62 protein-coding genes (1 of these 62 cut by a window edge) are annotated in these 51,698 nt (G+C 67.8%); 8 read left to right on the plus strand and 54 right to left on the minus strand.

Annotated features, from left to right (window positions below; all coding sequences use genetic code 11):
• The 5 genes in view from RKE50_RS18250 to RKE50_RS18270 are tightly spaced (at most 58 nt apart) and all read right to left on the minus strand, a layout consistent with a single transcriptional unit that may run on beyond the window.
• Positions 1 to 1,108: the 5' portion of an ABC1 kinase family protein gene (locus RKE50_RS18250; RefSeq protein ID WP_350038954.1), read on the minus strand. Its footprint begins 293 nt before the window's first position; 1,108 of the gene's 1,401 nt are visible here — the first part of the coding sequence; its start codon is at positions 1,106 to 1,108; its stop codon lies beyond the left edge, outside the window.
• Positions 1,109 to 1,166: 58 nt separating this feature from the next.
• A complete protein-coding gene (locus RKE50_RS18255; RefSeq protein WP_350038956.1) occupies positions 1,167 to 2,288 on the minus strand; it encodes an acyl-CoA dehydrogenase family protein in 1,122 nt (373 codons plus the stop codon).
• A gap of 10 nt (positions 2,289 to 2,298) precedes the next feature.
• Positions 2,299 to 3,501, minus strand: a complete 1,203-nt coding sequence (locus tag RKE50_RS18260; protein ID WP_350038958.1) for an acyl-CoA dehydrogenase family protein — start codon at positions 3,499 to 3,501, stop codon at positions 2,299 to 2,301.
• A 41-nt stretch (positions 3,502 to 3,542) separates the two neighbouring features.
• Entirely contained in the window at positions 3,543 to 4,196 is a 654-nt protein-coding gene (locus RKE50_RS18265) for a glutathione S-transferase family protein (RefSeq protein WP_350038960.1), read from the minus strand.
• Positions 4,197 to 4,207: 11 nt separating this feature from the next.
• Positions 4,208 to 5,380, minus strand: a complete 1,173-nt coding sequence (locus tag RKE50_RS18270; protein ID WP_350038962.1) for an acyl-CoA dehydrogenase family protein — start codon at positions 5,378 to 5,380, stop codon at positions 4,208 to 4,210.
• A gap of 223 nt (positions 5,381 to 5,603) precedes the next feature.
• Between RKE50_RS18270 and RKE50_RS18275 the strand changes: the two genes are divergently transcribed.
• Both RKE50_RS18275 and RKE50_RS18280 read left to right on the plus strand, forming a co-directional pair.
• Positions 5,604 to 5,975 carry a YegP family protein gene (locus RKE50_RS18275; RefSeq protein ID WP_350038964.1) on the plus strand — a complete coding sequence of 124 codons (372 nt, stop codon included), beginning with the start codon at positions 5,604 to 5,606 and terminating at the stop codon, positions 5,973 to 5,975.
• 159 nt (positions 5,976 to 6,134) lie between these two features.
• Positions 6,135 to 8,495: a TonB-dependent receptor gene (locus tag RKE50_RS18280; RefSeq protein WP_350038966.1), complete on the plus strand. Its 2,361-nt coding sequence runs from the start codon at positions 6,135 to 6,137 to the stop codon at positions 8,493 to 8,495.
• A 490-nt stretch (positions 8,496 to 8,985) separates the two neighbouring features.
• Here the strand turns inward: RKE50_RS18280 and RKE50_RS18285 are convergent, their stop codons facing one another.
• From RKE50_RS18285 to RKE50_RS18295, 3 genes are all read right to left on the minus strand, one after another.
• Entirely contained in the window at positions 8,986 to 10,677 is a 1,692-nt protein-coding gene (locus RKE50_RS18285; RefSeq protein ID WP_350038968.1) for an alkaline phosphatase D family protein, read from the minus strand.
• A 62-nt stretch (positions 10,678 to 10,739) separates the two neighbouring features.
• Entirely contained in the window at positions 10,740 to 12,164 is a 1,425-nt protein-coding gene (locus tag RKE50_RS18290) for an amidohydrolase (protein ID WP_350038969.1), read from the minus strand.
• 183 nt (positions 12,165 to 12,347) lie between these two features.
• Positions 12,348 to 12,698, minus strand: coding sequence for a UrcA family protein (locus tag RKE50_RS18295; RefSeq protein WP_350038971.1), 351 nt, complete (start codon positions 12,696 to 12,698; stop codon positions 12,348 to 12,350).
• A gap of 251 nt (positions 12,699 to 12,949) precedes the next feature.
• On the opposite strand from RKE50_RS18295, the gene hemH reads away from it, so the two are divergent.
• Complete coding sequence (gene hemH, locus RKE50_RS18300; protein WP_350038974.1) at positions 12,950 to 14,038, plus strand: ferrochelatase; 1,089 nt, start codon at positions 12,950 to 12,952, stop codon at positions 14,036 to 14,038.
• 7 nt (positions 14,039 to 14,045) lie between these two features.
• Here the strand turns inward: hemH and RKE50_RS18305 are convergent, their stop codons facing one another.
• The 6 genes from RKE50_RS18305 to rplU form a co-directional block, all read right to left on the minus strand.
• Entirely contained in the window at positions 14,046 to 14,498 is a 453-nt protein-coding gene (locus RKE50_RS18305; RefSeq protein ID WP_350038976.1) for a methyltransferase family protein, read from the minus strand.
• On the minus strand, positions 14,495 to 15,397 hold the full coding sequence (locus RKE50_RS18310) for a ZIP family metal transporter (RefSeq protein WP_350038978.1): 903 nt from the start codon (positions 15,395 to 15,397) through the stop codon (positions 14,495 to 14,497). Before RKE50_RS18310 ends, RKE50_RS18305 begins: the two co-directional genes overlap by 4 nt.
• The gene (gene proB / locus RKE50_RS18315) at positions 15,390 to 16,526 is read right to left on the minus strand and encodes a glutamate 5-kinase (protein WP_350038980.1); all 1,137 of its coding nucleotides are present in this window, start codon (positions 16,524 to 16,526) and stop codon (positions 15,390 to 15,392) included. Before proB ends, RKE50_RS18310 begins: the two co-directional genes overlap by 8 nt.
• Positions 16,523 to 17,713: an Obg family GTPase CgtA gene (gene cgtA, locus RKE50_RS18320; RefSeq protein ID WP_350038981.1), complete on the minus strand. Its 1,191-nt coding sequence runs from the start codon at positions 17,711 to 17,713 to the stop codon at positions 16,523 to 16,525. Before cgtA ends, proB begins: the two co-directional genes overlap by 4 nt.
• 127 nt (positions 17,714 to 17,840) lie before the next feature.
• Positions 17,841 to 18,098 carry a 50S ribosomal protein L27 gene (gene rpmA / locus RKE50_RS18325; protein ID WP_350038983.1) on the minus strand — a complete coding sequence of 86 codons (258 nt, stop codon included), beginning with the start codon at positions 18,096 to 18,098 and terminating at the stop codon, positions 17,841 to 17,843.
• Between the two features lie 18 nt (positions 18,099 to 18,116).
• Entirely contained in the window at positions 18,117 to 18,428 is a 312-nt protein-coding gene (gene rplU, locus RKE50_RS18330) for a 50S ribosomal protein L21 (RefSeq protein ID WP_350038985.1), read from the minus strand.
• Between the two features lie 222 nt (positions 18,429 to 18,650).
• Between rplU and RKE50_RS18335 the strand changes: the two genes are divergently transcribed.
• Positions 18,651 to 19,613, plus strand: a complete 963-nt coding sequence (locus RKE50_RS18335; RefSeq protein WP_350038986.1) for a polyprenyl synthetase family protein — start codon at positions 18,651 to 18,653, stop codon at positions 19,611 to 19,613.
• A 139-nt stretch (positions 19,614 to 19,752) separates the two neighbouring features.
• Complete coding sequence (pgi, locus tag RKE50_RS18340) at positions 19,753 to 21,384, plus strand: glucose-6-phosphate isomerase (RefSeq protein ID WP_350038988.1); 1,632 nt, start codon at positions 19,753 to 19,755, stop codon at positions 21,382 to 21,384.
• 507 nt (positions 21,385 to 21,891) lie between these two features.
• On the opposite strand, the gene RKE50_RS18345 is transcribed toward pgi, so the two are convergent.
• The 3 genes from RKE50_RS18345 to RKE50_RS18355 all read right to left on the minus strand — a co-directional run bounded on the left by RKE50_RS18345 (position 21,892) and on the right by RKE50_RS18355 (position 25,618).
• A complete protein-coding gene (locus tag RKE50_RS18345) occupies positions 21,892 to 23,262 on the minus strand; it encodes a phosphohexomutase domain-containing protein (protein WP_350038990.1) in 1,371 nt (456 codons plus the stop codon).
• A gap of 5 nt (positions 23,263 to 23,267) precedes the next feature.
• Positions 23,268 to 24,095 carry a UTP--glucose-1-phosphate uridylyltransferase GalU gene (galU, locus tag RKE50_RS18350; RefSeq protein WP_350038992.1) on the minus strand — a complete coding sequence of 276 codons (828 nt, stop codon included), beginning with the start codon at positions 24,093 to 24,095 and terminating at the stop codon, positions 23,268 to 23,270.
• A 104-nt stretch (positions 24,096 to 24,199) separates the two neighbouring features.
• Positions 24,200 to 25,618 carry a mannose-1-phosphate guanylyltransferase/mannose-6-phosphate isomerase gene (locus RKE50_RS18355; RefSeq protein ID WP_350038994.1) on the minus strand — a complete coding sequence of 473 codons (1,419 nt, stop codon included), beginning with the start codon at positions 25,616 to 25,618 and terminating at the stop codon, positions 24,200 to 24,202.
• Between the two features lie 316 nt (positions 25,619 to 25,934).
• On the opposite strand from RKE50_RS18355, the gene fabA reads away from it, so the two are divergent.
• Together fabA and fabB are read left to right on the plus strand one after the other, a co-directional pair.
• The gene (fabA, locus tag RKE50_RS18360) at positions 25,935 to 26,450 is read left to right on the plus strand and encodes a 3-hydroxyacyl-[acyl-carrier-protein] dehydratase FabA (RefSeq protein WP_350038996.1); all 516 of its coding nucleotides are present in this window, start codon (positions 25,935 to 25,937) and stop codon (positions 26,448 to 26,450) included.
• A gap of 3 nt (positions 26,451 to 26,453) precedes the next feature.
• A complete protein-coding gene (gene fabB / locus RKE50_RS18365; protein WP_350038998.1) occupies positions 26,454 to 27,680 on the plus strand; it encodes a beta-ketoacyl-ACP synthase I in 1,227 nt (408 codons plus the stop codon).
• Positions 27,681 to 27,711: 31 nt separating this feature from the next.
• On the opposite strand, the gene RKE50_RS18370 is transcribed toward fabB, so the two are convergent.
• The 5 genes from RKE50_RS18370 to RKE50_RS18390 form a co-directional block, all read right to left on the minus strand.
• Complete coding sequence (locus tag RKE50_RS18370) at positions 27,712 to 28,917, minus strand: molybdopterin molybdotransferase MoeA (RefSeq protein WP_350039000.1); 1,206 nt, start codon at positions 28,915 to 28,917, stop codon at positions 27,712 to 27,714.
• Positions 28,914 to 29,444, minus strand: a complete 531-nt coding sequence (moaB, locus tag RKE50_RS18375) for a molybdenum cofactor biosynthesis protein B (protein ID WP_350039002.1) — start codon at positions 29,442 to 29,444, stop codon at positions 28,914 to 28,916. The genes RKE50_RS18370 and moaB overlap by 4 nt, the downstream gene beginning before the upstream one ends.
• Positions 29,445 to 29,448: 4 nt before the next feature.
• Positions 29,449 to 30,318 (minus strand): sugar nucleotide-binding protein, encoded by an 870-nt coding sequence (locus tag RKE50_RS18380; RefSeq protein ID WP_350039004.1) that lies wholly within the window; start codon positions 30,316 to 30,318, stop codon positions 29,449 to 29,451.
• A gap of 121 nt (positions 30,319 to 30,439) precedes the next feature.
• The gene (gene ssb, locus RKE50_RS18385; protein ID WP_350039006.1) at positions 30,440 to 30,934 is read right to left on the minus strand and encodes a single-stranded DNA-binding protein; all 495 of its coding nucleotides are present in this window, start codon (positions 30,932 to 30,934) and stop codon (positions 30,440 to 30,442) included.
• 76 nt (positions 30,935 to 31,010) lie between these two features.
• Positions 31,011 to 32,216, minus strand: coding sequence for an MFS transporter (locus RKE50_RS18390; protein ID WP_350039008.1), 1,206 nt, complete (start codon positions 32,214 to 32,216; stop codon positions 31,011 to 31,013).
• A 581-nt stretch (positions 32,217 to 32,797) separates the two neighbouring features.
• On the opposite strand from RKE50_RS18390, the gene uvrA reads away from it, so the two are divergent.
• Positions 32,798 to 35,701, plus strand: coding sequence for an excinuclease ABC subunit UvrA (uvrA, locus tag RKE50_RS18395; RefSeq protein ID WP_350039010.1), 2,904 nt, complete (start codon positions 32,798 to 32,800; stop codon positions 35,699 to 35,701).
• Between the two features lie 26 nt (positions 35,702 to 35,727).
• On the opposite strand, the gene RKE50_RS18400 is transcribed toward uvrA, so the two are convergent.
• The 32 genes from RKE50_RS18400 to RKE50_RS18555 form a co-directional block, all read right to left on the minus strand.
• Complete coding sequence (locus RKE50_RS18400) at positions 35,728 to 36,600, minus strand: SMP-30/gluconolactonase/LRE family protein (protein ID WP_350039012.1); 873 nt, start codon at positions 36,598 to 36,600, stop codon at positions 35,728 to 35,730.
• 133 nt (positions 36,601 to 36,733) lie between these two features.
• Complete coding sequence (gene rplQ, locus RKE50_RS18405; RefSeq protein ID WP_350039014.1) at positions 36,734 to 37,123, minus strand: 50S ribosomal protein L17; 390 nt, start codon at positions 37,121 to 37,123, stop codon at positions 36,734 to 36,736.
• A gap of 54 nt (positions 37,124 to 37,177) precedes the next feature.
• A complete protein-coding gene (locus tag RKE50_RS18410; RefSeq protein ID WP_350039016.1) occupies positions 37,178 to 38,182 on the minus strand; it encodes a DNA-directed RNA polymerase subunit alpha in 1,005 nt (334 codons plus the stop codon).
• A 55-nt stretch (positions 38,183 to 38,237) separates the two neighbouring features.
• On the minus strand, positions 38,238 to 38,858 hold the full coding sequence (gene rpsD, locus RKE50_RS18415) for a 30S ribosomal protein S4 (protein WP_350039018.1): 621 nt from the start codon (positions 38,856 to 38,858) through the stop codon (positions 38,238 to 38,240).
• 23 nt (positions 38,859 to 38,881) lie between these two features.
• Positions 38,882 to 39,274, minus strand: coding sequence for a 30S ribosomal protein S11 (gene rpsK / locus RKE50_RS18420; protein ID WP_350039020.1), 393 nt, complete (start codon positions 39,272 to 39,274; stop codon positions 38,882 to 38,884).
• Between the two features lie 97 nt (positions 39,275 to 39,371).
• Positions 39,372 to 39,728, minus strand: a complete 357-nt coding sequence (gene rpsM, locus RKE50_RS18425; protein ID WP_350039022.1) for a 30S ribosomal protein S13 — start codon at positions 39,726 to 39,728, stop codon at positions 39,372 to 39,374.
• Between the two features lie 159 nt (positions 39,729 to 39,887).
• Positions 39,888 to 40,004, minus strand: coding sequence for a 50S ribosomal protein L36 (rpmJ, locus tag RKE50_RS18430; protein WP_084592596.1), 117 nt, complete (start codon positions 40,002 to 40,004; stop codon positions 39,888 to 39,890).
• 27 nt (positions 40,005 to 40,031) lie between these two features.
• Positions 40,032 to 41,354, minus strand: a complete 1,323-nt coding sequence (secY, locus tag RKE50_RS18435; protein ID WP_350039024.1) for a preprotein translocase subunit SecY — start codon at positions 41,352 to 41,354, stop codon at positions 40,032 to 40,034.
• Positions 41,355 to 41,789 (minus strand): 50S ribosomal protein L15, encoded by a 435-nt coding sequence (gene rplO / locus RKE50_RS18440; protein WP_350039080.1) that lies wholly within the window; start codon positions 41,787 to 41,789, stop codon positions 41,355 to 41,357.
• Positions 41,790 to 41,804: 15 nt separating this feature from the next.
• The gene (gene rpmD, locus RKE50_RS18445; protein WP_350039026.1) at positions 41,805 to 41,987 is read right to left on the minus strand and encodes a 50S ribosomal protein L30; all 183 of its coding nucleotides are present in this window, start codon (positions 41,985 to 41,987) and stop codon (positions 41,805 to 41,807) included.
• A gap of 18 nt (positions 41,988 to 42,005) precedes the next feature.
• Positions 42,006 to 42,515: a 30S ribosomal protein S5 gene (gene rpsE, locus RKE50_RS18450; RefSeq protein ID WP_350039028.1), complete on the minus strand. Its 510-nt coding sequence runs from the start codon at positions 42,513 to 42,515 to the stop codon at positions 42,006 to 42,008.
• 9 nt (positions 42,516 to 42,524) lie between these two features.
• Complete coding sequence (gene rplR / locus RKE50_RS18455; protein ID WP_350039030.1) at positions 42,525 to 42,875, minus strand: 50S ribosomal protein L18; 351 nt, start codon at positions 42,873 to 42,875, stop codon at positions 42,525 to 42,527.
• 8 nt (positions 42,876 to 42,883) lie between these two features.
• Positions 42,884 to 43,411 (minus strand): 50S ribosomal protein L6, encoded by a 528-nt coding sequence (gene rplF, locus RKE50_RS18460; protein ID WP_350039032.1) that lies wholly within the window; start codon positions 43,409 to 43,411, stop codon positions 42,884 to 42,886.
• An 85-nt stretch (positions 43,412 to 43,496) separates the two neighbouring features.
• Positions 43,497 to 43,892 (minus strand): 30S ribosomal protein S8, encoded by a 396-nt coding sequence (gene rpsH / locus RKE50_RS18465; protein WP_350039034.1) that lies wholly within the window; start codon positions 43,890 to 43,892, stop codon positions 43,497 to 43,499.
• 26 nt (positions 43,893 to 43,918) lie between these two features.
• Positions 43,919 to 44,224 (minus strand): 30S ribosomal protein S14, encoded by a 306-nt coding sequence (gene rpsN, locus RKE50_RS18470; RefSeq protein ID WP_350039037.1) that lies wholly within the window; start codon positions 44,222 to 44,224, stop codon positions 43,919 to 43,921.
• A gap of 12 nt (positions 44,225 to 44,236) precedes the next feature.
• Positions 44,237 to 44,776 carry a 50S ribosomal protein L5 gene (gene rplE / locus RKE50_RS18475; RefSeq protein WP_350039039.1) on the minus strand — a complete coding sequence of 180 codons (540 nt, stop codon included), beginning with the start codon at positions 44,774 to 44,776 and terminating at the stop codon, positions 44,237 to 44,239.
• A gap of 24 nt (positions 44,777 to 44,800) precedes the next feature.
• Positions 44,801 to 45,115 (minus strand): 50S ribosomal protein L24, encoded by a 315-nt coding sequence (rplX, locus tag RKE50_RS18480; RefSeq protein WP_350039041.1) that lies wholly within the window; start codon positions 45,113 to 45,115, stop codon positions 44,801 to 44,803.
• Positions 45,116 to 45,144: 29 nt separating this feature from the next.
• Positions 45,145 to 45,513: a 50S ribosomal protein L14 gene (rplN, locus tag RKE50_RS18485; RefSeq protein ID WP_350039043.1), complete on the minus strand. Its 369-nt coding sequence runs from the start codon at positions 45,511 to 45,513 to the stop codon at positions 45,145 to 45,147.
• 46 nt (positions 45,514 to 45,559) lie between these two features.
• Positions 45,560 to 45,826, minus strand: coding sequence for a 30S ribosomal protein S17 (gene rpsQ, locus RKE50_RS18490; RefSeq protein WP_350039046.1), 267 nt, complete (start codon positions 45,824 to 45,826; stop codon positions 45,560 to 45,562).
• Positions 45,827 to 45,828: 2 nt separating this feature from the next.
• Positions 45,829 to 46,020 carry a 50S ribosomal protein L29 gene (gene rpmC, locus RKE50_RS18495; RefSeq protein WP_350039048.1) on the minus strand — a complete coding sequence of 64 codons (192 nt, stop codon included), beginning with the start codon at positions 46,018 to 46,020 and terminating at the stop codon, positions 45,829 to 45,831.
• Positions 46,020 to 46,433: a 50S ribosomal protein L16 gene (gene rplP / locus RKE50_RS18500; protein WP_350039050.1), complete on the minus strand. Its 414-nt coding sequence runs from the start codon at positions 46,431 to 46,433 to the stop codon at positions 46,020 to 46,022. Before rplP ends, rpmC begins: the two co-directional genes overlap by 1 nt.
• 12 nt (positions 46,434 to 46,445) lie before the next feature.
• Positions 46,446 to 47,117, minus strand: a complete 672-nt coding sequence (gene rpsC, locus RKE50_RS18505) for a 30S ribosomal protein S3 (protein WP_350039052.1) — start codon at positions 47,115 to 47,117, stop codon at positions 46,446 to 46,448.
• A gap of 11 nt (positions 47,118 to 47,128) precedes the next feature.
• Complete coding sequence (gene rplV / locus RKE50_RS18510) at positions 47,129 to 47,473, minus strand: 50S ribosomal protein L22 (protein WP_350039054.1); 345 nt, start codon at positions 47,471 to 47,473, stop codon at positions 47,129 to 47,131.
• A gap of 28 nt (positions 47,474 to 47,501) precedes the next feature.
• Positions 47,502 to 47,777 (minus strand): 30S ribosomal protein S19, encoded by a 276-nt coding sequence (gene rpsS, locus RKE50_RS18515; RefSeq protein ID WP_350039056.1) that lies wholly within the window; start codon positions 47,775 to 47,777, stop codon positions 47,502 to 47,504.
• A gap of 35 nt (positions 47,778 to 47,812) precedes the next feature.
• The gene (rplB, locus tag RKE50_RS18520; RefSeq protein ID WP_350039058.1) at positions 47,813 to 48,640 is read right to left on the minus strand and encodes a 50S ribosomal protein L2; all 828 of its coding nucleotides are present in this window, start codon (positions 48,638 to 48,640) and stop codon (positions 47,813 to 47,815) included.
• Positions 48,641 to 48,654: 14 nt separating this feature from the next.
• Positions 48,655 to 48,951: a 50S ribosomal protein L23 gene (gene rplW / locus RKE50_RS18525; protein ID WP_350039060.1), complete on the minus strand. Its 297-nt coding sequence runs from the start codon at positions 48,949 to 48,951 to the stop codon at positions 48,655 to 48,657.
• Entirely contained in the window at positions 48,948 to 49,565 is a 618-nt protein-coding gene (gene rplD, locus RKE50_RS18530; RefSeq protein ID WP_350039062.1) for a 50S ribosomal protein L4, read from the minus strand. Before rplD ends, rplW begins: the two co-directional genes overlap by 4 nt.
• 12 nt (positions 49,566 to 49,577) lie before the next feature.
• Positions 49,578 to 50,219: a 50S ribosomal protein L3 gene (gene rplC, locus RKE50_RS18535; RefSeq protein WP_350039064.1), complete on the minus strand. Its 642-nt coding sequence runs from the start codon at positions 50,217 to 50,219 to the stop codon at positions 49,578 to 49,580.
• Between the two features lie 130 nt (positions 50,220 to 50,349).
• Positions 50,350 to 50,661, minus strand: a complete 312-nt coding sequence (gene rpsJ, locus RKE50_RS18540; protein WP_350039066.1) for a 30S ribosomal protein S10 — start codon at positions 50,659 to 50,661, stop codon at positions 50,350 to 50,352.
• A 128-nt stretch (positions 50,662 to 50,789) separates the two neighbouring features.
• Positions 50,790 to 51,104: a TraR/DksA family transcriptional regulator gene (locus RKE50_RS18545; RefSeq protein ID WP_350039068.1), complete on the minus strand. Its 315-nt coding sequence runs from the start codon at positions 51,102 to 51,104 to the stop codon at positions 50,790 to 50,792.
• Positions 51,105 to 51,113: 9 nt separating this feature from the next.
• Positions 51,114 to 51,356, minus strand: coding sequence for an HP1242/YdcH family protein (locus RKE50_RS18550; protein ID WP_350039070.1), 243 nt, complete (start codon positions 51,354 to 51,356; stop codon positions 51,114 to 51,116).
• Between the two features lie 192 nt (positions 51,357 to 51,548).
• The coding region (locus tag RKE50_RS18555; protein WP_502937903.1) for an EF-Tu C-terminal domain-related protein at positions 51,549 to 51,698 on the minus strand (150 nt) is incomplete at its 5' end.

Here is a 51,698-nt window from a genome sequence, read left to right on the forward strand (position 1 = left end):
GCAGGCAGAAGTCGCTGAAGGTCTGCCGGGCAAAATCGCTCGAGTCCTCGCGCAGGCAGCCGAGGCCGACCAGCGCATCGGCCAGGGTCTCCCGGTCCTGGCGCTGGCCGGCGGCGATGGCGCTGCCCAGGTTGGCGAGGAAGTCTTCGTCACAGTAGAGCGTCGAGCCGAAGTCCAGCAGCACCAGCTCGTCGCCCCCGGCGCTGCGGCGGATGAGGAAATTGCCGAAGTTCGGGTCCGTCTGCAACAGACCCCAGTCGTAGAGCTCGAGGAAGAACAGCTCTAGCATGGCCCGACCCAGGGCATTGCGGCGCCCCAGCGGGAGCTTTGCCACCGCCGGCGACCCCACGGGATCACCGTCGATGTACTCCAGCGCCAGCACCGTGTCGCCGCAGTAGCGCGCGTGGCGCAGCGGCACGTGGTAGCGGATCCCCCGTTCGGCGAAGGCCTCGCGGCGTTCCGCGACGAGCGCTGCCACCCGGTCGCCGATCGCGGCCTCGCGCTCGTAGTCGATCTCGTTGTGCAGCTGCTGGCGCAGGCTGCCCAGCCAGTCGTCAAGCTCGCGGCCGGCCCTGATCCAGCGCGCGAGCAGGAGCATGCGCACCACGGCGTCGAAATCGCTGTCGATGACATCCGCGAGCCCCGGGTACTGCACCTTGAGAACGATGGTCTCGCCGCTGTCGCGGATGGTGGCCCGGTGCACCTGGGCGAGGGAGGCGGCAGCGATGGCCTCGGGCTCCACGTCGAGTTCGTCGAGGCGTTCACCCAGTGCCTCGCGCAGCGCCGGCTCGATCTCCGGCCAGGGCAGCGGCTCCGTGGCCGACTCCAGCTCGTGCAGCGCCTCGGTCAGGGCGGGCGGCAGGAAATGTTCGCCGAGCAGGGCGAACATCTGGCCGATCTTCACGTAGGTGCCCTTGAGGCGCCCGAGCTCGGCGACGAAACGGCGCGCCTCCCGGCGCAGCAGCTCCGAGTCCTGGCCGTCGCCCCCGCGCAGGCGGCTCAGGGCACTGTCCAGGGCGAAGGCGCCGCCCGCGCGCAGGCCGGCCACGGACACGGCGAGGCCGCGGCCGAAGGCGCCGCGGCGCGTCAGGGAGGGTCGTTTACTCATGGGCATCGCTGGGCATTCGCGCGGCCTGTGCTGCCGCGGGGGCCCAACGGTAGCGCTTTCAGGCGGCGTCCAGCAACAACCCGGCCAGTCGCTTGCGGTGGTGCTGGGCGTCACCGTACTGCTGCTGCACCCACTGCGCGTGGCGGATGTAGAGCTGCGCATCGCACTCGTAGGTAAAGCCCATACCGCCGTGGAACTGTACCGCCCGGTCGCCGGCGTGACACAGCGTCTCTGTGGCCTGCGCCTTGGCCATGCGGCAGGCGATCTCCGCGTCCCGACCCAACACTTCGTCACTGACCAGGGTCGCCCCGTGATAGACGAAGGAGCGGGTGCTGTCCACGGCACAGAGGATGTCCACGGCCGGGTGCTTGAGCGCCTGGTAGGAGCCGATGAGCCGGCCGAACTGCTTGCGGGTTTTCAGGTAGTCCACGGTGGTGTCGAGGCAGGCCGCCGCGCTGCCCGCGGCCTCGGCCGCGACATACAGGGCGCCGAGGAGCTCCGCGTCGCGCAGCGCCGGCGCCACCGAGGGGCCGACGATGAGCGCCGCCGGCTCCACACCGGTGAAGTCCACCGTCGCCGCGCGCCGGGTCTGGTCGATCAGCTCACTGTCGCGTACCCGCGTGCGATCGAAATGGTCGCGGTGGACCAGCGCCAGGGCGGGCGCGCCGCCCACCGTGAGCACGACGAGGTAATGCCGGGCGACGTGGGCATCGCCCACCAGCCGCTTCGTACCGACAAGCAGACCGTCGTCGTCGAGGTGGCAGGCGGGCGCGGCGTCCCAGTCGCCGCCCTCCAGCTGCGCGATGGTGGCCACCGCGCCGGCGGCGATATCGGCGAGCACCTCGTCGTGCATGCCGGGAGCGGCGCGGCAGAGGAGCTGGCCGGCCAGGGTCGTGCTGAGGAACGGCGTGCCGAGCATGGCCCGGCCCATGGCCTCGAGCACGGGCACCACGCTGCCCGGGCCGAGAGCCGAGCCGCCCGCGCTCTCCGGAAGGGCGATACCGGTCCAGCCGAGTTCCACGAGGGCCTGCCAGGTATCCGGGTCGTAGCCCCGGTGGGTCTCCAGCTGCGCCCGTACCACCTCGCGCGGCGCCTTGTCGCGGCAGAACTCGCGGGCGACGTCGAGGAGCATGGCCTGTTCCTCGGAGAGTGCGATCTTCGTATTGCCGACCAGGGACATGGGCAAGCTCCTATTTCGGCAGGCCGAGCACATGCTCGGCGATGATGTTGGCCTGCACCTGGCTGGTGCCGCCGCCGATGGTCGCGGAGAAGCTGTTCAGGTAGGCGCGCTGCCAGAAGCCGCCCGCCAGCGCTTCCTCATCGCCGACGTAGCGGGCGCCATCGGCGCCCTGGGCGTTGATGGCGAACTGGCGCATGCGCCGCGTGTACTCCGTCCAGCGCAGCTTGTGCGACAGGGGCAGGGAAAACGGGTAGTCGGTGGTGAGCGGCGCGATCGCGGCCCGCTTTTCGCCGAGGGCGATGGCCTTTTCCTCCATCGCCAGGCGCACGAGCTGGTCGCGCACCAGCGGGTCCTCGAGGACCGGGGCGCCGTCGCGGCGCACGTGCGCGAGCCCGTCGACGAGATCGTCGAGCACGATGCGCACGAAGGCGAGGCCCCCGGCGGCGCCGGCCTCGGCGCCGCGCTCGTACTGCAGCGTCTTCATGGCGATCTTCCAGCCGTCGCCCTCCTCGCCCATGCGGCAGTCGGCGGGGATGCGCGCATCGGTAAAAAAGGTCTCGGTGAAGCCGTACTCGCCGGTGAGCTTGCGGATGGGCCGCGCCTCCACGCCGGGGACGGTCATGGGCGCAAGGAAAAAGGACAGGCCGTCGTACTTGCGCTCCGCTTCAGGGTTGGTACGCGCGAGCAGGATCATGTACTTCGCGTAGTTGCCCATGGTGGTCCAGATCTTCGTGCCGTTGACCACGTAGCTGTCGCCGTCGCGCACGGCGCGGGTCTGCGCGTTGCCGAGGTCCGAGCCGTGGTCCGGCTCCGAGAAGCCCTGGCACCAGATGTCCTCGCCGGTGAGGATGCCCTTCAGGTACCTGGCCTTTTCCGCCTCCGTGCCGATCTCGTTGATCAGCGGTCCGGCCCAGCCGAGGCCGATGACGTTGAAGCAGATCGGCACCCCGGCCCGGCGCATTTCCTGGTCGGCGACGGACTGAAAAGCCGGCTCCATGCCTCCGCCGCCGTATTCCTTCGGCCAGGCGAGGCCGAGATAGCCGGCGGACCATACCTTGAACTGCCACTCGCGGAGAAAATCGAGCTGCTCGTCGCTGCCCACTTCCATGAAAGACTGGGGCAGGAGGAAGCCGGGATCGGCGGGCCGGTTGTCCTTCAGCCAGGCCGAGACCTCGGCGCGGAAGGCATCCAGTTCGTTCTGCGGGGCGGTCATGGGAGAACCTCCTGGTTTCCGGTCAAGGGCGACGGGCGGGCTCAGCGTCCGTCCGGAAAAGGGTTGAAACCCGGGGCGCGCGCATCCGCGCGCTGGAAGGCCGGACGCGCGAGGAGCCGGTCGAGGTAGGCGGCGGTCTGCGGCTTGTAGCGGTCGTCGAGGCGCAGAACGCGGCCGAGGTACAGCGCGTAGCCGACGGCGATATCCGCGATGGTGAAACGGCCGGCGACCAGGTACTCGCGCTCCTCGAGGAAAGCGTCGAGGCGGCGCAGGCGGGCCAGGAACCACTTCGCGTAGTCCTCGGCCACGGCGAGCTTTTCCGGCGCGGGCTCGAAGGCCGTGTAGCGCAGGTAGATGGTCTGCGGGAAGGTCAGCGTGGCGTCCGCCTGGTGCAGCCAGTTGAGGTAATCGCCGTACACCGGGTGCCCGGGCTCGAGGCCGAGACCGTCGTTCGGGTAGCGGTCGACGAGGTACTGGCAGATGGCCACGGACTCGGTCATGGAAGTGTCGCCATCGGTGAAATAGGGCACGGTGCCCAGGGCGTTCAGCTTGAGGAAGTCCTTCTCGAGCAGCCGCGGCGGAAACTTGAGCACCTCGAGTTCGTAGGGCAGGCCCAGTTCCTCGAGCGCCCAGAGCGGGCGCAGGGAGCGGGCACCGCCGCAGTGCCAGAGCTTCATGGTCACCTTCTCAGTCACAGCGTTCTCCGTCACAGCGCATACTGGCGCGCGGCCAGGTCGCGCATGATCTCTTCCGAGCCGCCGCCGATGGCGTTGACCCGCACTTCCCGGTAGATGCGCTCCACCCGGTTGCCGCGCAGGTAACCGATACCGCCGAGCACCTGCATCGCCTCCCGGGCACAGAACTCGAGGGTCTCGCTGGCCTGTACCTTGAGCAGGGCGATATCGCCGGGGTTGGCGCTGCCCGCCTCGATCGCCTCGTAGCAGGCGCGCAGGTAGGCCTGGGTCGCGTTCAGCCTCTGCTTCATCTGGGCGATCTTGTGGCGGATTACCTGGTGATCGGCGAGACGCTTGCCGAAGGTGCGCCGTTCCTGCGCCCACTGCACGGCCTCCTCGAGGCAGACACGACCGAGGGCCTCCATGGCCGCGGCCATGCCCATGCGCTCGCCGTTGAAGTTGGTCATGATCACGCGGAAGCCCTGGTTCTCCCCGCCGATGAGGTTGTCGACGGGGACGCGAACGTTGTCGAAGTAGAGCGTGGCCGTATCCGAGGCCCACCAGCCCATCTTGCGGTCCAGCGGCGTGCGCGAAAAGCCCTCCGCGTCGGTGGGAATGAGCAGCATGGACACGCCGCCGTGGCCCTCACCGCCGGTGCGCACGGCGGTGGATATCCAGTCTGCGCGCAGCCCGCCGGTGATGTAGGTCTTGGAGCCGTTGACCACGTAGTGGTCGCCGTCCCGTACCGCCGTCGTCGTCAGCGCGGCGACATCAGAGCCGCCGCCGGGTTCCGTGATGCCCAGGGCAATATGTTTTTCACCGGCAAGCACCGGAGGCGCCACCGCCTGCTTCATCGTCTCGCTGCCCCAGTTGAGCACCGGCGGCAGCCCGATGCCGTGGACCATGAGGCTCGCGTTCACCCCGCCCACGGCGAAGCGCGCCAGCTCCTCGGCGACAATCCAGTGGTACCAGCTGTCGATGCCTTCGCTGGTGCCGCCGAATTCCTCCGGGTAACCGAGACCGAGCAGCCCCACCGCGGCGGCCTTTGGCCAGAGCCCGGCGGGGATGCTGCCAGCCTCGTCCCAGGCGTCGGCGAAGGGCGCGATTTCCGTATCGACGAAACGCCGCAGCTGCGTCCGCCAGGCCTCGTGGGCTTCCGTGAGGTGGGGATTGGGCAAGCGGGCACTGTCGAAGTCCAGGGCCATGGGCACGCCTCCGCGCGTGATCAAGTCGATATTGAGTGTTGCTTGAGATAATTGAGTATAGCTTTAGGCTCTCGCCAGCGAAAGATGGGCCAAAGCCCGCCCCTTGCCAGCAAGTGAGCGTACGCTATTCTCTAACCTGTCGGACTTCGGATGCGTGCTGCGGTATCACTGCGCTCTGGCGATCGGCATCAACCTCTTCGGAAGAGCCAACAAGGAACGCAGCATGGCGGGCAAGTTTGAACTCAAGAAAGGCCGTACCGGCAAATTCAGCTTCAACCTCAAGGCGGGCAACGGCCAGGTGATCTTCACCAGCCAGAGCTATGCGGACAAACGCGCGGCCAACGCCGGCATCAAGTCCGTGAAGACCAACGCGAGCAAGGCGGAGCGCTTCGAGCGCAAGAGCTCCACCAAGGGCCAGGCGTACTTCACCATGACGGCCACCAACGGCCAGGTGATCGGCAAGAGCCAGATGTACACGAGCGCCCCGGGTATGGAAAAGGGCATCCAGTCGGTGATGAAGAACGCCCCGGGCGCGGAGACCGTCGACCTCACCGCGGCCGACGCCGGCAAGCAGAAAAGCAAGAAGGGCAAGTAGGCCCGAAAAGCAGGGCTCGTAACCGGGCCCTGCGAGGCCGCCAGGCCGGGGCGCAACGCGCCCCGGCTGTCACAGAAGCTTCACCGGAGCGTCATCAGCACGCCCCAATCACACCGTAAGCTCCCGTCGATTTCTCCATCCATCGATGCGGAGCACACGATGAAACAGCGCACCCCCCTCTACGTCGCCCTGGCCACCCTCACGGCGGGCTCGACGGGCGCCTTCGCCCAGGACGACCGCCTCCCCGCGGCGGGCCAGATCGAAGAGGTGACCGTCTACGCCCAGCGCCGGGAGCAGACCGTCGCCGACGTGCCCATCAGCATCACCGCGTACAGCGGCGATCTCCTCGAGCGCGCAAACATCGTCGAACTCGACGCCGTGTCGGACATCACGCCGGGCCTGGTCATCCAGGAGCAGAGCCCGAACAACCCGGGCTTCGTGATCCGCGGCATCACCTCGGACAGCGGTTCCTCCCAGGCCGCGCCGCGCGTCTCCGTCTATTACAACGGCGTCGACGTCTCGCGCTCCCGCGGCTCTTACTTCGAGCTCTTCGACATAGAGCGCATCGAGGTGGTTAAGGGCCCGCAGGCAACACTCTTCGGCACCGCCGCTTCCGTGGGCGCCGTGAGCGTCTACACGGCGCGCCCCCAAGAGGAACTGGCCGGCTCCCTGACCCTGAACGCCGGCAACTACAACGCGCGCCTCGCCCGCGGCTACGTCACCGGCGGCAGCGACCTGCTGCAGGCACGCCTCGCCTTCCAGTACCGGGAGCGCGACGGCTTCATCGACAACATCGCCGGCAGCCCCGCCTCGCAGAATCCCGACGGCTTCCGCCAGAACGATATGCAGGGTATCGAGCGCACGGCGCTGCGCCCCTCCCTGCGCTTCACCCCCACGGACGATCTCAGCATCGACTTCGTCTACACCTGGGAAGAGAACGACGACACCGGCACGTCCTTCAAGAACGGCCTCTACGCGCCCACCGGCGGCGACACCAGCCCGTTCTCTTTCGTCGAGCTGTCGGGCAGCCCGTTTTCCGAGGCGGCCCTGGGCAAGGCGGACCTGGGCATCGAGCGCGAGGTGGAGGACTACAACCTGCGCATCGAGTGGCAGCCCACGGAGCGGCTGACGCTCACCTCGATCTCCGCCTGGCGCGAGTTCGAGTCGCTCGAGGTCTTCGATGCCGACGGCACCCAGGCCTGGTTCCTCGAGTTCGGCGAGGACGCCGAGGGCGAGCAGTTCAACCAGGAACTCCGCGCCGTCTATACCGGCGACCGCTTCACCACGATCCTGGGCGCGAACTACTTCGACGAGGAGGGCAGCCAGCGCGTACCTTTCAGCTCCGAAGAATCCATCTTCCTCAACTGCCTCGGGGTGCTGCCGGTCGATTTCGCCTGCGTCGAGCCCGACGGCCGCGTAAACCTGCTCACGCCCCTGCTCTCCGGCGGGCTCGTAGAGGTGCTGCCCTACGAGTCCGAGTTCGCTAACTACGGCGAGAACGAGATTCTCTCGGCCTTCGCCGACGTCACCTGGGCCGTGAACGACGACCTCGAGCTCACCGCCGGCCTGCGCTACATCGACGAAACCCGGGAGAGCGGCTTCAGCGCGATCGCGCCGAACTCGACGATCCTGGGTTTCCTCGGCCTCAACCAGCCGCTCCTGCCCGTGGTCAACACGGACGGCGTCATCGTCAGCGCCGACGGCAGCTTCGACGACTGGCTGCCGCGCTTCAACGCCCTCTGGCGTATGAGCGACAACACGAACCTCTACGCCACGGTCTCGAAGGGCCGGCGCGCGGACGTGATCGATGTGGTCGCCGCCACGGATGCCGCCGGCAACCCGGTGGCCGATGTCACGGAAGTCCCCGCCGAGATCGTCTGGAACTACGAGCTCGGTGCCAAGGGCTCCAGCGCCGACCGCCGCGTCTCCTACACGGTCTCCCTGTTCTACCAGGACTACTCGGATTTCCAGGTCACGCTGCAGGACGACGCCGGCAATTTCTTCACCGCCAATGCTGGCTCGGCGACGAACCTCGGCGTGGAAGCGGACGTCCGCGCCCTCCTCGGCGCCAGCGTCGAGCTGTTCGCGAACATGGCCTGGATCGACGCGGAGATCGACGACGACGCCAGCAACGGCACGCTCGCCGGCAACCGCTTCCGCCTGCAGCCGGAGTGGACGGCCAGCACGGGCCTGTTCCTCGACCACCCGCTCGCCGGCGACATGAAGCTCACGGGCTCGCTGGTCTACAGCTGGCGCTCGGAGGTGTTCTTCGAGCCGGAAAACGCGCCGATCGCCGGCCTGCCCATCGAGGAGGACGCCTACGGCCTCCTCAACGCGCGCCTCGGCATCGCCAACCCGGGCCAGGGCTGGGAGCTCAGCGTCTTCGCCAGCAATCTCCTCGACGAGGAATACCTGGTCGACGCCGGCAACACCGGCGGCTCCTTCGGCAACCCCACCTTTGTCGCCGGCCCACCCCTCTTCTGGGGCGTCCAGCTGGATTACGACTTCGGGGCCTATTGAGGTCGTTCACCGGGGTCCGTTCCCGGCCCCGGAGGTTCTCACTGCAAAGCTTTGGGCTCGACGGTGCCTCTAGCTTCGGCGCTGGCCCTCTGCATACCCTCACGGGACCGCAAAAGCGCCATCCATGGCCGCTGACGTCCCGTGAGGGTATGCAGAGCGCCAGCGCCTGACGGTGGTGCCAGCGAATTGGCGCTAACGGTGCGTGATGAGGGGCATGAGCATGCTCCATGAAATGTTGGCATGCTCAATCGCGGCGTATCGCTGGATCCGCGAATCCGGAGCGGCACTGGCGCAAGGCCCGGTTGTGGCGGCTTACCCCCCGGGAACGTCAGCGGCCAGGGACGGCCGCTGTCGAGCTGCCATGGATGGCGCTTTTGCGGTTCCCGGGGGGTAAGCCGCCACGGCCGGGCCGACCTAGTGGCACCCCGGAATCCGGAAAGAACTACAAATTCGTTAAGCCAGCCAAGGTATTTCTGTGGAATTGGCAGCCTCAACCGCGGGCAAAGCGCTCCGTGTGCGTCCCGGCAATCGAATACTCCAGTGTCTGCACGGAATCCACGAAGGTCCAGTCGGCGCGGAGTTCGTCCGGGGTGGCGCTGACCAGGAGGTAGCCGCGCTGGTGGAGGTTGCAGTAATTGAGCTCGTCGATGAGCAGGGGGAGGGCCTCGGCCATCTGCACCGCCGTGGGGGCGTCCATCTGGAAATAGGTTTCCATGCCTGGCGACGACACACTCGGGGTGGCGAGCTCGATGCCGACGGCCGTGCCACTGCGGTCGCGGAGGGTGGCGAACCAGGCGTTGTGGGTGTCGCCGGCGAGGGAGACGATGCGCTTGCCCGTGGCCTGTGCCGCGCCATAGAGCAGCTCGCGCTCCACCGGGTAGCCGTCCCAGGCGTCGAGATTGTAGGGCGTGACGGCGGCGAGGCGGGCGAGCTCGGTGTCAGTGAGTGACTGGCCGGCTTCGGCGGCGGCCTTCAGGCGGGCGAGCTCCTCGAGGATGGGCGGAACGTCGGCGTAGGATGCGGCGCCGAGCATCTCTGCGGGCATGAGCATGCGCGCCATGAGGATCTGCTGGCCGAGGAGCTGCCAGGGGGCGCTGGACTGCGCCAGCTGGCCGGCCAGCCACTCGCGCTGGGGATCGCCGAGGAGCCGGCGGCTCGGGCTGCCGAGGTCCGCGAGGAAGCGGTCGCGGTCGAGCTGGCCGGTGTTCTCGTCGATGTAGTCCCCGTACTCGAGCTGCTCGTCGCGGCCGATCAGGCGCGTGTCGAGCATGTGCAGGGCGACCAGGCCGCCGAAATCGAAGCTGCGGTAGATGCGCAAGGAGCCCTCGCCGGCGGGCGGGCGGATGGGCATCCACTCGTAGTAGGCCTGCAGGGCCGCGAGCAGCCGCGGCTGCCAGTCGCCCTCGTCCGGGCCGTGGTTCTGGGCGCCCTCGCGCCAGGCGTCGTTGGCGAACTCGTGGTCGTCCCAGACACTGATGCAGGGCGCGGCCGCGTGCATGGCCTGCAGGTCCGCGTCGCCGCGGTAAAGGGCGTAGCGGCGGCGGTAATCGGTCAGCGTGTACAGCTCGCCTGCGTTGTCCGCGGGCAGCGCGCGGCCCAGTTCCTCGCTGCGCTCCGTGGCATAGCCGCCGGCGCCATACTCGTAGAAATAGTCGCCGAGGTGCAGGAAAGCGTCCAGGTCGTCCCGGCGGGCCGCCTCGCGGTAGGGGTAGAAGTAGCCCGCCGGGTAGTTCGAGCAGGAGAACACGGCCAGGCGCACTTGCCGGGCGCCAGCGGCGGGCAGCGTGCGCGCGCGGCCCGTGGCGCTGTCGGCACCGTCGGCGCGGAAGCGGTAGTAGTAGGTCTGCCCGGGGTCGAGATCGCGCACGTCGATCTTCACGGTGTAGTCGCGGGCCGGGCCTGTGTCGGCCACGCCATCGCGAAGCACCTTGCGGAAGTCTGCATCCGCCGCCAGCTCCCAGGCCACGCTCACCGGGCCGCTACCCGCCCCTCCCGTGCCCGCCGCAGGCGTGGCGCGGGTCCAGAGCATGATGCCGTCGGCGAGGGGGTCACCGCTGGCGACGCCGTGGTCGAAGCGGGCCGCCGACAGGGAGGGCTGGCGTCCGCCGAGGGTGCACCCGGTAACGGCTGTTGAAAGGACGACGCCGGACGAGAGGCGCAGGAAGTGACGACGTGACAGCATGGGAGGTCTCCGGCCAGTAGCGTCGCAAGGCTAACGGGGCATTGTTACGGCGCCGTGACAGCTCAGCGGCGGTAGTCCAGCGGCGGCGCGCGGTCACCCAGCAGGGGTTCGTACTCGAAGTCGGCGCCGCGGCGCTGTTCGAGCTCCTCCTTCGCGGATACCAGCACGTCCGGAGAGCGGATCAGCTCGGCACCGGTGAGCGCGAGGGTCTTGGCCGCGACCAGCATACCCTTCGTACCGATACTGGTACCGCCGGCGGCGATGGCCTGCCAGGAATGAGGCGCCGTGCCGGGCACCCAGGTGGCGGCGCGCATCTCCGTGGTGGGCGCCATCCAGCTCACGTCGCCCACGTCCGTGGAGCCCATGCTCTGGGTGAAGCCGAGGGGCTTGATGCGGGCCTGCTGGCCGACCACGTCGGGGTCGCGCTCGAGGGACTCGGCGAGGGTCTCGGCGTAGGCCTGCTCCTCGGCGTCCCAGCTGACCCCGCCGACCCGAAGCAGGTTGCCGTGCATGATCTCGGCGAGGGTCTCGTTGGGCAGCTTGTTGTAGTTGCCGTGGATGATCTCGTAATCGAGCTCGGTGCCCGTGCCCTGCGCCGCGGCCTCGGCGGTCGCAACGACCCGGTCCCAGATGCCCGCGAGGACATCGCGCTGCGGGTGGCGAACATAGTAGAAGACCTCGGCGAAGTCCGGCACCACGTTGGGCGCCGAGCCGCCGCTGGTGATCACGTAATGGATGCGGGTTTCCTGCGGTACGTGCTCGCGCAGCAGGTTGACCATGAAGTTCATGGCCTCGACGCCGTCGAGGGCCGAGCGGCCGCGCTCCGGTGCCACGGCGGCGTGGGAGGAGGTGCCGCGGAAGCGGAACTTCGCCGACTTGTTGGCCAGCGTGGTCGCGGCATCGGCCGCGTTTCGGTCCGAGGGGTGCCAGCCCAGCACCGCGTCGACCTCATCGAAGAGACCGGCGCGGACCATGTAGACCTTGCCCGAGCCGCCCTCCTCTGCCGGCGTCCCGTAGAGGCGGACCGTCCCCTGCTGCCCCGTGTCCTCCAGCCAGTGGCGCAGGGCCACCGCGGCGGCCGTGGAGCCGGCGCCGAAAAGGTGGTGGCCACAGGCGTGGCCGGCGGCCTTCTCCGGGAGCGGGTCGCGCACGGGCGCATCCGACTGGCTGATGCCCGGAAGCGCGTCGAACTCGGCCAGGAAGGCGATGACCGGCTCGCCGCTGCCGTAACTCGCGACGAACGCCGTCGGGATGTCGGCCACGCCCTCCTCGATGCTGAAGCCCTCGTCGGCCAGCGCCCGCCGGAGCAGCGCGGAGCTCTCGGTCTCCTGGTAACCCACCTCGGCCTTCTCCCAAATCTGCCGCGCGAGGTTGCCGAAGCGCTCGCTCTCGGCATCGAGGTAGCTGAGGATGCTGTCGCGGTCATCGGCGAGCGCCGGGGTGGCGAGGCCGCTACAGAAAAGGACGAGGATCGCGAGGCGTCGCATGGCGGGCTCCTGTCGGTGAACGGGCTGCCCACGATAGCAGTTGCGACCGCGAATGCCACCCACCGGCCGCGCGACGAGGCAGGCCGGTCGCCCTGTGAATGCGGCAAAACAAAAAAAAGGGGAGCGGGTAGAACCCGCTCCCCGCACGATCGGCGCCAGGGGAAACGCCGGCCGTGGTGCTGCTTACTCCGTGACGGCAACCATCGGTTGCGGCACCTGCCGGCTGGCGGCGCTCACCGCCTGCTCGACGCAGGCGCTGTTGCGCGTCGCCAGCGCCAGGCTGCCGGCCCGGCGCAAGTCCGTCGCGCCGCAGACTTCCCGGGCGGCCCGCTCGATACGGTGCGCCAGGGTGGCCTGGCCCGCAGGATTCGTCAGGTCCAGGTCGCCGTAAGACACCGTCGTCTCCCGGGCGGCGGGTGCCATGGTCTCGACGGTCTCGCCCTCGAAGGCCCCCGCGCCGGCGCTCGCCGACAGCACGAGGATACCGATGCTCGCGCCGATGCCTGCCATTATGCTCTTCTTGCTGCTGTTCATGGTGTGTCTCTCCACGTTTGCTGTCTGCCTGTCTCGCTTCCCGGCCCGGCCGTAGCGCCTGCCGACACGATCAGCCTAGGGCAGCCGACCGGCCGTCGACAGGCGCTTTCGCCAAAGTGCGGCTTGCGCACGGCGAACTGTCGGAATCCAGCGACGAACGGTTGCCGTATGATGCTCTGGAGGGATGCAAAGCGCTTCGGCGAGCCGTTTCGCTTGGCACGACAAGCACACAAACGTATATTGGCGCGGTTATGAGATACCTCGGCTCCCCCGGCTTTGATCACGGCCAGGCTCCCCGCGTTGGCGTGTTGATCACCAACCTCGGCACGCCGGAGGCGCCGACGAGAAAGGCCCTGCGCCCCTACCTGAAGCAGTTCCTGTCGGACCCGCGGGTCGTCGAGGTGCCGCGGCTGCTCTGGTGGTTCATCCTCAATGTCATCATCCTCAACGTGCGCCCGGCCCGCTCGGCGGAGGCCTACGAAACGGTATGGACTGACGACGGGTCGCCGCTGCTGCTGCACACCCGGGACCAGGCCGAGGGCCTGCAGGTCGCGCTCAGGGACCGCTATGGCGACCGCGTCGTCGTCGACTTTGCCATGCGCTACGGCGAGCCCTCAGTGTCCGCCCGGATCCAGGCGCTGATCGAGGCAGGAGCGCGCAAGCTGCTGTTGCTGCCGCTTTACCCGCAGTACAGCGGCCCCACCACCGGCTCCACCTTCGATGCGGTCGCGGAGGATTTCCGCGCCCGGCGCTGGCTGCCGGACCTGCGCTTCGTCTCCTGCTACCACGACCACCCGGGCTACATCGCGGCCCTCGCCGACAGCGTGCGCGCCTTCCGCGCAGAGCACGGCGGTGCGCAGAAGCTCGTGTTTTCCTACCACGGCGAGCCGCTGCGCTACCTCGAGGAGGGCGACCCCTACCACTGCCAGTGTCACAAGACGACGCGGCTGGTGGCCGAGGCCCTGGGCCTTGCGGAGGATGAATACCTGACGAGTTTCCAGTCCCGCTTCGGCCGGGAGGAGTGGCTGCAGCCCTACACCGACGAGACCCTGAAGGAGCTGCCGGCGCAGGGCGTGAAATCCGTGCAGGTGATCTGCCCGGGCTTTTCGTCGGATTGCCTGGAGACGATCGAGGAGATCGGCGAGGAGAACCGGGAGTACTTCCTCGAGGCTGGCGGCGAGACGTACCGGTATATTCCCTGCCTGAACGCCAGCGACGCGCACGTGGCCTTCCTGGCCGACCTCGCGGGCGAACAGATCGATGACTGGCTCGTGGAGCGCACCGATCCGGCCGCCGCCGCCGAGCGTGCCGCGGCCCTGGGCTACTCCGGCGCCGCCTGAGCCCCGCTCAGAGCCAGCGACGCACCCGCTGGCAGTACGTCCGGTACTCGTCTCCGAACAGCGCTTCCAGCTGTCGCTCCTCGGCGCGAATATAGCGCCGGTCGATGATCAACAGGAAAGCGGGCGGCACCAGCAGCGCCAGCGAGGCACCCACGGTCACCGCAACGCCCAGCAGCACCAGCGCCATGGCAACGTACATGGGGTTGCGGCTGTAGCGGTAAAGCCCGTGGGTGACGAGCGCCCGGGTATCCTTGAAGGGCACCATCCCCGTATCGGCACGGGTGAATAATCCACCCGCCACCACCAGCAGGGCGAGCCCGACGACGAGCAGTGCGCTGCCGGCGAACTGCGCCGCCTCGCCTGCAAAGCGCGGGCCGGGCAGGAACTCGTCGAGGGCGAAAATCACCACGACACCGATGACCAGCCACACCGGCGGGTAGATGATGCGGCGTTCACTCACGGGTAGGCCTCATGCACGAGAGCACCGGGTCCCGGGGCGCCGGGGTTGTGGGCGTCGAGGTGGTGGGCGCCCGCGGGCTCGAAGCCCCCGATGAGCCAGGCCAGGGCAATCCCGGCGAGGAACACGATGGTGAGCTTGACCCTGTCGTGGCTGTGGAAGTGCACCTCCGGAAGCAGGTCCGAGAGGGCGATGCAGACGAAGGCGCCGGCCGCGAAGGCCAGGGCCGAGGCCAGCACCGGCGCCGCGTCGCCACTCAGGCTGTCGAGGCCCAGGTAGAAGAGGATCGCCGCCAGCGGGCAGAGCACGGCGAAGGCGAGATTGACGCGACCCGTTGCCATCCGGCTCCAGCCCCCCGCCTGCATGAGCGCGGTGATGGACATGGCGTCGAGCGGCTTGTGCAACAGCACCGCCAGGAACACGCCCGCACCGAGGAAAGCGCCGGCGTGCCCGCCCCCGCCGACCGCGGCGCCGAGGGCGATGCCGTCGATCACCGTATGCACGGACAGGCCGAGGGCGATGCCGAGACCGCTAAACCCATGCGCCTCTGCCGCGCCCGGGTGGTGATCGCCGTGCCCGTGGGAGTGGTCGTGGCCCGCGTCCGGCGCCTGGAACTCGTGCTGGTGGAAATGGAACATCCGCAGCAGCAGGAACATCGTCACCAGCCCCAGCACCACGAAGATGCTCGCGTGGTCGAGGGCGTCGGGCCCCGGGCCGAGAACGATGGCATGGGGCAGCAGATGAAAGAAGGCCACACCGAGCATGAGGCCGGAGACCCCGCTCATGGCCAGCTGGGTGCGCGTGTGCGTCATGCGCACACGGTTGGGCAGCGCGCCGCCGGCCACGGAGGCGAGGGCGATGGCAGCGCAGTAGGCCAGCAGCAGGGGCAGCGGCTCAGTCACGGGGATCCAGCAGTACCAGGTTGTCGCGGTGGATGAGCTCCTCGTCGCCACCGTACCCGAGGATCGTCTCGATGTCCCGGGAGCTACGTCCCGCGATGCGGCGTACCTCCGCCGCGTGGTAGTTGACCAGGCCACGGGCGATCTCCCGCCCGGCGCCGTCGGTGCACGCCACCACGTCGCCGCGGCGGAAATCGCCACGCACCGCGCGAACACCGACCGGCAGCAGGCTGCGCCCGGCACCGCGCAGCACCGCCACTGCGCCGTCATCCAGCTCCACCGCTCCGGCCACCTGCACCAGCCCGGCGAGCCACTGCTTGCGCGCGCGCTGCGGCTCCCGGCCGCTGCGCAGCCAGGTCCCTGCGACACCACCGGCGGCCACCACGGCAATGATGCCCGCCTCGTCGCCGCCGGCGATCACGGTCTCGGTACCGGAGCGGGCGGCAAGGCGGGCCGCGCGGAGCTTGGTGACCATGCCACCGCGGCCGAGGGCACCGCCCTCGCCCACCATGGCGTCCAGGGCCGGGTCGCCGACGGCCGCCTCGCCCACCAGCTTTGCGTCCGGGACGCGGCGCGGGTCCGCCTCGTAGAGTCCGGCCTGGTCCGTCAGCAGGAGCAGCGCATCGGCATCGATGAGGTTGCCGACGAGCGCGGCCAGGGAGTCGTTGTCGCCGAAGCGGATCTCGTCTGTGGCAACGGTGTCATTCTCGTTCACCACGGGCATGACGCCCAGGCGCAGGAGGGTATTGAGCGTGGCGCGGGCGTTCAGGTAGCGGTCGCGGGCTACCACGTCGTCGTGGCCGAGGAGGACCTGGGCCGTGGCGATCCCGTGTGCGCCGAAGGCCTGCTCCCAGGCCTGGAGCAGGCTCGACTGCCCCACCGCCGCCGCGGCCTGCAGATCGTGCAGCGCGGTGGGTCGCGCCGGCCATCCGAGGCGCACCACGCCGGCCGCCACGGCGCCGCTCGACACCAGCACCACCTCGCGCCCGTCGGCCCGCAGGGCGGCAAGTTGCGCCGCGAGACCGCCGATCACGGCCGCGTCCAGGCCGCGGCCGTTCGCGGTCAGCAGCGCCGAACCGACCTTGACGACCCAGCGCCGCGCGCTGGCCAGTTCGGCGCGGGGTGCGCTCATGGGGCGTACTCGACCTCGACGTCGTAGTCGCTGTCGTCGCCGTCCTCGTCGCTGCCGTCGTCCGGTTGCGCCTTGCGTCGGGCGCGCAGGGCGTCGATGCGTTCCCGCGCCTCCCGCTGCAGCCGGGCCTGCGCCTCGGCCTCTGCCTCCGCGAGGGCCGGGTCCGCGGCCTCGGCCTCGCGGCGTTCCTCGAGAGCGGTCATGAGATCCTGGCAGAGCCGCTCGGTACCGGCGCCGCTCGCTGCGGCGATCCGGTAGAGCGGGCCCTCCCAGGGCAGTTCCTGGCGCAGCCGGGCTGCCAGGCTGTCAAGGGCCTCCTCGCCGAGGAGATCCTGCTTGTTAAGCACCAGCCAGCGCGGGCGGGCCGCCAGGGCGGGGCTGAAGGTCTCCAACTCCTCGGCGATGGTGCGCGCCGCCGCCACGGGGTCGCTGCCGTCCGGCGGCGCCGCATCGACGAGATGCAGCAGGATGCGCGTGCGGGTGAGGTGGCGCAGGAAGCGCACGCCGAGGCCCGCGCCCTCGGCCGCGCCGGCGATGAGACCGGGGATATCGGCGACCACGAAGCTGCGCAGCGGGTCGACGCGCACCACACCGAGGCTGGGAACAAGCGTCGTGAACGGATAATCCGCCACCCGCGGGCGCGCCGCCGAGACGGCCCGCACGAAGGTGGACTTGCCGGCGTTGGGCAGACCCAGCAGCCCCACGTCCGCGAGCACCTTGAGCTCGAGGCGCAGCTGCCGCTCCTCCCCTTCCGTGCCGGCGCTGGTCTGCCGGGGCGCACGGTTGACGGAGGACTTGAAGCGGGTGTTGCCAAGGCCGTGGAAGCCGCCGCGGGCGACCAGCAACTCCTCGCCGGGCGCCGTCAGGTCGCCGAGTACCTCCTGGCTGTCCGCATCGATCACCGTGGTGCCCACGGGAACCGGGAGCACGAGATCGTCACCACTTGCGCCGGTACAATTGCGGCCGCGGCCGGGCTCGCCGTTGGCGGCCCGGAAGGCGCGCTGGTAGCGGTAGTCCACCATGGTGTTCAGCGCCGGGTCGGCGCGCAGGAACACGCTGCCGCCGTCACCGCCGTCGCCCCCGTCCGGACCGCCCCTGGCAACGTACTTCTCGCGCCGGAAGCTCAGGCAACCGTTGCCGCCCTTGCCGGCGCTGACCCTGATGATGGCTTCGTCGACGAATTTCATGCTGTCAGTCTATCCCGGCGCGATCTGCGCCCCCAGCGGCCCGAAGAACCTCCGAGCGGGAAGTTCGTGTGGGCAAAAAAAAGCCCCGTCGGCTGACGAGGCTCGCGGGCGCGCTGCGCGCGACGCCTCAGGCCGTGGTGACCCGGACGAACTTGCGGCTCTTCGGCCCGCGGGTGATGAACTCGACCTTGCCGTCGACCGTGGCGAAGAGCGTGTGATCCTTGCCGATGCGCACGTTCTCGCCGGCGTGGAAGCGCGTGCCGCGCTGCCGGACGAGGATGTTGCCCGCCTTCACGGCCTGGCCGCCGAAGCGCTTGACGCCGAGGCGTTTGCTCTCGGAATCGCGCCCGTTGCGGGTACTACCGCCTGCTTTCTTGTGTGCCATAGCCTGCTTCCTCCCGCGCTACGCCGTGATACCGGTGATCTTGACCTCGGTGTACCACTGGCGGTGGCCCGTTTCCTTGCGATGATGCTTGCGCCGGTTGAACTTGACGATCCGCACCTTCTTGTGACGACCGTGGCTCACGACCTCGGCGGTTACCTTGCCGCCGTCGACCAGGGGCCGGCCGATCTTCACGCCGTCACCGCCGCCGACCATGAGGACCCGATCGAAGTCGATCGTGTCGCCGGTCGCGGCTTCGATCTTCTCCAGCTTGAGGGATTCCCCCTCAGCCACGCGGTGCTGCTTGCCACCGCTCTCGATTACTGCGTACATGTCCGCACTCCGTTACGTTAGCCTTCCCGCTGTCTTCTTATAAACACCGCGCTGGCGGTGGGCAGGGCGAGGCAGAAACAGGGTTCCGAGGCCCATGGCCCCGAAGGGGTCGCGATTGTAAGGGTTTTGCCGGGGCGGTACAAGCACCGCACGGGCCGTCTCTATTGACACCCCACGGTGTCCAACCTAGCATGCGCGGGCACTTCCAGGCCCGCCATTTCTATGCACGACATCCGCGCCGTCGTTGACCGTGAGTTCCGCGAGGTCAACGCCCTGATCATCGAGCAGCTCGAGTCCGATGTCGACATGGTGGAGAATATCGGCCACTACATCGTCGAGGCCGGCGGCAAGCGCCTGCGCCCGGTACTGGCCCTGCTCACGGCCGCTGCCCTCGGATCCTGCACACCCCGGCACATCTGCTTCGCGGCGGTCATCGAGTTCATCCATACGGCCACACTCCTCCACGATGACGTCGTAGACCTGTCGGAGCTGCGCCGGGGCCGGCCGACGGCCAATGCGGCGTTCGGCAACGCCTCCAGCGTGCTCGTAGGCGACTTCCTGTACACCCGGGCCTTCCAGCTCATGGTGAGCCTGGACGACATGCCCCTGCTGGCGCAGATGGCCGACACTACCAACGCGATCGCCGCCGGCGAGGTGCTGCAGCTGGCCCGCGCCGGCGACCCGGAGACGACGGAAGCGCAGTACATGGACGTCATCACCCGCAAGACGGCCGTGCTCTTCGCCGCCGCCTGCCGCGGCGCCGCCCAGCTCCACGGCTGTGACGCGGCCCTGCAGCAGCGCCTTTACGACTTCGGCCTCAACCTCGGCATTGCCTTCCAGATGGTGGACGACCTGCTCGACTACGAGGGGGACACCGCCACCATGGGCAAGAACGTGGGCGACGACCTCAACGAAGGCAAGCCGACGCTGCCGCTGATTCACGTTCTTCGCACCGGCAATGACGCACAGCGCCGGGTTGTCCACTACGCCATCGCCGGCCGCGACGCCAGCGCCCTCGCCGCGGTAGTGGCCGCGGTGGACGATTGCGGCAGCCTCGCCTACACCCGGGCACAGGCAGAGCTGCATCGTGACCGCGCCCTCTCGGCGCTGGACGGCCTAGAGGACGGCGACGCCCTCGCGGCCCTGGCCACCCTCGCCCACCGATCCGTCGACCGCAACGCCTGACCCCCCCTGCTTTGAACAGGCGGGAACCAGCCGCGGGATAGCAGCGGGACTGGCACGGAACACCCCCGCCCTGCCCCGGGGTGGCTTCCGGACGGCCGGGCTCCCTATACTGCGGAGACATCCTGCGGAGCAAGACACCGTGTCGCGAGACAGCCTGACCCAGGGTGAGGCGGCCAGCAACGCCCTCACCGCCCATGCCGACCGCCTGCGCGACGGCGGGCTGGCGTCCCTTGCCGCTGCGCCCTCGCGCACCGACCGGCTGCTGCGCGAGGGGGCCGGACTGCGCCTGGATGCGAGCCGCCAGCTCCTCGACGGCGACGCGCTCGACGACCTCGTCGCTCTCGCCATCGCCGCCGACCTGCCCGGCGCGGCCCGCGACCTGCTGGCCGGCGCCGAGGTCAACAACACGGAACACCGCCCGGCCCTGCACAGCCTGCTGCGGGCAAGCCACAGTGACGACGCGCGCTTCCCGGCCGTCGCCGAGACCCGTGAGCGCATGCGCGACCTCGCCGAATCCATCCGCGCCGGCGCCCATACCGGCCACACCGGCCGCGCCATCACCGACGTGGTCAACATCGGCATCGGCGGCTCGGACCTGGGCCCGCGCCTGGTCAGCGAGGCCCTCGCCGCGCCCGACACGGCACCGCGCGCCCACTATGCCGCCAACGTGGACCCGGACGACCTCGCCGCCACCCTCGCCGCCCTCGACCCGGCCACCACCCTGTTCGTCATCTGCTCGAAATCTTTCCGCACGGAAGAGACCCTCGCCAACGCCCTCGCCGCCCGCCGCTGGCTCCGGGACGGCGGCGTCGCCGACAGCGGCCTGGCCCGCCACTGCCTCGCCATCACCACCAATCTCGAGGCCGCCGCCGACTTCGGCATCCCCGAGAGCCAGTGCCTGCCCATGTGGGACTGGGTCGGCGGCCGCTACTCGGTCTGGTCCGCCGTGGGCCTCTCCTGCGCCACCACCCTGGGCTGGGACCGCTTCGCCGCGCTCCTCGCCGGCGCCGAGGCCATGGACGCCCATTTCGCCAGCGCGGCCCCGGCAGACAATCTGCCAATGCTCCTCGCCCTGCTGGAAACCTGGAACTGCCAGTACCTTCGCGCCGGAAACCACGTGGTCCTCCCCTACAGCCACCGCCTGCGGCGCCTGCCGGATTTCCTGCAGCAGCTGACGATGGAGAGCAACGGCAAGGCGGTCACCCGCGACGGCGAGCCCCTCGGCATCGATTCCGCCCCGGTGCTCTGGGGCAGCGCGGGCACGATCGGCCAGCATTCGTTCCACCAGCTCCTGCACCAGGGCACCCGCCGCTGCCCCGCGGACATACTCCTGCCCCTCGCCCCCGAGGACCCCGCCGATCGCGAGAATCACGCCCGCCTGGTCGCCAACGGCCTGGCCCAGAGCCGCGCCCTGGTCATCGGCCGCAGCGAGGCGGAGGCCCGCGAGGCACTCCTCGCCCGCGGCGAGGACCCGGCTGAAGCCGACCGCCTCGCCCCCCACCTCGCCATGCCGGGCAACCGCCCGCACAATCTCATCACCTTCCCCCGCCTCACCCCCGAGACCCTCGGCGCCCTCCTCGCCCTCTACGAGCACCGCACCTACTGCAGCGCCGTCCTCTGGAACATCAACGCCTTCGACCAATGGGGCGTCGAGCTCGGCAAGGAGATCGGCAAGCAGGTGTTCGCCGTGATGCAGGGCGACGATGATGGAGCAGATCTGGACGACGGGACGCTGTCGCTGGTGGAGCTCTGGAAGTCTGCCAACGGTTAGTTTCGGCGCTTGGGTGCTTCGTTGTTGACGCTGGGGGCGCTTCGTAGCCCGGCGCCTGAGTTTGGAGCTTCCTGTCCCGGGACCGCAAAAGCGCCATCCATGGCAGCTCGACAGCGGACATCCATGTCCGCTGACGTCCCGGGACAGGAAGCTCCAACCTCCGACGCCTGAATCAGCTGCCTATCCCATTACGGAGCATCTACCACCCCATCAGCGACCAGAATAACCGGGACCAAGCTTCTCCAGTGGCACGGACCAGGCGCCATCAATGCTGCGCCGGTGGAGCTGACTGCCTGAATCAGGCGACGGGGGTTGCAACACCCTGTCCCGGGGCGTCGAAGGCCATGGATGGCCTTCGTCGAGCTGCCATGGATGGCGCTTTTGCGGTCCCGGGACAGGGTGTTGCAAGCCCCGGCGCCGGGCTACAAAGCGCCCCCAGCGTCGACCTATGGCACAGGCACCGGCATCAAAGGTTCCAGGCGTAGCCTACCACTCAGACGCCAGGCCCTATGCGCAGCCACCATCCAGGAAAGCCAGCAGCTCAGCGGTCTTCTCACGCATGAGTTGCTCATCGCCTCGGCTCTCGACGTTCAGGCGGACTACCGGTTCCGTGTTCGAGCGGCGGAGGTTGAAGCGCCAGTCGGGGTAGGCGATGGAGAGGCCGTCGACGTGGGAGACGGCGCTGGCGCCGGGGGCGTAGCGGGCCTCCGTGGCGGTGAGGGCGGCGGCGGGGTCGTCGATGGTGCGGTTGATCTCGCCGCTGCAGGGGAAGCGCGCCATGCGCTCCTCCACCAGCTCGGCGAGTGGCTGGCCGCGGGAGCTGACCAGGGCGGCGACCAGGAGCCAGGGGATCATGCCGCTGTCGCAGAAGGCGAAATCGCGGAAATAGTGGTGGGCGCTCATCTCGCCACCGTAGAGCGCATTCTCGGCGCGCATGCGCTCCTTGATGAAGGCGTGGCCCGTCTTGCTCTCGACGGCGCGGCCGCCGCCGGCGGCGATGATGTCCTGCGTGTTCCAGGTCAGCCGCGGGTCGTGGACGATGGCGCTGCCCGGGGACTGGCGCAGGAAGGCCTCGGCCAGGAGGCCGACCACGTAGTAGCCCTCGATGAAGCGGCCCGTGTGGTCGAAGAGGAAGCAGCGGTCGAAATCGCCGTCCCAGGCGATGCCGAGATCGGCGCCGTGGTCCCGCACCGCGTCGATGGTGGCGCTGCGGTTCTCCGGCAGCAGCGGGTTGGGCACGCCATTGGGAAAACGGCCGTCAGGTGCGTGATGCAGGCGCACGAACTCGAAGGGCAGGTGCGGCTCGAGAAGGTCGACGATGCGGCCGGCACCGCCGTTGCCCGGGTCGGTGACGATCTTCAGCGGGGCCAGGGACGGCAGGTCCATATAGCCAAGGAGGTGTTCGACGTAGGCTGCGTCGAGATCCAGCGGTTGGAGGCTGCCGCGGCGGGCCGCGGCGGGGAAATCGCCGGCGGCCGCCAGGTCGCGGATGTCGAACAGCCCCGTGTCGCCGGAGAGCGGGCGAGCGCCCTCGCGCACGAACTTCATGCCGTTGTAGTCCATCGGATTATGGCTGGCGGTGACGACTATCCCGCCATCGAAGCCGCCGTGGGCATCCCCGTGAAAGGTGGCGAAGTAGATTTCCTCGGTGCCGGCCAGGCCGAGGTCGAAGACGTCGACGCCCTGGCCGCGCAGGCCCTCGATGAGCGCCGCCTTGAGCGCTTCGCTGGTGAGGCGCACATCGTGGCCGACCACGACACGCCGCGGCGAGAGGACCGTGGCATAGGCGCGGCCGATGCGTTCGGCGATGTCTTCGTTGAGCTGGTCCGGTACCCGGCCGCGGACGTCGTAGGCCTTGAAGCAGGCAAAGAGGTCCACGGAGGTCAGGGCTGGGAATAGATGTTGTGGTAGACGAAGTCCGTCGCCTCCACGAAGCCGGGGACGCTGCCGCAGTCAAAGCGCCGGCCCTTGAACTTGTAGGCCATTACGCAGCCTCGCTGGGCCTGGGTCTGCAGGGCGTCCGTGAGCTGGATCTCGCCATTGGTGCCGGGCTCGGTCTCGCGGAGGATGTCGAAGATGTCCGGCGTGAGGATGTAGCGGCCGATGATGGCGAGGTTTGACGGCGCTTCCTCGGCTTTCGGCTTCTCGACCATGCGGTCGACGCGGTAGATGCCGTCCTTGAGCGCCTCGCCGGCGATGACCCCGTACTTGTGCACCTCGTCCTCGGGCACCTCCATGATGGCGACGATGGAGCAGCGGAACTGGTTGTAGAGTTCCACCATCTGCGCGAGCACGCCGGGGCCGTCGTTGAGGCACAGGTCGTCGGAGAGGACGACGCCGAAGGGCACATTACCCACCAGGGTCTCGCCGGTGAGGATGGCGTGGCCGAGGCCCTTCATTTCGCGCTGGCGGACCATGGTAAAGACGCCCTTGTCGAGCACGTTGCGAATGCTGTCGAGGTAGGCTTCCTTGCCGCTGCCGGCGATCTGGTGCTCGAGCTCGTAGCTGATGTCGAAGTGGTCGGCGATGGCCCGCTTGCCGCGGCCCGTGACCAGGGCGCAGGTGGTCATGCCGGCCTCGATGGCCTCCTCGACGCCGTACTGCACCAGCGGCTTGTTGACGATCGGCAGCATCTCCTTCGGCATGCTCTTGGTTGCCGGGAGGAAGCGGGTACCGTAGCCCGCCACGGGAAACATGCACTTCTCGATCATCGGCAAACTCTCCATCAGTCTCGTGCGGTCTGTGTCGTGCGCTAGCTGTCGCGCTGCTCGTGTGGTGCAAACAGCAAAATGTCGGCGAGGCCCCCGGCCCGGGGTCAGCCCGCGGCGCCGCCGCGGCCGTAGGCGTCCTGGAAGCGGACGATGTCGTCCTCGCCCAGGTAGCTGCCGGACTGCACCTCGATCAGCTCCAAGGGTATCTTACCGGGGTTGGCCAGGCGGTGCTTGTGGCCGAGCGGGATGTAGGTGGATTCGTCCTCGCCGAGCATGAAAGTCCGGTCTTCGCAGGTGACCTCGGCGGTACCGTGGACCACGATCCAGTGCTCCGCCCGGTGGTGATGCATCTGCAGCGAGAGAGTCTCGCCCGGGTTCACCACGATCCGCTTGACCTGGAACCGCTCGGCGACGATCAGCGATTCGTAGCTGCCCCAGGGCCGGTAGACCCGCTGGTGCAGCGTCGCCTCGCTGCGCCCCGCGGTGCGCAGGCGCTCGACGATGCGCTTGACATCCTGCACCTGGTCCCGGCCGGCGACCAGCACGGCATCGGCGGTCTCCACCACCACCAGGTTCTCCACGCCGGCCGCCGCGAGGAGCCGGGACTCGGCGCGCAGGTAGCTGTCGCGGCTGTCCTCGACGATGACGTCGCCGTGCAGCACGTTGCCGTCGCCGTCGTGCGCGGATACGTCCCAGAGCGTCGACCAGGCGCCGACGTCACTCCAGCCGCAGTCGAGGGGCACCACCGCGCCGCGGTCCGTCCCCTCCATGACAGCGTAGTCGATGGAGTCGCTCGGGCAGGCCGCGAGGGCCTCTGCGTCCGGGCGCAGGAAGTCCCCGTCGCCGCTGACGCCATCCATGGCCTCCCGGCAGGACGCCGCCATGGCAGGGGCCTGGCGCTCGAGTTCGGCCAGGTAGCTGTCGGCGCGGAGCAGGAACATGCCCGCATTCCAGAGGTACTCCCCGCTCGCCAGGTAGGCCTCAGCGGTGGACCGGTCCGGCTTCTCGACGAAACGATCCAGGCGCGCGGCGCCGTCGCCGAGGGCTTCCCCCCGGCGCAGGTAGCCATAGCCCGTCTCCGGGCTCGTGGGTACCACGCCGAAAGTGACCAGGTGGCCGTCGGCGGCCAGCGGCAGCGCAGCGTCGACCGCTGCCGCAAAGGCCGCGCGGTCGTGGATGATGTGATCCGCCGGCAGCACCAGCAGCGTGGCCTCCGGGTCTGTCGCGAGGGCGCGCAGGGCGGCGAGCGCCACGGCGGGGGCCGTGTTGCGCCCCTCGCGCTCGAGGATGATGGCCCCGGGGGCGACGGCCAGCTGGCGCAGCTGCTCGGCGACCAGGAAGCGATGCTCCTCGTTGCAGACCACCAGGGGCGGGGCCGCCTCCAGCCCGTCGGTGCGGGCCAGGGTTTCCTGCAGCATCGACAACTCGCTGGCCAGCGGCAGGAACTGCTTCGGGTAGGCCTCCCGGGAGACCGGCCACAGGCGGCTGCCGACGCCCCCGGACAATAAGACGGGTACCAGCATGCGGATCCTCGTTCCTGGGATTTCGTTGCCGGCAACCCCGGTCGCGCGGCGGTTACGGGATGGTATCGGAAGACCGCGCGCCGACGCCAGCGGCCCCGGGGGTCGCCGGGGGTGCGGAAGGAGGCGCCGCAGCGGCCCCGGTGCCCCCCTGGGGCGGTGGATTTTTGGGCCCCAGCGGGTAGAATGCGGGGCCTTGTTTCTGCGCAAGGCTGTCTATGGAACAGGCTGCCTGCCTGCAACGCCCGGCCGTGACCACGCCACGCAACCGGCGCCCGGCCACAGACCCCGCCCGACGCCCCCGAAACCCGGAAAACCGATGACCCTACAGCACAGCTTCAGCAAGGACGAACTCCTCGAGTGTGGCGCCGGCCAGCTCTTCGGCCCCGGCAATGCCCAGCTCCCCGTGGGCAATATGCTCATGCTGGACCGCATCACCCACATCAGCTCCGAGGGCGGCGCCGCGGGCAAGGGCGAGATCCGCGCCGAGCTGGATATCAGCCCGGACCTGTGGTTTTTCGAATGCCATTTCCCGGGCGACCCGGTCATGCCCGGCTGTCTCGGCCTCGATGCCATGTGGCAGCTGCTGGGCTTCTTCCTCGGCTGGCGGGGCAACCCTGGCCGCGGCCGTGCTCTCGGCTCCGGCGAGGTGAAATTCACGGGACAGATTCTGCCCAGCGCCTCCGTGGTGAGCTACCAGATCGACATCAAGCGCGTCATCGAGCGCAAGCTCGTGATGGGCATCGCCGACGGCAGCGTGTCCGTCGACGGCCGCGAGATCTACACCGCCCGGGACCTGCGCGTGGGCCTGTTCCAGAGTACGGAGAGCTTCTGACCTATGAGCCGACGAGTCGTCATTACCGGTCTGGGTATTGTTTCCTGCCTCGGCAACGATGCCGACAGCGTGGCCGATGCCCTCTACGAGGGGCGCTCGGGAATCCGCCTGCGGCAGGAGCAGGTAGACGCCGGCATGCGCTCCCATATCGCCGGCTCGCCGGAGATCGACGCTTCCGAACACATCGACCGCAAACGCCTTCGCTTCATGGGTGACGCCGCGGCCTACGCCTATGTCTCCATGACCCAGGCCATCGCCGACGCGGGCCTCGAAGAAAGCGACATCTCCAATGAACGCACCGGCATTATCGCCGGTTCCGGTGGCGCTTCCTCCGCAAGCCAGGTCGAAGCGGCGGACATTCTCCGCGAGCGCGGCCTGCGGCGCGTCGGCCCCTACCGCGTGACCCAGACCATGGGCAGCACCGTGTCGGCCTGCCTGGCGACACCGTTCCATATCAAGGGCGTGAACTATTCCATCTCTTCGGCCTGTTCCACCAGCGCCCACTGCATCGGCGCAGGCGCGGAGCAGATCCAGCTCGGGAAACAGGACATCATCTTCGCCGGCGGCGGCGAGGAACTGCACTGGACCATGAGCGCGCTTTTCGACGCCATGGGCGCCCTGTCGACCAAGTACAACGATACGCCGGAGCGCGCGTCACGAGCCTATGACGCCAACCGGGACGGCTTCGTGATCGCCGGCGGCGGCGGCATGCTGGTCCTCGAGGAACTCGAGCACGCGCGCGCGCGCGGCGCGAAGATCTACGCCGAGCTGGTCGGCTACGGCGCCACCTCGGACGGCCACGACATGGTTGCTCCCTCGGGCGAGGGCGCCGTGCGCTGCATGCGCCAGGCGCTGGCCACCCTCGACGGTCCGGTGGACTACATCAACGCCCACGGCACCAGCACGCCGGCGGGCGATATCACCGAGCTGAAAGCGGTGCGGGAGGCCTTCGAAGGCGCGGGCGAGCTACCGGTGATCGGCTCGACCAAGTCCCTGTCCGGGCATTCCCTGGGTGCGGCCGGCGTGCAGGAGGCGATCTACAGCCTGCTCATGCAGCAGCGCGGCTTCATCGCCGCCTCGGCAAATATCGAGTCCCTCGACCCGGAGGCGGAGGGCATGCCCATCGCCCGCGAACGCGTCGACGGCGCGAGCCTGACCCGGGTCATGTCGAACAGCTTCGGCTTCGGCGGCACCAACGCCTCACTGGTGTTCCAGGCGCTCCGGGACTGAAGCGAGAATCGCGCGGGCCCCGCCGGGGACTTCAGTTCAACAGCGAGTCCAGCAGCAGCACCTGCACCGCGTCCCCGGCGGCGAGCGTCCGCCCGGCCGGCACCCGCGCCAGCGCATCGGCCGCGCACACGGAGCTGAGCACGCCCGAGCCCTGCTTCGGATAGGGCTCGGCGCGGGTTTCCCCGTCATCCCCCGACCGCAGCCAGACGCGGCGGTAGTCCGCGCGGGACAGCGGGCGTTCCACGGCAAAGGCCGCCCGGGCCCAGAGCGCCGTGGGCGGATCCACCCGCGCGCCCTGCGCCGCCAGCAGGTAGGGGCGCGCCAGCAGGCAGAAGGTCACGAAGACCGAGGTCGGGTTGCCCGGCAGGCCGAGGAAGGGCGTTTCACCCACCCGCCCGAAGGCGAAGGGCTTGCCCGGTTTCACGGCGACCTTCCACAGGTCGAGCTCGCCGAGGGCCGCCACCTGGGCACGCACGTGGTCTTCCTCGCCGACGGAAACGCCGCCCGTAGAGAGCACGAGATCGGCACCGGCCGCCGCCTCGGCGAGCGCGGTGCGGGTGGCCTGTGCACTGTCGCCGACCAGCACCGGAGGCGGCACCGCGAAACCCAGCCGGGCGAGCAGGGCGGCAAGCATCGGCCCGTTGCTGTTGTAGCGCTGCCCCGGCGCCAGCGGGCCCTGCCCGGCGGGCACCAGTTCGTCACCCGTGGCCAGGACCGCCACCGCCAGGCGCCGGTAGACGACTAGCTCGCCGCAGCCGGTCGACGCGAGCAGACCGATATCCTGCGGCCGCAGGCGCTGACCGGAGGCAAAGAGTTCGCTGCCGGCGGCTATATCCTCACCGCGCGGCCGGATGTTCTCGCCGGCGCCCGGCACCCGTCCCGGACGCACCCCCTCCCCGTCGGCTTCGCACTCCTCCTGCATCAGCACCGCGTCCGCACCCTCGGGCAGGGCCGCACCGGTAAAGATGCGCGCCGCACTGCCTCGCTCCAGGGGCTCCGGCGCACTGCCGGCGGCGATGCGCTGGCTTACCGGCAGCCGGGCACCGGGCACGACCTCTGCGCAGCGCACCGCATAGCCATCCATCGCGCTGTCGGCGAAAGCGGGGACATCGGCCGGCGCCCGCACCGGGGCGGCCAGCACCCGGCCCGCCGCTGTCTCCAGGGGAACCGTCTCGAGCGCCGGCGTGGCCGGCACCGCGGCGAGCAGTCGCGCGAGGGCGTCCTCGAGGGGAATCATGTGCCGCGGAGGAGGCCCACGAAATTGCAGGGCCGGTGCCGGCTGTCCAGCTGCTCCCGCAGGATACCCTCCCAGGCCGTGCGACAGGCTCCGGTCGAGCCCGGCATGCAAAACAGCAGCGTACCGTTGGCAAGGCCGGCGAGCGCCCGCGACTGCACCGTGGAAGAGCCGATCTCCGCCAGGGAAAGCGAGCGGAAGACTTCACCGAAGCCGACGATATGCTTGTCCAGGAGCGGTGTCACCGCCTCCGGCGTCGAGTCGCGACCTGCGAAGCCCGTGCCGCCGGTAACCAGCACGACCTCCACCGTCGTATCGGCGATCCAGGCGGAGAGAACGGCGCGCAGCCGGTAGACGTCATCCGGCACGAGGTCCCGCGCCACGACGCGGTGTCCCGCCCCGGCAGCGGCGCTCGCGAGGTAGTCCCCAGAGGTGTCGTCTTCCGGGCCGCGCGTGTCGGACACGGTGAGCACGGCCACGGCAAGATCGACAGTGCTTTGGGCGGCATCGGGGCCGCTCGGCTGAGCCATGGGTTCAGTCTCCCTGCTGCTTCGAGAGGTAGGCCCGCACGACGTCACCGATCACGGCGCGCCAGGGCAGTTGCTTGATGGCAAAGGTATCGCGAAGCTCGCGGCAGTCCAGGGACCAGTTGCGGCCGCTGTCGCCCGCGTCCGCGGCGCTTCGGGCGATCGCGTTGTCGGCCACCGCCACGAACTGCGACGCCGCGGCGATGGCGGCCTCGGCGAAGCCGTACAGCGTGGTGCGATCCGGGCTCGCGTAATGGAACACGCCGCGCGGCTCTGCCCCCGCGTCCATCTGATCGAGCATGCCAGCGAGCACCCGGCCGAGATCCGCGGCGGGCACCGGGCAGAAACTGTCGGTGTCATCGAGCACCCGCGGCTCGCCGGCCAGCAGCGAGCGCATCACGTCGTGGAGAAAGCCCGGCCCATCGCTGGCGAAGACCGGGCCCGTGCGCAGCACCGCGGCCCGGCTGCAGGCCGCAAGCACCTGTGCCTCCACGGCGGCGAGGAGAGAGCCGGGTGGTTCCTTGGCATCCGGGGTCTCCTGCTCCCGGTAGGGGTGGGGCAGCGTCCCGGAGAAGACCCCGGCGCTGGACAGCAGCAGGTAGTCGGCGCAGGCCCGTTCCGAAGCCTTGGCGAGCCAGTGGGAGCGGGCGCAGTCCAGCTCCTGGAGCGGGTCGCCGGCGGCGAGGAGATGAGTAAAGCGCAGGTCGACCACGCAGGCCGGCGCGGCGCGGCGCACGACCTTCTTGGCCTGCCGCTCGCTCTTCCAGCGGCTGGCGGCGAGCGTGACCGGGGTAATCTCGTGACGCCCCCAGCGGACGAGGGAGGAGATCAGCGACGCACCGGCGGCGCTGTCCGAGGCGATGACGAGAACCTCCATCGAGGCCTACCGCGGACGCTTCGGCTGTGGCGCCCCGCCGCCCGACGGGGTGCGGCCCGGCATGCTGCGGCCCGGCCCTCCAAAGCCCGGCGCGGCCCGGCCTGGCGCGGCCCTTTCCAACCTAGAACGGGATGTCGTCGTCGAAGTCACCGAAGTCAGACGGGTTGTCCCCGCCGCCGGCGCCCGCCGCTGCCTGGCCACCGCCCTGCTGTTGCCGCGGCGGCGCCTGGTTGTAGCTGTCTGCCGGCGCGTCGTAGCCACCGCCGCCCATCTGGCCGCGGCTGTCGAGCATCTGCATCTCGCTGGCGACGATCTCGGTCGTGTAGCGGTCCTGGCCGTCCTGGCCCTGCCACTTGCGGGTGCGCAGGGAGCCCTCGATGTACACCTTGGACCCCTTGCGAAGGTATTCGCCGGCAATTTCGCCGAGGCGATTGAAGAACACCACCCGGTGCCACTCGGTACGCTCCTGGGGCTGGCCGGTCTGCTTGTCTTTCCACTGCTCGGAAGTGGCGAGGCGGACGTTGGTGACGGCGCCGCCGGAGGGCATGTAGCGGGTCTCCGGGTCGGCCCCGAGGTTGCCGATGAGGATCACCTTGTTGATACCACGCGATGCCATGGCTCGCACTGCCTCCTTGCGCCTGGGAAGACGCGACTATAGCAACGCCCCGGGGCGAATGCGACAGCAGAAGCGGTCAGCCGCGGGCCGCGGCCTCCTGTGCGCGGGGCGCGGCCACGAGGCGCCAGCTGCTGGCGATCCAGAGCAGCCCCGGCACCAGGCAGAGCAGGAACAGCGCGTGCACACCGCCCTGCTGCATCACCCAGCCGCCGCTGGCGCCGCCGCAGAAGGCGCCGATGAACTGGCTGGTGGAGTAGACGCCGAGCGCAGTGCCCTTACCGCCGGGAAACACCGCCTTGCTCACCAGCGACGGCAGGCTGGCCTCGAGGTAGTTGACGGCGACGAAGTAGAGCCAGAGCGCCAGGTAGAGCACGGCCGGGATCGCCAGCAGCGTCACACCGGCCACTGACAGCACGAGCATGGCGATGGACAGGAGCAGCATACCGCGCACGTGCCCGTGCCGCTCCGACAGGCGCAGCAGCGGCAGCATGCCGAGGATCGAGGCGACCAGCACCGGCAGGTAGACCTTCCAGTGCGCCTCCCGGGCCACGCCGAGGATGTCCTCGATGGCAAAGGGGATCACCAGGAAGCTCGCCGTGAGAATGAAGTGCAGGCTGAACACGCCGAAATCCAGGCGCCGCAGCGCCGGGTCCGCCAGCACCTTGCCGATCATGCCCGGCTGCGCTCCCACCTCGTCGTGATGCCGGCTCTGCACCCCCCGCGGCACGCCGAAGAACACGATGGCAATGCCCGCCGTGGCCAGCGCCGCCGTCAGCAGGAACACCCCGTGCAGCCCGCTGAAGGAGGCAATGATGGGCCCGAGGACCAGCGACAGGGCAAAGGAAAGGCCGATGCTCGCACCAACGATGGCCATCGCCTTGGTGCGCTGCTCGTCGGTGGTGATGTCCGCGACCAGCGCCATCACCGACCCGGCGATCGCCCCGGCGCCCTGCAGCAGGCGCCCCAGGACGATGCCCTCGACCGTATCCGCCATACCGGCAACTACGCTGCCGATGGCAAAGACGACCAGCCCGCCAAGAATCACCGGCACGCGCCCGATCCGGTCCGACAACCAGCCCAGGGGAATCTGCAGCAGCGCCTGGCTGAAGCCATAGGCACCCAGCGCGATGCCGATCATCAGCGGCGTCCCCCCGGGCATGTCGGCGGCGTAGAGGGCCAGCAGCGGCAGGACCATGAACAGCCCGAGCATGCGGAAGCTGTAAAGCAGCGCCAGCGCACCGACGGCACGGCGCTCGACCGGGGTCATGGGGTTCTTGGTCAACAAACTGAGGGCCTCCTGAACGGGTCGCATGGTAGCACGATGCGGTGACGGCATTGGAACAGGGGCTATTCATGGGGCTTCGTAGCCCGGGTGGGCGAGGGGGAGCCCCCGGCGCGGCCGCAGGCGCCAGGCGAGGGCCGGCCGCTGCGCAACTCGACCAAAATTCGCTGCGCGAATTTTCGGGACTCGGACAGTGCTCGCGGAAAGCCCCGGCCCTCGCCTGGCGCCAAAGCGCGGCCTGAATGCGCCGGGGGCTCCCCCTCGCCCACCCTGACGCCGCGGAAAGCCTGAAAGGCTGCCTCGCCCCGACCTCTGGTGTCGCAAACAGTAACGGCATTCAGCGTAGCAAGGCAGAGGGCCTGGCGTACGCGCACCCGCCCGGGACCGTCTGCGGCCATGGATGGCCGCAGTCGAGCGCACAGGGACGTGCTTGTAGCGTGTCCCGGGCGGGTGCGCGTGCGGCAGGCCCGGACTAGTGGCACTCCCTGCCCCTACCAGTGGCACCGCTGCAAACAGGCGGTTTTGCAGGACACGGCATCCGCCTATACTGGCGGGTTTCTGCCTCCCGATCCGGAACCCCCATGGATACGATCCAGGTACGCGGCGCGCGCACCCACAACCTGAAGAACATCGACCTCGACATCCCCCGGGACAAGCTGGTCGTCATCACCGGCCTTTCCGGCTCCGGGAAATCCTCCCTCGCCTTCGACACCCTCTATGCCGAGGGGCAGCGCCGCTACGTCGAGTCGCTGTCCACCTACGCGCGGCAATTCCTGTCCATGATGGAAAAACCGGACATGGACCACATCGAGGGGCTGTCGCCGGCCATCTCCATCGAGCAGAAGTCGACATCGCACAACCCGCGCTCCACCGTCGGCACCATCACCGAGATCTACGACTACCTGCGGCTGCTGTTCGCGCGCATCGGCGAGCCGCGCTGCCCCGTGCACGGCGCCAGCCTGCAGGCGCAGACCGTGAGCCAGATGGTCGACACCGTGCTGGCCATGCCCGAGGGCCGACGGCTCATGCTGCTCGCGCCGGTCGTTCAGGATCGCAAGGGCGAACACCTGCAGGTGTTCGAGGAACTGCGTGCGGCGGGCTTCGTGAGGGCGCGGGTGGACGGGCGGGTCGTCGACCTAGACGACGTGCCGGCGCTGGCGAAGAACCGCAAGCACCGTATCGAGGTGGTCGTGGACCGCTTCAAGGTGCGGCCGGACCTCGGGTTGCGCTTGGCCGAGTCCTTCGAGACCGCGCTCGGGCTCACGGACGGTATTGCCGCCATCAGCGACATGGACGGCGAAGTGGCGGACGTCGTGTTCTCCGCGCGCTTCGCCTGCCCCGAATGCGGGCACAGCATCAATGAGCTGGAGCCCCGGCTGTTCTCCTTCAACAACCCCGCCGGCGCCTGTCCTGAGTGCGACGGCCTGGGCGTCAAGCAGTACTTCGATCCGTCGAGGGTGATCCTGCACCCGGAGGCGAGCCTCGCCGAGGGCGCGATCCGCGGCTGGGACCGGCGCAACGTCTACTACTTCCACCTGCTCACGTCGCTGGCCGACCACTACGGCTTTGACATCGACACGCCCTTCGAGAAACTGAAGAAAAAGCACCGCGACATCATTCTGCACGGCAGCGGCGACGAGGAAATCGCCTTCGCCTACATCAATGACCGCGGTACCGTATTCAAACGCACCCATCCCTTCGAGGGCATCCTGCCGAACATGGAGCGGCGCTACCGGGACACCGAGTCCCAGTCCGTGCGCGAGGATCTCGCCCGCTTCCTGTCCACGGCGCCCTGCCCGGCCTGCCACGGGACCCGGCTGTGCGAGGACGCGCGGCACGTGTTCGTGGACGAGCGCACCCTGCCGAGCATTACGGGGATGCCCGTGGGCGAGGCCGCGGCCTACTTCGACCAACTGGAGCTCAGCGGGCGCAACGCCGCCATCGCCGAGAAGATCTTCAAGGAGATCCGCGCCCGCTACCAGTTCCTGGTGGACGTGGGCCTGAACTACCTCACGCTGGATCGCAGCGCCGAGACGCTCTCCGGCGGCGAGGCGCAGCGTATCCGCCTCGCGTCGCAGATCGGCGCCGGGCTGGTCGGAGTCATGTACATCCTCGACGAGCCGTCCATCGGCCTGCACCAGCGCGACAACGAGCGCCTGCTGAACACGCTCCGGCACCTGCGCGACCTGGGCAACACGGTGCTCGTGGTGGAACATGACGAGGATGCCATCCGCAGTGCCGACCACATCATCGACATCGGCCCTGGCGCCGGCGTCCACGGCGGACGCATCGTGGCGGAGGGTCCCCTCGATGCCATCGTCGCCAACGAAGGCTCGCTCACCGGCGCCTACCTGTCCGGCGAGCGGCGCATCGAGGTGCCGGCCCGGCGCAACAAGCCCGACCCCGCGCGGCAGGTGGTCGTGCGCGGCGCCCGCGGCAACAATCTCCGCGATATCACGCTGGAACTGCCGGTGGGCCTGCTCACCTGCGTGACCGGTGTCTCCGGCTCCGGCAAGTCGACGCTGGTCAACGGCACCCTCCACCCGCTGGCGGCCACCGCGCTCAACGGCGCCACCAGCCTGACGGCGGCGGCCCACGACAGCATCGAGGGCCTCGAGCACATCGACAAGTGTATCGACATCGACCAGAGCCCCATCGGCCGAACGCCGCGCTCCAATCCGGCCACCTACACCGGCATCTTCACGCCGGTGCGCGAGCTCTTCGCGGGCACCCAGGAAGCGCGCTCCCGCGGTTACAAGCCGGGGCGCTTCAGCTTCAACGTCAAGGGCGGCCGCTGCGAGGCCTGCCAGGGCGACGGCGTCACCAAGGTGGAGATGCACTTCCTGCCAGACATCTACGTCCCCTGCGACGTGTGCAAGGGCAAGCGCTACAACCGGGAGACGCTGGATATCCGCTACAAGGGCAGGAACATCCACGAGGTGCTGGAGATGACCGTGGAAGATGCCCTCGAGTTCTTCGAGCCGGTGCCGGCCATCGCCCGCAAGCTGCAGACGCTGATGGACGTGGGCCTGTCCTACATCCGCCTCGGCCAGGCTGCCACCACGCTATCCGGCGGCGAGGCGCAGCGGGTGAAGCTCTCGCGGGAGCTCTCGAAGCGCGACACGGGCCGGACGCTCTACATCCTCGACGAGCCGACTACGGGGCTGCACTTCGAGGACATCCGCCAGCTCCTGGCCGTGCTGCACCGGCTGCGCGACCACGGCAACACCGTGGTGATCATCGAGCACAACCTCGATGTCATCAAGACCGCCGACTGGCTCGTGGACCTCGGGCCCGAGGGCGGCAGCGGCGGCGGCGAGATCATCGCCACGGGCACCCCGGAGGAGGTGGCGGGCCACCCGGCTTCCCACACCGGGCGGTTCCTCGGGCCGATGCTTGGCATCCAGGCGCCGAAGACCCCGGCGAACGCCGCCGCGAGAAGGAAAGCCCCGGCGAAAAAGCGCGCCCGCAAGAAAGTCGCTTAGGGCGGGTTGCCTCCGGGGGAAACCGCCTAGGGTAGGCCGGCGTGGGCGGCCTCCACGCGACAGCGCTCGATGCGGCCGCTGCGACTCTTGCGCGCGACGGCCGCGCTCGAGTCCCGTGCGGTGACCAGGTAGAGGTCGCGGCCGTCCTCCCCGCCCAGCATGCACGCATAGCAGTTCTGGCTGGTCTCGACCCGGTCGCGCACGGTGCCGCCTTCGGCGACGCGCACGCACTCGGGCGCGAGGGCGTTGGCGACCCAGATGCAGCCTTCCGCATCGAGGCAGATGCCGTCCGGCGCAACCCCCTCCAGGCCCGCCCAGACCCGGCGGTTGGCGAGTGTGCCGTCGGCAGCGAGATCGAAAGCGGTGAGGCGAAGACCCAGGCTCTCGGCGACGACCAGCGTGCCGCCATCGGGCGTGATCACCATGCCATTGGGAAAGCTCAGGTCCGTAGCCGCGATGTCCACATGGCCGTCGGGCGCCACGGTCACGAGATTGGCTACCGGGTGGTCGGCAAGCACGGCCTCCGGGCCCCGCTCGGCCATGGCCGCGTCGAGGTCGAAGCCGAAGTTGCCGACGAAGGCGCGGCCGTCGGCGGCTACGACCATGTCGTTGGCGAGATGCCGGGAGTACTGCGCGAGACTGGCATAGTCGGCGAGACCCTCGGGGCCGTGGTGGAAGAGCCGGTGGTCTTCCATATCGACGATCAGCAGGGAGCCATCGGGCAGCCAGCCCAGCCCCGAGGGCTGGCACTGCAGCTGCAGCTCGGTGCGCAGGTCGCCGTCGGGGCCGACGGAACGCACGGCGCGGTCGTAAAAGTCGCTGAACCAGAGCCGGCCCTCGTGCCAGCGCGGCCCCTCGCCGAAATAGAGCCCTTCCGCGACGATCTCAGCCTTGGCCATGGACGCACTCCTTGCACGGGAAAGCTGCAGCTTGGCAATGACGCACGCGGCTGGCAAGCCTGCCGTACGCCCGCAGCAGGCAAAAAAAAGCCGGGCTAGGCCCGGCTCTTCGTCGCGTAGCTGGCGGGGAGCCTCAGTCCTCGTCTTCCTCGAAGCGCTCCACCTGCGGGCGGTCGACCAGCTCGACGTAGGCCATGGGGGCCTTGTCACCGGCGCGGTAGCCGCACTTGAGGATGCGGATGTAGCCGCCGGGGCGGCCCTGGTAACGCGGGCCCAGTTCCGCGAAGAGCTTGCCCACGGCCGACTTGTCGCGCAGGCGGTTGAAGGCCAGGCGGCGGTTGGCGACGCTGTCCTGCTTGGCCAGCGTGATCAGGGGCTCGGCGTAACCGCGCAGCTCCTTCGCCTTGGGCAGGGTGGTCTTGATGAGCTCGTGCTCGACCAGGGAGGCGGTCATGTTGCGGAACATGGCCTTCCGGTGCGAGCTGTTGCGGTTGAGCTGACGTCCGCTGTGACGGTGACGCATGGTTCTGGTCCTTTACTCAGTGCCTTCCCGGCACGCTGTTTCCCTGCGGGCGGCTCAGGCGCTGAGCACCCGCTCGTCGTTCTTCAGGCTGGCCGGCGGCCAGCTGTCCAGGCGCATACCCAGGGACAGACCGCGCGAGGCAAGCACGTCCTTGATCTCCGTGAGCGATTTCTTGCCCAGGTTCGGCGTCTTCAGCAGCTCGACTTCCGTGCGCTGCACGAGGTCGCCGATGTAGTAGATGTTCTCCGCCTTCAGGCAGTTGGCCGAGCGCACTGTGAGCTCCAGGTCGTCGACCGGGCGCAGCAGGATCGGGTCCACCTCGTCCTCGGAGTCGGAGGCCTCGGACTGCGCCTCGCTCTCCAGGTCCACGAACACCGCCAGCTGCTGCTGGAGGATCGTCGCGGCGCGGCGGATCGCCTCTTCCGGGTCGATGGTGCCATTCGTCTCGAGATCGAGCACAAGCTTGTCGAGGTCCGTGCGCTGCTCGACCCGCGCCGCTTCGACCACGTAGGCCACGCGGTGAATGGGCGTGAAGGTCGCATCCAGCTGCAGCCGGCCGATGGAGCGCGTCTCCTCCTCCGGATCCTCGCGGGAATCCGCGGGGGAGTAGCCGCGGCCGCGGGCGGCCGTCAGCTTCATGCTCAGGGTTTTCTTGTCGTTGATATGGCAGATGACGTGGTCCGGGTTGCGGATCTCGACGTCGTGGTCGGTCTGGATATCACCCGCCGTCACGGCACCGGGGCCTTCCTTGCTCAGGGTCAGCTCGACTTCATCCTTGCCGGCCATGATCAGGGCCACTTCCTTGAGGTTCAGGAGGATCTCGATGACATCTTCCTGCACACCCTCGATGGTGCTGTACTCATGCAGCACGCCGTCGATTTCCACTTCCGTGATCGCGCAGCCGGGCATGGAAGACAGCAGGATGCGGCGCAGGGCGTTGCCCAGGGTGTGGCCGAAGCCGCGCTCCAGCGGCTCCAGGGTCACCTGCGCACGGGTGCTGCTCTTCTCTTCAACTTTGATGACGCGGGGCGTCAGTAATTCTGTCACTGCACTCTGCATGGGGGCACCTGTAGCTGTTTGGTTGACCTGCTTCGCCGGGGCTTACTTCCAGGACTTACTTGGAGTAGAGCTCCACGATCAGGTTCTCATTGATGTCCGTCGACAGATCCTGGCGTTCCGGTGCCGCCTTGAACACGGCCTCCAGCTTCTCGTTGTTCACCTCGATCCACTCGGGCTCGCCGCGCTGGGCGGCCAGGGCGAGGGCGGACTGAACGCGCAACTGCTTCTTGGCCTTCTCGCGCAGGGACACCACGTCGCCGGGCTGCACCTGGTAGGACGGGATGTTGACCGACTTGCCGTTGACCAGGATCGCCTTGTGGGACACGAGCTGCCGTGCTTCGCTGCGCGTGGAGCCGAAACCGATGCGGTAGACGACGTTGTCGAGGCGGCTTTCCAGGAGCTGCAGCAGGTTCTCACCGGTCGCACCCTTGCGACGGGCGGCTTCCTTGTAATAGCCGCGGAACTGCTTCTCGAGCACACCGTAGATACGGCGCACCTTCTGCTTCTCGCGCAGCTGCACGCCGTAGTCCGACAGGCGGCCACGGCGGGCGCCGTGCTGACCGGGAACGGACTCGGGCTTGCACTTGGATTCCAGCGCGCGCACGCCGCTCTTCAGGAACAGGTCAGTGCCCTCGCGACGGGAGAGCTTGCACTTGGGACCGAGATATCTAGCCATAATAAAAAACCTTCCTGTAATCCTTACACACGGCGCTTCTTGGGCGGACGGCAACCGTTGTGCGGGATCGGCGTGACGTCGGTGATGTTGCTGATCTTGTAGCCGCAGGCGTTCAACGCGCGCACGGCGGACTCGCGGCCCGGGCCGGGACCCTTCACCTGCACGTCGAGGTTCTGCAGGCCGTATTCCTTGGCGGCCTCACCGGCACGCTCGGCGGCCACCTGGGCGGCGAACGGCGTGCTCTTGCGCGAGCCGCGGAAACCGGAACCGCCGGCGGTAGCCCAGCTCAGGGTATTGCCCTGGCGGTCCGTGATGGTGATGATCGTGTTGTTGAAGGACGCGTGCACGTGCGCGATGCCATCGGCAATCGTGCGCGAGACTTTCTTTCGAGTGCCCTTGGCACCTGGCTTGGCCATGCTGTCTTCCTGTCAATATCAACACTGCACTAGCGGTGCAGCTACACTGTAAGGATGCGCCGCGAACGGCGCTCTATTTTTTTGCTACCCGCTGTCGTTACCGGCGGATCGGCTTGCGCGGACCCTTGCGCGTGCGCGCGTTGGTCTTGGTGCGCTGACCGCGGACCGGCAGGTTGCGGCGGTGGCGCAGGCCGCGGTTGCAGCCGAGGTCCATGAGCCGCTTGATGTTCATGGACGTTTCACGGCGCAGGTCACCCTCGACGGACATATCGCCGATGCTCGAGCGCAGCGCGTCCATCTGCTCTTCCGTGAGGTCACCCATGCGGGTGGACTCCGGTACGTTGCAGAGGTCGCACAGGCGCCTGGCGGTGGTCCGCCCGATGCCGTAGATGTAGGTCAACGAGATGACCGCGTGCTTGTTGTCCGGTACGTTGACGCCGGCGATACGAGCCATGCAAGCTTCTCCAAATTCTTTCTCTAGGCGCTAGCGCTTGTCTGCGCACGGCGAAAACGCCGCCCCATCCTGCCGAGCCCCGGTTGAAGGGCGCAGGATTCTAGCGATTCATAACCCAAAAATCAATCACTTATTGCCGGTATCCACAGCGACAGCGGCTCAGCCCTGGCGCTGCTTGTGGCGCGGGTCGGTGCTGCAAATCACACGGACCACGCCGTTGCGGCGCACGATCTTGCAGTTCCTGCAGATCTTCTTCACGGATGCGCGAACTTTCATCTCTCGACTCTCTCTATCAGCCGGGCGTCAGCGGACGCGGCCGGCACTCCCATAATTCTTCAGGTTGGCCTTCTTCATGACCGAATCGTACTGGTGCGACATCATGTGGCTCTGCACCTGGGCCATGAAGTCCATGACCACGACGACCACGATCAGCAGCGAGGTCCCACCGAGGTAGAACGGCACGTTCCAGGTCACCACCAGGAACTGCGGCAGCAGGCAGACCAGGGCGATGTAGGCGGAGCCGAAGACCGTCAGCCGCGTGAGCACGCCGTCGATGTAATTCGCCGTCTGCTGACCGGGACGGATGCCCGGTACGAAGGCGCCGGAGCGCTTCAGGTTGTCGGCCACTTCCTGCGGGTTGAACATCAGCGCCGTGTAGAAGAAGCAGAAGAACACGATGAACACCGTGAACAGCAGGATGTTCAGCGGCTGCCCGGGGCCGATGGCCACGGCCAGGTCCTGCAGCCAGTCGGCGGAGCCGGAGCTGCCGAACCACTGGGCGATGGACGCCGGGAAAAGCAGGATGCTCGAGGCGAAGATCGCCGGGATCACGCCCGCCATGTTCACCTTCAGCGGCAGGTGCGAGCTCTGCGCCTGGTACATCTTCCGGCCCTGCTGGCGCTTGGCGTAGTTCACGGTGATACGCCGCTGCCCGCGCTCGATGAAGACGATCATGTAGATCACCGCCATGGCCAGGGCGAGGATCATCAGCAGCACGAGGATGTTGATCTCGCCCTGCCGCGCCTGTTCGAGGGACTGGCCGATGGCGGCCGGCAGCCCGGCGACGATGCCCGCGAAGATCAGCAGGGAGATCCCGTTGCCGACCCCTTTCTCGGTGATCTGCTCCCCCAGCCACATCATGAACACGGCACCGGTAACCAGCGACGTGATGGCGATGACGTAGAACAGGATGCTCGAGGTATACGCCATGCCCTGGTTCGCCATGCCCACGGTCATGCCGGTAGCCTGGATGATCGCCAGTACCACGGTCAGGTAGCGGGTGTACTGGCTGATCTTGCGCCGGCCCGACTCGCCCTCCTTCTTCAGCTGCTCGAGCTGCGGCGTCACCGCCGACATGAGCTGCATGATGATGGAGGCCGAAATGTAGGGCATGATCCCGAGGGCCAGGATGCTCATGCGCTCGAGCGCGCCCCCGGAAAACATGTTCGCCAGCCCCAGGATCGTGCCCTGGTTCTGGTTGAACAGCGCCGCGAGCTGGTTCGGGTCGATACCGGGCACCGGGATGTGCGTGCCGACCCGGTACACGAAAATCGCAAGCAGAACGAAACGAAGGCGAGCAAAAAGCTCGCCCAGCCCGGCCTTGTTGTTGGCGGGATTCGTTGCCATCTAGTCCTCGACCTTGCCGCCTGCCTGCTCGATGGCCGCGCGCGCGCCCTTGGTCACAGCGAGGCCCTTGACGGTCAGCGCGCGGCCGACTTCGCCGGACAGGAACACCCGCGCACGGGTGACGTCGCCGCGAACCAGGTTCGCCGCCTTCAGCGCAGCCAGGTCCACGACTTCGCCTTCGACGCGGTTCAGCTCGCCCAGGCGCACCTGTGCCGTGGTCCGCGAGATACGGGACGTAAAGCCGTACTTCGGCAGCCGCTTCTGCAGCGGCATCTGGCCGCCCTCGAAACCGGGGCTGACCTTGCCGCCGGAGCGGGACTTCTGGCCCTTGTGGCCACGGCCGGCGGTCTTGCCGAGGCCGCTGCCGATGCCGCGGCCGACCCGCTTCGCGTCCTTCTTGGAACCGGGCGCGGGACTCAGGCTGTTCAGGCGCATTACTTCAGACATCGTTTACTCCTCGACCCTGACCAGGTAGCTGACCTTGTTGATCATGCCGCGCACAGCCGGGGTGTCTTCCACCTCTACGCTGTGACCAATGCGGCGCAGGCCCAGGCCGTGGACGCAATCCCTGTGCGCCTTCAGGCGCCCGTGGATGCTCTTGACCTGGGTCACCTTGATGGTTTCTTTAGCCATGACTCGCCGACTCACTCGTTAGTTCAGAATTTCTTCGACGCTCTTGCCGCGCTTTGCGGCCACCGCGTCCGGGGAGGTCATATCGCGCAGGCCATTGAAGGTGGCGCGAACAACGTTTACCGGGTTGGTGGAGCCGTAGCACTTGGCGAGAACGTCGTGAACGCCGGCCAGTTCCAGCACGGCGCGCATTGCGCCGCCAGCGATCACGCCGGTACCTTCCGAAGCAGGCTGCATGTAGACCTTGGAGGCGCCGTGGCGGGCCTTCACGGGGTACTGGATCGTGTTCCCGTTCAGTTCCACCTGGATCATGTTGCGGCGCGCCGCTTCCATGGCCTTCTGGATGGCAACGGGCACTTCCCGCGCCTTGCCGCGGCCGAAGCCAACGCGGCCCTTGCCGTCACCGACGACGGTCAACGCCGTGAAGCCGAAGATACGGCCACCCTTGACCACCTTGGCCACGCGGTTGACCTGCACCAGCTTTTCCTGGAGGTCGCCTTCCTGCTGCTCTGCCTGCTTATTGAATGCCATATCGCTATCCTAGAATTCCAGTCCACCTTCCCGCGCGGCGTCGGCCAGGGCCTTCACGCGGCCGTGGTACCTGTACCCGCTGCGGTCGAACGCAACCTTTTCGACGCCGGCCTCGCGGGCACGCTCGGCCACGAGCTTGCCGACCCTTGCCGCCGCATCGACGTTACCCGTGGCACCGCTGCGCAGACTCTCGTCCAGGGTGGACGCGCTGGCCAGCACCTTGTCGCCGGTCGCATTGAACACCTGGGCGTAGATGTGCCGCGGCGTACGGTGCACGCTGAGACGGTTGACGCCGGCGGTGCGCATGCGCGCGCGGGAACGGCGAGCGCGACGCAGCCTTGCTTCGTTCTTGATGCTCATCTCGATACCTACTTCTTCTTGGCTTCTTTACGCCGCACGTACTCGTCGGCGTAACGAATGCCCTTGCCCTTGTACGGCTCCGGCGGACGGAAGCTGCGGATCTTCGCAGCCACTTCGCCGACCACCTGCTTGTCGATGCCCTTGACGACGATCTCCGTCTGCGTGGGCGTCTCGGCGCTCACGCCCTCCGGCAGGTCGTAATCGACCGGGTGCGACAGGCCCACCGTGAGGTTGACGCTGCTGCCGCTGGCCTTGGCCCGGTAGCCGACGCCGTTCAGCACCAGCTTCTTCTCCCAGCCCTCGGACACACCCTTGACCATGTTCGCCAGGAGCGCACGGGTGGTGCCGGCCATCGCCTTCACGGCGTCGCCCTCGTAGGCGAGGGTCACCGAGCCGTCTTTCTGGCTGAGGCTGATACCTTCCTGCAGCGCCAGGCTCAGCGTTCCCTTGGCACCCTTGACGGTGACGTCGTGGCCGTCGATCTTGACCTCGACGCCGCCGGGCACCGCCACGGGGTAGTTTGCTACTCTAGACATTGCTATCTGCTCTCAAGCTAGTCTCAAAAATCCGGGCTCTTCACTCTCGTTTCGAAAATCCGGGCTCGCTTCGAATATCCGGTGCTCAGAATACGGTGCAGAGCACTTCGCCACCGACGCCGGCTGCCCGCGCGGCGCGATCGGTCATCACACCCCGGGAGGTGGACACGATCGCAATACCCAGTCCACCGCGCACGGACGGCAGGCCGTCCTTGCCGGCATAGCTGCGCAGGCCCGGGCGGCTAACACGGTCGATCTCGGCGATCACCGGCTTGCCCTGGAAGTACTTCAGGCGCAGCGCCAGGCGGGACTTGCCATCTTCCACGCGGCTTTCCGAACCCTCGATGTAGCCCTCTTCCTCGAGGACCTTGGCCACGGCCGCCTTCAGCTTGGAACCGGGCATGTCGACACTGGTCTTGCCTGCCATCTGCGCGTTGCGGATGCGGGTCAGCATGTCGGATAGCGGATCTTGCATACTCATCGTCGTTACTCTCCGTTAACTGCCCGTTACCAGCTCGACTTGACCAGGCCGGGCACATCGCCCCGCATGGCGGCCTCGCGCAGCTTGTTCCGGCACAGGCCGAACTTGCGATAAACCGCGTGCGGCCGGCCCGTGAGCTGGCAGCGGCGCTGCTTGCGCACGGGGCTCGCGTCGCGGGGCAGCTTCTGCAGCGCGGTCTGCGCTTCCCACTTCTCTTCGTCGGAAGCCTTCGGATCCCGGATGACCGCCTTCAGCGCCGCCCGCTTGGCAGCGTACTTCGCTACCAGCTTCTCGCGCTTGACCTCCCGCGCAATCATGGATTTCTTGGCCATAGCTAAACCCCTTTACCCTTTCAGCGGGAAGTTGAAGGCGCGCAGGAGGGCGCGGCCCTCGTCGTCCGTGCGAGCCGTCGTCGTGATCGTGATATCCATGCCGCGCAGCGTGTCCACCTCGTCGTAGTTGATCTCCGGGAAGATGATCTGCTCGGAGACCCCCATGGCGAAGTTGCCGCGGCCGTCGAAGGACTTCGGGCTGATGCCGCGGAAGTCGCGAACCCGCGGAATCGCGATGCTGATCAGGCGCTCGAGGAACTCGTACATGCGCTCGCGGCGCAGCGTGACCTTGCAGCCGATCGGCCAGCCGTCGCGGATCTTGAAGCCGGCGATGGACTTGCGGGCCAGGGTGACCACCGGCTTCTGGCCGGCGATCTTGGTCATGTCGCTGAGGGCGTTCTCGAGAACCTTCTTGTCGCCCACGGCTTCACCCACGCCCATGTTCAGCGTGATCTTGGTGATCCGCGGCACTTCCATCACGTTCGCCAGGCCGAGTTCTTCCTTGAGCCGGGGCGCGATATCCGTGCGGTACTTTTCTTGCAGTGTCGCCATGTTTGCCATTGTTTCCTCGCTGCGTTACGCGTCGATGGCTTCGCCGGTCGACTTGAAAACGCGAATCTTGCGCTCGCCTTCCACCTTGAAGCCCACGCGGTCCGCCTTGCTCGTGGCCGGGTTGAAGATCGCCACGTTGGACACCTGGATGGGTGCCTCCTGCTCGACGATGCCGCCCTGCACGCCCAGCTGCGGATTGGGGCGCTGGTGCTTCTTGACCATGTTCACGCCGGCCACCAGGAGACGATTCTCCCCGAGCACCCTGCGGACTTTGCCGCGCTTGCCCTTGTCCTTGCCGGCCAGGACGATCACTTCGTCGTCACGCTTGATCTTCGCCATCTTGTGTGCCTCTCTCTCCTGCGCCGCGCCTAGATAACTTCGGGCGCCAGGGAAATAATCTTCATGAACTTCTCGCCGCGCAGCTCCCGGGTCACCGGACCAAAGATACGCGTGCCGATCGGGGCCTCCTGGTTGTTCAGGAGTACCGCCGCGTTGTCGTCGAAGCGGATGATGGACCCGTCCGGACGGCGAACACCCTTGCGCGTGCGCACGACTACCGCGGTCATCACCTGGCCCTTCTTCACCTTGCCGCGCGGGATGGCTTCCTTGACGGTGACCTTGATGAGATCGCCGACGCGCGCGTAGCGGCGCTTCGAGCCACCGAGCACCTTGATGCACATGACGCGACGGGCACCGCTGTTGTCCGCGACATCCAGGTAAGATTGTGTCTGAATCATTGTCTACTCCAGCCTGCGGCTCCCGCCGCACTCACTCAGTCCGCGCTCAAAGCTCCGCGGCCTGCTCCACGACCTCGACCAGCTTCCAGGTCTTGGTGCGTGACAGCGGGCGCGACTCGGCCACCATCACCAGGTCGCCGATGCGACACTGGTTGTCTTCGTCATGGGCGTGCACCTTGGATGAACGGGTGATGTACTTGCCGTAGACGGGGTGCTTCACCCGGCGCTCGATGAGCACCGTGATCGTCTTGTCCATCTTGTTGCTGACGACCTTGCCCGTCGCCGTCCGCGTGCGTTTCTCTGCTGCTGCCATGTTCAGTTACCCGCCTTTTCCCGGAGCACGGTCTTGACGCGTGCGATGTCGCGCTGGTTCTGCTTCAGCAGGTGCGTCTGGCCCAGCTGCCCGGTCGCCTTCTGCATGCGCAGCTTGAACTGGTCTTCGCGCAGCTCAAGCAGCTGCTTTCCCAGCTCCTCGGTCGCCTTGTCTTTCAGTTCCTTCGCGTTCATCACATCACCGACCGCTTAACGAAAGTGGTTGAAACCGGAATCTTCGACGCCGCGAGCTCGAAGGCCTCGCGCGCGAGTTCCTCGGAAACGCCCTGTACCTCGTAGAGCACCCGGCCCGGCTGGACCTGGGCTACCCAGTACTCGACGTTACCCTTGCCTTTACCCTGGCGTACCTCGAGGGGCTTGCCGGTGATCGGCTTGTCCGGGAACACACGGATCCAGATCTTGCCGCCGCGCTTGATGTGGCGCGTCATGGCACGACGCGCCGCCTCGATCTGGCGCGCGGTAATCCGGCCGCGGCCGGTCGCCTTCAGGCCGTACTCGCCGAAGCTGACCTTGCTGCCCCGGTGGGCCAGGCCGCGGTTGCGGCCCTTCATGGTCTTGCGGAATTTGGTGCGTTTCGGTTGAAGCATTTCCCTGACGCCTTAGTTGGTTGCCGTCTTGCGCGGCGCTTCGGCACCGTCTTCGGTACCAATCACCTCACCCTTGAAGATCCACACCTTGACGCCGATGACGCCGTAGGTGGTCTTCGCCTCGTAGGTCGCGTAGTCGATGTCCGCCCGCAGCGTGTGCAGGGGCACACGGCCCTCGCGGTACCATTCGCTGCGCGCGATCTCGGCGCCGCCCAGGCGGCCGCCGACCTGCACCTTGATGCCCTCGGCACCCTGGCGCATGGCGTTCTGCACCACGCGCTTCATCGCGCGACGGAACATCACGCGACGCTCCAGCTGCTGGGCCACGTTCTGGGCCACGAGCCGCGCGTCGAGATCCGGCTTGCGGATCTCCTCGATGTTGATGTGCACGGGCACGCCCATGCGCTCGGCCAGGTCGCGCCGCAGCGCGTCGACATCCTCACCCTTCTTGCCGATCACGATGCCGGGGCGGGCCGTGTGGATGGTGATCCGGGCCGTCTGCGCCGGGCGCTCGATCACCACGCGGCTCACGGAGGCGTTGTCGAGCTTCTGCTCGATGTACGAGCGAACCTCGAGATCCGTGATCAGGTTCTTCGCATAGTTCTTGTTGTCGGCGTACCACACGGAGGTGTGATCCTTGACAATACCCAGGCGAATGCCGGTGGGATGTACTTTCTGACCCATCTGGTCTTCTCCTAACTCTCGCTGGCGCCGTCGGCGACTTTGACGGTGATGTGGCACGTGCGCTTGAAGATGCGGTCCGCACGGCCCTTGGCCCGGGCGCGGATGCGCTTCATGGTCATGCCCTCATCCACGTAGATGCTGGACACCTTCAGTTCGTCCACGTCGGCACCTTCGTTGTTCTCCGCATTGGCAATCGCGGAGTTGAGTACCTTCCTCACGATCTGGGCCGCCTTCTTGTTGCTGAACTCCAGCACGTTGAGGGCCTCTTCCACGGGCTTGCCGCGCACCTGGTCGGCGACCAGGCGGGCCTTCTGCGCCGAGATCTGCGCACCCTTGAGCCTTGCTGCAACTTCCATTTCCAGTTCCTCGCTTGGCACGCGCGACCTAGCGCTTTGCCTTCTTGTCGACGATGTGGCCCTTGAAGGTCCGCGTGACCGCGAACTCGCCGAGCTTGTGGCCGACCATGTCCTCATTGATGAGGATCGGGACGTGCTGGCGGCCGTTGTGCACGGCGATGGTCAGGCCGACCATGTCCGGAGAAACCATGGAGCGGCGCGACCAGGTCTTGATCGGCCGGCGGTCGTTGCTCTCGATGGCAGCCTCCACCTTCTTCTGCAGGTGCAGGTCGATGAACGGGCCTTTCTTCAATGAACGCGGCACAGTACTTTCCTCTCGCTGTCTCTATCGGCGGCCGATTACTTCTTGCGGCGGCGACGCACGATAAGGTCGTCGGTCCGCTTGTTCTTCCGGGTCTTGTAGCCCTTGGTGGGCGTACCCCAGGGGCTCACCGGGTGGCGGCCACCGGAGGTGCGGCCTTCACCGCCACCATGCGGGTGATCCACCGGGTTCATGGCGACACCGCGCACCGTCGGGCGCACGCCGCGCCAGCGGGCAGCGCCGGCCTTGCCGAGCTTGCGCAGGCTGTGCTCGGCGTTCGATACCTCACCGATCGTCGCGCGGCAGTCCGCGAGTACCCGGCGCATTTCGCCGGAGCGCAGGCGGATCGTGGCGTAGCGGCCTTCCCGGGCGGCCAGCTGCACGGAGGCGCCGGCGGAACGGGCAAGCTGGGCGCCCTTGCCGGGCTTCAGCTCCACGGCGTGGACCACGGAGCCCACGGGGATGTTGCGCAGCGGCAGGGCGTTGCCCGTCTTGATCGGCGCGCTCGGGCCGGACTGCACCATGTCGCCGGCGGCCAGGCCGCGGGGCGCAATGATGTAGCGGCGCTCACCGTCACCGAAGAGCACCAGGGCGATGTGCGCGGAGCGGTTCGGGTCGTACTCGATCCGCTCGACGCGCGCAGGGATACCGTCCTTGTTGCGCTTGAAATCGATGACGCGGTAGTGCTGCTTGTGGCCACCGCCGACGTGCCGCGTGGTGATGCGGCCATTGTTATTGCGTCCACCAGTGCGCGACTGCTTCTCGAGCAGCGGCGCGTAGGGCGCACCCTTGTGCAGCCCCTCGCTCTCGATGCGAACGACGTGACGGCGACCGGGCGAGGTCGGCTTGGTCTTTCTTACTGCCATCTCGAAACGACTCCTTAGTCCGCCGTCGTGAAGTCAATTTCCTGGCCAGGCTGCACGCTCACGTACGCCTTCTTCCAGGTGGGCTTGGTGCTGTAGCCGTAGCGGTTCCGCTTCGTCTTGCCCTTGACCTTCATGGTGGTGACGTTCTCTACCTTGACCTTGAACAGCTGCTCAACGGCCTTCCTGATTTCCGGCTTGGTCGCGTCCACGGCCACCTTGAAGACGTACTGGTTGGCCGCGTCGGCCACGATTGCCGCCTTCTCGGAGACATGCGGGCCTGCCAGCACCTGGAATACGCGCTCGGGGTTCATGCCAGCATCTCCTCAAACTGCTTCACCGCATCTACGGTGACCATCACCTTCTCGTGGGCAACCAGGCTGACCGGGTCGACGCCGGCGACGTCGCGCACGTCGACCTTGTGCAGGTTCCGCGCCGCGAGGTACAGGTTCTCGCTGACGTCGCCCGTCACGATCAGGGCGTTGTCCACGCCGTACTCGCCAAGCTGCTGGACCAGCAGCTTGGTCTTGGGCTGCTCGACGTCGATGTTCTCGACCACGAGCAGGCGGTCCTGACGGGCCAGCTCAGAGAAGATGGCGCGCAGTGCCGCGCGGTACATCTTCCGGTTGACCTTGACGCTGTGGTCCTGCGGCTGCGCTGCGAAGGTCACACCGCCGCTGCGCCACAGGGGCGAGCGGATGGTGCCGGCGCGGGCGCGGCCCGTACCCTTCTGGCGCCACGGCTTCTTGCCGCCGCCGCTGACCGCGGCGCGGTTCTTCTGCGCTTTCGTACCCTGCCGGGCGCCGGCGAGGTAGGACGTGACCACCTGGTGCACGAGGGACTCGTTGTACTCCCGCGCAAAGGTCGCGTCGGAGACGGAAACGGTACCCGCCGAGGCGTTACCCGGCTTTGCTACATTCAATTCCACTGCCTGACCCCCTTACGCCCCGGCCTTCACGGCCGGCCGCACGATGACGCTGCCGCCGGGCGCACCCGGTACGGAACCCTTGATGAGCAGCAGGTTGCGCTCGGCGTCCACGCGAACGATCTCGAGGCCCTGCACCGTGACGCTCTCGGCGCCCATGTGGCCTGCCATCTTCTTGCCCTTGAACACGCGGCCCGGGGTCTGGCACTGGCCGATGGAGCCCGGAGCGCGATGCGACAGGGAGTTGCCGTGAGTGGCGTCCTGGGTACGGAAGTTCCAGCGCTTGACCGCGCCCTGGAAACCCTTGCCCTTGGAACGGCCGGAAACGTCGACCATCTGGCCCGCCTCGAAACGCTCGACGGTCAGTTCGGCACCGACCTCGAACGCTTCATCACCGTCCGCCAGGCGGAATTCCCACAGGCCATTGCCGGCCTCGACACCCGCCTTGGCGTAGTGTCCCGCTTCCGATTTACTCACCTTGTCGGCCCGGCGGCTTCCCGCCGTGACCTGGACTGCCCGGTAGCCATCGCTCTCGGGCTGCTTGATTTGAGTAACGCGGTTTGGAGCAATCTCCACTACGGTTACTGGGATTGAGGCGCCGTCTTCAGTAAAGACGCGCGTCATGCCGGATTTCCGGCCGACTAAGCCAATAGTCATGTTGCCAACCTCACAGTGTACGGGGCTGTCACCCTCTATGGCCGCCCGGGCCCCTGGCTGGGGGTCGGGCGTTACACACCGCGCGCCGGCTGGAGGCCGGTCGCGCGGCAGGTCTTGCTACGAATTGTCGTTAACCAAGACTGATCTGTACTTCGACTCCTGCGGCCAGGTCCAGCTTCATCAGGGCATCCACGGTTTTCTCCGTGGGCTCGACGATGTCCAGAAGGCGCTTGTGGGTGCGAATCTCGTACTGGTCGCGTGCATCCTTGTTGACGTGCGGGGAAATCAGCACCGTGTAGCGCTCCTTGCGGGTCGGCAGCGGGATCGGGCCGCGGACCTGGGCGCCGGTGCGACGGGCTGTTTCCACGATTTCCTGGGTGGACGCGTCGATCAGGCGATGATCGAAGGCCTTCAGGCGAATGCGAATACGTTGGTTTTGCACGCGATCAGACTCCAAACAATAAAAAACCGGGAGCTCGCTAAGAACCCCCCGAAAAAGGAACGCGAAGTCTAGTGACCGCCCCGGGGGCTGTCAACCGGTATTTTGCCCTTTCCCGTCACTCCCGATGGTCACTCCGCGCAGTTCACGCAGCGGGTCGCCTGGGGCAGGACTTTCAGCCGACCTTCGCCGATGGACTCGCCGCAGTGCTCGCAGATGCCGTAGCTGCCGTCGCCGATGCGCTCCAGGGCAGCGGTGACCTCGCGAATGGCGTGCGCCGTCTCGTGGCCGATGGCATCAACCACCTCGTCGTTCTCACGCTCCTGGGCCTGCTCGGCGGAATCCGAGGGGTACTCCCTGCTCGCATCGTGCTTGATGCTCGCCATGCGCTGCTGGAGCTCTGCCAGGCGCTTGCGCAGTTCGCGTTCGATTTCTTCAAAGGCCACGGTTCCTCCTCAGCTCTGCGCCGTCAGCAGGCGGTAGAGCTCATCCTTGAGGTGCAGCCGGCGCTTCTTTGCCTCCTCCTCGGTGCGGGTGGAGACCGGCGTGACCTCGTTTTCCATGTTCTCGATCTCGCGGGTGAGCCGGTGGTACTCGTCGAAGCGCTCGCGGAAGTGCTCGTCCGTTGTCTTGAGCTCGTGGATACGCTCCTTGAGCTCGGGAAACTCGTGGATCAGGTCGTGGTGTTCTACGGACATGGTGATTCCTCAGGTTGTCGTTATGATCCGCTCGCTGCGAGCCTCCCGGCCCGGGCGGGTGTTTCCTACAATGGCCAGCTGCCCTGTCCGGCGCAATGACGCAAGTCATTGACCGGGCGAGAAACGAAAAAGGCCCGGCAGAGCCGGGCCTTCCGCGAAGCATGGGCCGGCGAGCGGCCCACGGGGACGCGCTTACTCGAGGATCTTCGAGACGACGCCCGCACCCACCGTGCGGCCGCCTTCGCGGACCGCAAAGCGCAGGCCCTCTTCCATCGCGATCGGCGCAATCAGCGTCACCGACATCTGGATGTTGTCGCCCGGCATCACCATCTCGACGCCTTC

Origin of the sequence: Pseudohaliea sp., from assembly GCF_040217025.1 — a bacterium.
Classification (GTDB): Bacteria; Pseudomonadota; Gammaproteobacteria; order Pseudomonadales; family Halieaceae; genus Pseudohaliea.

What these genes read in the sequence shown, in the direction of transcription:
- RKE50_RS18410 (WP_350039016.1), bottom strand. Translation starts at nt 38,182, where the DNA reads ATGCAGAGTGCAGTGACAGAATTACTGACGCCCCGCGTCATCAAAGTT.
- RKE50_RS18260 (WP_350038958.1), bottom strand. Translation starts at nt 3,501, where the DNA reads ATGACCGCCCCGCAGAACGAACTGGATGCCTTCCGCGCCGAGGTCTCG.
- rpmA (WP_350038983.1), bottom strand. Translation starts at nt 18,098, where the DNA reads ATGGCACACAAGAAAGCAGGCGGTAGTACCCGCAACGGGCGCGATTCC.
- rplN (WP_350039043.1), bottom strand. Translation starts at nt 45,513, where the DNA reads ATGATTCAGACACAATCTTACCTGGATGTCGCGGACAACAGCGGTGCC.
- cgtA (WP_350038981.1), bottom strand. Translation starts at nt 17,713, where the DNA reads ATGAAATTCGTCGACGAAGCCATCATCAGGGTCAGCGCCGGCAAGGGC.
- RKE50_RS18400 (WP_350039012.1), bottom strand. Translation starts at nt 36,600, where the DNA reads ATGGCCAAGGCTGAGATCGTCGCGGAAGGGCTCTATTTCGGCGAGGGG.
- RKE50_RS18370 (WP_350039000.1), bottom strand. Translation starts at nt 28,917, where the DNA reads ATGATTCCCCTCGAGGACGCCCTCGCGCGACTGCTCGCCGCGGTGCCG.
- rpsK (WP_350039020.1), bottom strand. Translation starts at nt 39,274, where the DNA reads ATGGCCAAGCCAGGTGCCAAGGGCACTCGAAAGAAAGTCTCGCGCACG.
- rplU (WP_350038985.1), bottom strand. Translation starts at nt 18,428, where the DNA reads ATGTACGCAGTAATCGAGAGCGGTGGCAAGCAGCACCGCGTGGCTGAG.
- rplV (WP_350039054.1), bottom strand. Translation starts at nt 47,473, where the DNA reads ATGGAAGTTGCAGCAAGGCTCAAGGGTGCGCAGATCTCGGCGCAGAAG.
- rpsD (WP_350039018.1), bottom strand. Translation starts at nt 38,858, where the DNA reads ATGGCTAGATATCTCGGTCCCAAGTGCAAGCTCTCCCGTCGCGAGGGC.
- rpsE (WP_350039028.1), bottom strand. Translation starts at nt 42,515, where the DNA reads ATGGCATTCAATAAGCAGGCAGAGCAGCAGGAAGGCGACCTCCAGGAA.
- rplR (WP_350039030.1), bottom strand. Translation starts at nt 42,875, where the DNA reads ATGAGCATCAAGAACGAAGCAAGGCTGCGTCGCGCTCGCCGTTCCCGC.
- rpsH (WP_350039034.1), bottom strand. Translation starts at nt 43,892, where the DNA reads ATGAGTATGCAAGATCCGCTATCCGACATGCTGACCCGCATCCGCAAC.
- galU (WP_350038992.1), bottom strand. Translation starts at nt 24,095, where the DNA reads ATGATCGAGAAGTGCATGTTTCCCGTGGCGGGCTACGGTACCCGCTTC.
- rpsN (WP_350039037.1), bottom strand. Translation starts at nt 44,224, where the DNA reads ATGGCCAAGAAATCCATGATTGCGCGGGAGGTCAAGCGCGAGAAGCTG.
- RKE50_RS18270 (WP_350038962.1), bottom strand. Translation starts at nt 5,380, where the DNA reads ATGGCCCTGGACTTCGACAGTGCCCGCTTGCCCAATCCCCACCTCACG.
- rplX (WP_350039041.1), bottom strand. Translation starts at nt 45,115, where the DNA reads ATGGCGAAGATCAAGCGTGACGACGAAGTGATCGTCCTGGCCGGCAAG.
- rplO (WP_350039080.1), bottom strand. Translation starts at nt 41,789, where the DNA reads ATGCGCCTGAACAGCCTGAGTCCCGCGCCCGGTTCCAAGAAGGACGCG.
- RKE50_RS18280 (WP_350038966.1), top strand. Translation starts at nt 6,135, where the DNA reads ATGAAACAGCGCACCCCCCTCTACGTCGCCCTGGCCACCCTCACGGCG.
- rplF (WP_350039032.1), bottom strand. Translation starts at nt 43,411, where the DNA reads ATGTCTAGAGTAGCAAACTACCCCGTGGCGGTGCCCGGCGGCGTCGAG.
- rpsQ (WP_350039046.1), bottom strand. Translation starts at nt 45,826, where the DNA reads ATGGCAGCAGCAGAGAAACGCACGCGGACGGCGACGGGCAAGGTCGTC.
- RKE50_RS18255 (WP_350038956.1), bottom strand. Translation starts at nt 2,288, where the DNA reads ATGTCCCTGGTCGGCAATACGAAGATCGCACTCTCCGAGGAACAGGCC.
- moaB (WP_350039002.1), bottom strand. Translation starts at nt 29,444, where the DNA reads ATGGCTCAGCCGAGCGGCCCCGATGCCGCCCAAAGCACTGTCGATCTT.
- rplE (WP_350039039.1), bottom strand. Translation starts at nt 44,776, where the DNA reads ATGGCGACACTGCAAGAAAAGTACCGCACGGATATCGCGCCCCGGCTC.
- rplW (WP_350039060.1), bottom strand. Translation starts at nt 48,951, where the DNA reads ATGAACCCCGAGCGCGTATTCCAGGTGCTGGCAGGCCCGCATGTCTCC.
- rplP (WP_350039050.1), bottom strand. Translation starts at nt 46,433, where the DNA reads ATGCTTCAACCGAAACGCACCAAATTCCGCAAGACCATGAAGGGCCGC.
- rplC (WP_350039064.1), bottom strand. Translation starts at nt 50,219, where the DNA reads ATGACTATTGGCTTAGTCGGCCGGAAATCCGGCATGACGCGCGTCTTT.
- RKE50_RS18290 (WP_350038969.1), bottom strand. Translation starts at nt 12,164, where the DNA reads ATGCGACGCCTCGCGATCCTCGTCCTTTTCTGTAGCGGCCTCGCCACC.
- RKE50_RS18285 (WP_350038968.1), bottom strand. Translation starts at nt 10,677, where the DNA reads ATGCTGTCACGTCGTCACTTCCTGCGCCTCTCGTCCGGCGTCGTCCTT.
- secY (WP_350039024.1), bottom strand. Translation starts at nt 41,354, where the DNA reads ATGGCAACGAATCCCGCCAACAACAAGGCCGGGCTGGGCGAGCTTTTT.
- fabB (WP_350038998.1), top strand. Translation starts at nt 26,454, where the DNA reads ATGAGCCGACGAGTCGTCATTACCGGTCTGGGTATTGTTTCCTGCCTC.
- fabA (WP_350038996.1), top strand. Translation starts at nt 25,935, where the DNA reads ATGACCCTACAGCACAGCTTCAGCAAGGACGAACTCCTCGAGTGTGGC.
- RKE50_RS18380 (WP_350039004.1), bottom strand. Translation starts at nt 30,318, where the DNA reads ATGGAGGTTCTCGTCATCGCCTCGGACAGCGCCGCCGGTGCGTCGCTG.
- rpsM (WP_350039022.1), bottom strand. Translation starts at nt 39,728, where the DNA reads ATGGCTCGTATCGCCGGCGTCAACGTACCGGACAACAAGCACGCGGTC.
- RKE50_RS18275 (WP_350038964.1), top strand. Translation starts at nt 5,604, where the DNA reads ATGGCGGGCAAGTTTGAACTCAAGAAAGGCCGTACCGGCAAATTCAGC.
- RKE50_RS18295 (WP_350038971.1), bottom strand. Translation starts at nt 12,698, where the DNA reads ATGAACAGCAGCAAGAAGAGCATAATGGCAGGCATCGGCGCGAGCATC.
- rpmD (WP_350039026.1), bottom strand. Translation starts at nt 41,987, where the DNA reads ATGGCTAAAGAAACCATCAAGGTGACCCAGGTCAAGAGCATCCACGGG.
- RKE50_RS18335 (WP_350038986.1), top strand. Translation starts at nt 18,651, where the DNA reads ATGCACGACATCCGCGCCGTCGTTGACCGTGAGTTCCGCGAGGTCAAC.
- RKE50_RS18355 (WP_350038994.1), bottom strand. Translation starts at nt 25,618, where the DNA reads ATGCTGGTACCCGTCTTATTGTCCGGGGGCGTCGGCAGCCGCCTGTGG.
- rpsC (WP_350039052.1), bottom strand. Translation starts at nt 47,117, where the DNA reads ATGGGTCAGAAAGTACATCCCACCGGCATTCGCCTGGGTATTGTCAAG.
- uvrA (WP_350039010.1), top strand. Translation starts at nt 32,798, where the DNA reads ATGGATACGATCCAGGTACGCGGCGCGCGCACCCACAACCTGAAGAAC.
- proB (WP_350038980.1), bottom strand. Translation starts at nt 16,526, where the DNA reads ATGAGCGCACCCCGCGCCGAACTGGCCAGCGCGCGGCGCTGGGTCGTC.
- RKE50_RS18550 (WP_350039070.1), bottom strand. Translation starts at nt 51,356, where the DNA reads ATGTCCGTAGAACACCACGACCTGATCCACGAGTTTCCCGAGCTCAAG.
- rpmC (WP_350039048.1), bottom strand. Translation starts at nt 46,020, where the DNA reads ATGAACGCGAAGGAACTGAAAGACAAGGCGACCGAGGAGCTGGGAAAG.
- ssb (WP_350039006.1), bottom strand. Translation starts at nt 30,934, where the DNA reads ATGGCATCGCGTGGTATCAACAAGGTGATCCTCATCGGCAACCTCGGG.
- rpmJ (WP_084592596.1), bottom strand. Translation starts at nt 40,004, where the DNA reads ATGAAAGTTCGCGCATCCGTGAAGAAGATCTGCAGGAACTGCAAGATC.
- rplB (WP_350039058.1), bottom strand. Translation starts at nt 48,640, where the DNA reads ATGGCAGTAAGAAAGACCAAGCCGACCTCGCCCGGTCGCCGTCACGTC.
- rplQ (WP_350039014.1), bottom strand. Translation starts at nt 37,123, where the DNA reads ATGCGTCACCGTCACAGCGGACGTCAGCTCAACCGCAACAGCTCGCAC.
- hemH (WP_350038974.1), top strand. Translation starts at nt 12,950, where the DNA reads ATGAGATACCTCGGCTCCCCCGGCTTTGATCACGGCCAGGCTCCCCGC.